Raw genomic sequence first — 57,671 nt, 5'->3', positions numbered from 1 at the left:
AACGTTCCATCGAACCGTTAAAAGTGGCGTTGAAAGATGCGAACCTGTCTGTTGATAAGATTCAGGATGTCGTTTTGGTTGGCGGTCAGACGCGTATGCCGATGGTACAGAAGAAAGTTGCTGAATTCTTTGGTAAAGAACCCCGTAAAGATGTCAACCCAGATGAAGCTGTCGCTATCGGTGCAGCCGTTCAGGGTGGTGTTCTTGCTGGTGACGTGAAAGATGTGTTATTGCTTGATGTGACTCCGTTATCACTCGGTATTGAGACGATGGGTGGGGTGATGACAGCATTAATCACCAAGAATACGACTGTTCCCACCAAGCACAGCCAAGTTTTTTCTACTGCGGAAGATAACCAGTCTGCAGTAACTATTCATGTGCTACAGGGTGAACGTAAACGTGTTAGTGACAATAAATCCTTGGGTCAATTTAACCTCGATGGTATTGCACCAACACAGCGTGGTATGCCTCAAATTGAAGTTACCTTTGATATTGATGCCGATGGTATTTTGCATGTTTCTGCGAAAGACAAAAACAGTGGGCGTGAGCAAAAGATCACCATTAAAGCTTCCTCGGGTCTGGAAGAAGCAGAAATCCAAAAAATGGTAGAGGATGCGAAAGCTAACGCTGAAAATGACCTTAAGTTTGAGCAATTGGTGCAGACACGTAATCAGGCTGATCATCTGATTCATAGCACGGAAAAGCAGCTAAAAGACGTTGGCGACAAGTTGGTGGCAGAAGATAAAACTGCCATTGAAGAAGCGTTAACTGCACTGAAGACTGCGGCTAAAGGTGAAGACAAAGATGAAATGACTGCAAAAATTCAGAAGCTGGAACAATACTCAAGCAAACTACTGGAAGCGGTGCAGCAACAAGCCGATACATCGGGATCGAGTGATAACGGTGCTAAGGCTAAAACAGAAGATGACATTGTTGACGCTGAGTTCGAAGAAGTAAAAGATGACGAGCAAAAAAAGAATAAAAAATAATCGCCTTTAAGCGGGCACGGTGGTAGTAGTAGTTACTACGGCTGAAAACCGGCACGGGCGTTGAGGCAACTCTGCGCCCGTGCGCGTATGTGAAGGGTAGGAAGAAATAATGGCGGATAGAGATTATTACGAGGTTTTAGGCGTCGGTAGAAATGCGACAGATGATGAAATCAAAAAAGCCTATAGAAAGAAAGCAAATAAATACCATCCTGATCGTAATCAGGAGAAGGACGCTGAAGCTAAATTCAAGGAAGTTAACGAAGCTAATAAAATTTTAAGCGATAAGGAAAAACGGGCGGCATACGATCAATACGGTCATGCCGCTTTCCAAGCTGGCGGAATGGGGGGACCTTCATCAGCTGCCGGTTTCGGTGGCGATTTTGGCGAAGACCTGGGTGATATATTTCAGAGTTTTTTTGGGGGAGGGCGTAGCCAGAGCAGCAGCCAACGCCGCCGTGGTTCGGATCTGCGTTATGACCTGAAGTTGACACTGGAAGAAGCTGTGCGCGGTGTTACCAAAGAAATTAGCTTCTCAACCCTGAAGACCTGTGATGGTTGCCACGGCAGTGGTGCGAGACCCGGTAGTTCTCAGCCGGCCTGTCCTACTTGCAAAGGCAATGGTGAAGTATGTATAAAACAAGGCTTCTTTACTGTACAGCAAACTTGCCCTCATTGCGCGGGTAGTGGCAAAATCACTAAAGATAAGTGCAGTAAATGTGGTGGAAAGGGACAGCGAGAAAAATCTAAAACTTTGTCGGTGCAAGTTCCTGCTGGCGTGGATACAGGAGACCGTATTCGTTTGTCTGGTGAAGGTGCTGGTGATGGCGATTTATACGTTCAGGTAGAAGTAAAATCCCATCCGATTTTTAAGCGTGATGGCAATGATCTGTATTGTGACGTCCCTATTAATTTTGCAGCAGCTGCCTTGGGGGGTGAAATTGAAGTACCCACCTTAGAGGGTCGGATTAAATTAAAAATATCCGCGGAAACGCAAACGAACAAGTCGTTCCGTCTCCGTGGCAAAGGTGTTAAATCTGTCCGTGGTAGTGATAAAGGTGATTTATTCTGTCGTGTTGTCGTTGAGACACCCGTTAACTTGAATGAAGAACAAAAACAGTTGTTGCGTAGTTTTTCAGGTACGGCGGATGAAAAAAATAGTCCACGTTCGAAAAGTTTCCTGGACGGTGTTAAAAAGTTTTTTGATGATTTAACTCGTTGATAAAAATATTTTTATCGCTTGTCTATTCAGGCTGTGTGAGTAAAATAAAAAATCCTCGGTATTCGTCGAGGATTTTTTATTTCGTTGTTAGATCAACACTTAAGTGTAATGGTGGTGTAATCGGTGTAGACTCCGGGGGAAAAGTACTAGACTTCTTGCAAAACCGACTACGTGCTGCGAATTTTGCGTTACGTGGTGCTCGTAATCTTCATGTACTCGCATGTACACTGCGGTTGCGGCACACGTCAGGCGCTTTGACTTCATCACACTTGCTATGGTTTTGCAAGAAGTCTACTGGTGTCCTCATCCGATGCTAAGGGGTATTCATTGTGAAAAATATTATTCGTCAGTTTTTGCGTTTAGAGGCAGCAGGTGGCCTTATTTTAATAATGACTGCAATTGTGGCACTGACTCTCGCAAATAGTCCATTGTATAATTTTTATCAGATGTTTATCGATACACCGGTTGTGGTAAAAATTGCTTCATTGGAGATCGATAAACCGCTATTACTATGGATTAACGATGGCTTGATGGCGATTTTCTTTCTGGTCGTGGGATTGGAAGTAAAACGTGAGTTATTGCAAGGATCTCTCGCGGGGCGTGATAAAGCGGTGTTTCCGGCTATTGCTGCTCTGGGAGGTATGTTAGTGCCTGCTGTGATCTATTTACTGTTTAATGGTGCGGATGAGATTACCCGTCAGGGATGGGCTATCCCTGCTGCGACCGATATTGCCTTTGCCCTTGGGGTGATGGCTTTATTGGGTAATAGAGTGCCAACCAGCCTAAAAGTTTTTTTGTTGGCATTGGCTATTATTGATGATCTTGGGGTCATCATTATCATCGCTTTTTTCTATACTAATGAAGTTTCTTTGCCGGCGCTTGGTATTGCTGCGGTGGCTATCGCATTACTGGCTTATATGAACTGGCGTGGGGTAGGGAAAACCTCGGTGTATGTGATAGTCGGTCTGGTATTGTGGGTGAGTATTCTTAAATCTGGCGTACATGCTACCTTGGCAGGGGTGATCCTTGGCTTTATGATACCATTACATACATCGGATAAACGCTCGCCTTCTGAGACTCTGGAACACAGTTTACATCCATGGGTCGCCTACCTTATCTTACCTTTATTTGCTTTTGCTAATGCCGGCGTGTCTTTAACAGGGGTGTCGATCCCAGGGTTAACGGCGTTACTGCCATTAGGCATTGCCTGTGGTTTATTTATAGGCAAGCCACTGGGAATTTTTGTTTTTAGCTGGCTGGCCGTTAAATCCGGTGTCGCTAAATTGCCTCATTCGATTAATTTCAAACAGATTTTTTCGGTTGCTGTCCTTTGTGGTATCGGTTTCACTATGTCAATATTTATCGCTTCACTGGCTTTTGACGGTGTGGATATCAGTTTACTCACTTATTCTAAACTGGGAATATTGCTTGGTTCGACTGCCGCGGCAGTCGTCGGTTACTTTCTGCTACGTTTCACATTACCGCCACTGAGAGCGGTGAAAGGCGATTAAATTTATCGATATGTCAGGATATACCCATTTTGCGTTACGGGGTGCTAGCAATCTTCATGTACTGCGCGGTTGCTGCACTCAGGCGCCTTGACTTTGCAGTACTCGCTACAGTTTTGCAAGAAGTCTACTGTAGTCACAGGTTGCGCTAGGAAAAAAGTTGATGGAAAACAAGGAGACTGAAGAATGACGTTAAGCGCTCATCCAAAAAGTAAATTGATGAAGAGTTTCTCAGTGTTAGGCCCTTATTTGCGTGAGGAGCAGTGTCAAAACGATTATTTTTTCTTTGATTGTTTAGCGATATGCGTCAATGTGAAACTGATGGCAGAGAAGCGTCAATTTTGGGGGTGGTGGATGGAACTCAAATTTAAAGAAGAGGGATTTACCTACAGCTATCAGCTAGGTTTATACAGTAAAGAGAAAGGCTCGCGGACTGAAAAGATTAAAGATCCTGAAACACAGGAAGCGTTAAAAACCACGTTACGAACTTTCCATAAACGATTGCATGATATGTTAATCACTATGGAAATGACACTCGAAGCAGCACAAGATCACAGCGATCAGTGTACTGAGCTTTTGGTATAAACTGTGTTTTTGCATGATGGTTGCCTATCAATAGACTTCTTGCAGCATGCAGTAGGTTCTGCAAGAAGTCTAATAAACGGCTTTATGATGCGGTAACCGGTAGAGGGTATAGCTGCGCGATTTAATTTTGTTGCTAATGGATACATTGAGGAATAAATCTATGGAGTGGCTCATGTTTGAGTGCTAATCAAAATTAAATCGCGCAGCTATATGACAAGACGATGAGAATAATCTCTCCTTCTACTTTGTTGTGAGGAAAGGAATCTTGTCAGGAAGTAGCAATAAATTGCTGGCGCATCTGCTGTACTTGATCCCTCAGCACTGAGGCCTGTTCGAACTCGAGATCTCGTGCATGGATATACATTTGCTCTTCTAACTCACGAATTTTACGTTCCAGCGCTTTCGCTGTTAGAGCCTGATAGCTACCTGTAGTCTCCTCTGCTCTCGTTCCTCGATTTTTTCCCTTACCACGTAAAGAATAAGACTGCCCTAATTGCAGTATATCGCCAACTTTTTTGTTTAGACCCTGAGGGGTGATCCCGCGTTCTTCGTTATAGGCATGCTGTCTGGCTCGTCGTCGTTCTGTTTCATTAATGGCTTTTTCCATTGAAACGGTAATGCTATCGCCATATAAAATAGCTTTACCATTCAGATTGCGAGCAGCACGACCAATAGTCTGGATCAGTGAACGTTCAGAACGTAAAAAGCCCTCTTTATCTGCGTCCAGGATAGCGACTAATGAGACTTCAGGGATATCTAGCCCTTCGCGCAATAAGTTAATCCCCACTAACACATCAAATTTGCCAAGGCGTAAATCGCGGATAATTTCAACACGTTCTACGGTATCAATATCCGAATGCAAATAACGTACCCGTTCACCATGTTCTTGCAAATATTCGGTCAGATCTTCTGCCATACGTTTGGTTAGCGTTGTCACCAGTATTCGTTCATTGCTCGCAACTCGTTTGCGTATCTCTGATAAGAGGTCATCGACTTGAGTGATAACCGGTCGTACTTCAATTAAAGGATCGAGTAAACCTGTCGGGCGCACTAACTGTTCAACCACATCACCGGCGGATTTCTCCAATTCATATTGACTGGGTGTCGCTGATACATAGATAGTTTGTGGTGCCAAGGCTTCAAATTCTTCAAAACGCATTGGGCGATTATCCAATGCTGAAGGCAAGCGGAAACCATAGGCCACTAAATTTTCTTTGCGGGAACGGTCGCCTTTATACATCGCGCCGATTTGCGGTATAGTGACGTGAGATTCATCAACGATTAATACGCCATCAGTTGGCAAATAATCGAATAGCGTCGGTGGTGGCTCTCCTTCCGCACGGCCTGAAAGATAGCGTGAGTAATTTTCAATACCAGAGCAGTAGCCCAATTCATTCATCATTTCAAGATCAAATTGAGTCCGCTGAGTAATCCGCTGTTTTTCCAGTAGTTTATTATTGGACAACAGGGTTTGGCGTCGCTGTTGCAACTCTATTTTTATTGCTTCCATTGCCTGCAGGATAGATTCACGTGGCGTGGCATAATGCGTTTTTGGATACACAGTGAAACGAGGCACTTCACACAACAACTGACCGGTCAAGGGATCAAACAATGATAAACGCTCTACTTCCTCATCAAATAATTCCACTCGCACCGCCTGTTTATCCGATTCGGCAGGGAAGATATCGATGACTTCACCACGTACCCGGAAAGTACCACGCTGAAATACCTGATCATTACGTTTATATTGTAATTCCGTCAGACTGGCCAAGATTTTACGCTGATTAATAATCATGCCATGAGTAAGATGTAATATCATTTTCAGATAGCGTTCTGGATCGCCCAAACCATAAATTGCCGATACCGAGGCAACAACGATCACGTCCTGTCGTTCAAGCAAAGCTTTGGTAGCAGATAAACGCATTTGTTCGATATGCTCATTGATCGCTGAATCTTTTTCAATAAAGGTATCTGAACTGGGGACATAAGCTTCAGGCTGATAGTAATCGTAATAAGAAACGAAATATTCCACTGCATTGTTAGGAAAAAATGCTTTCATTTCGCCGTACAGTTGTGCCGCCAGTGTTTTGTTGGGTGCGAGGATCATGGTGGGTCGGTTAACATTGGCGATGACATTAGCCACAGTAAAGGTTTTACCCGAGCCCGTTACGCCTAGCAGGGTTTGATGGGCCAGGCCGTTTGTCAACCCTTTTTCCAGTTGACGGATTGCTTCGGGTTGATCACCGGCAGGTTTTAAATCGGTATGCAGTTTAAATGCTTTACTCATGAATTAGCTACCTGCAACAACATCGGGTTAGAAGATTAAGTATGCGGGTGGTGTGTAACGGATAATGACTAAACAGGGATATGTTCTGCGGGCTGTGTAAAATAACGTTTATCTTCCCAACGTAACAGGGTTAGTTGACCCCCCCAGCAACAGCCCGTGTCCAATGCATAAATACCTGTTGGTGTTCCTGTTCCCTGCAAGGATGCCCAGTGACCAAAAGCAACAGCATAATCGGCATCAATCAAACGCGGCAGCTCAAACCAGGGTGCCAAAGGAAAGGGAGCATTTTCAGGTTTATCTTTACAGAGCATATCCAGTTGCCCATGTGGAAAACAGTAACGCATTCGTGTCAGTACATTAGTGCTAAAACGTAGGCGTGCCAATCCTGAACGTTCAGGATCCCAACTATTGGGTGTATCACTGTACATGGCATTGAGAAACAGTGGATAACTGTCACTACTGAGTACGGCTTCAACTTCACGGGCACAGCTTTGTGCTGTTTTGATATCCCATTGTGGGCTGATACCTGCATGGACCATGATAAGTTTTAACGCGTGATCAATTTGCAACAGGGGTTGACGGCGTAGCCAATTGATCAACTCATCGATGTCGTGGGCATTGAGCAACTCGGTAAGGTGGTCTTTCGGCTTATTACGACTGATACCGGCGTGTACTGCCAATAAATGCAGATCATGGTTACCCAACACGATGCGTACACCAGATCCGAGAGCACGAAGATAACGTAATACCGCCAATGATGCGGATCCACGGGCGACTAAATCGCCAGTTAGCCACAATGTATCTTGTTGCACATCAAAATTAACTTGTGCTAATAGAGCACGAAGTTCAGCAAAACAGCCATGAACATCGCCGATAAGATAGGTAGACATGATTAATGGATCATAATCGGAATAGCTAGGCGAAAAACCGGGATCAAAACCTGAAACGGATGACCGAGATGATCAACCATTTCATAATATCCTTCCATCATACCCAAAGGTGTTTCAAGAACCGCACCACTGGTATATTGGAATTCACTCGCCGGTAAGATGACGGGCTGCTCTCCCACGACGCCATCACCTCGAACCTCAGTTTTACTGCCATTACCATTCGTGATGAGCCAATAACGACTGAGTAGTTGGACTCTTGAACGTCCTAAATTGCGAATAGTCACGGTGTAGGCGAAGACATAGCGTTCCTCTTCAGGTATCGATTGGCTTTCTAAATAGACACTTTGTATTTGTGTACAAATCAAGGGCTGTTCAATCATCAAAGGCTCCTGTTGCTATGGGTCGCTTGATCTGAAAGCCAATTAGTCAGTCTACAATATTGCGCTACAGTGACATTTTCAGCTCTAAAAGCGGGATCGATACTAAGCTTGGTCAATTGCTCGGGAGTGAATAATTCTCCTAAGCTGTTACGAATGGTCTTCCGCCGCTGATTAAACGCCTGAGTGGTAATGAGCCCAAGAAGACGAATATCGCTCACTGGATTAGGTTGCTGTCGGTGTGGCGTCAAGCGCACCACTGCAGAGTCAACTTTAGGAGCGGGCGTAAACGCCGTCGACGGTACTTCTAGCACGGGAATAATTCGGCAATAATACTGTGCCATTACCGTTAAACGGCCATATGCCTTGCTATCTGGCGCGGCAACCAAACGCTTAACCACCTCTTTTTGCAACATAAAATGCATGTCACTGATTGTGTTAGTATAGCCGAAAAGACGAAACATCAATGGGGTAGAAATATTATAGGGCAGATTACCGAATACACGCAGCGGTTGCCCTGCAAGCTTCGCGAGTGCGGAAAAATCTGTTTTCATGGCATCTTGCTGATGGACAATCAGCTTATCTTTGAGTTTAGGATGATTAATAAGACGGGTAGCGAGGTCGCGATCCAACTCAATGACCGTCATCTTGTCCAGACGATCTGCTACTGGCTCGGTTAATGCCCCTAAGCCTGGCCCAATTTCAATCACTGCTTCGCCTGGCAGAGGGTGAATAGCCGAAACGATGCTATCGATAACACAGTGATCGTTTAAAAAGTTTTGCCCAAACCGTTTACGGGCAAAATGCCCTTGGTGGATTCTATTATGCATTATTATTTATCATTTGGATGTTACGCAATTTTGTGATCATATTTTGAGCGTCCCTGTGTCAGTTATCATTTTAATGGCTAAATTTAATGCCATGGTAAAACTGCCGGCATTGGCTTGACCACTTGCGGCGAGTTCTAATGCAGTGCCGTGATCGACTGAGGTACGAATAAAAGGTAAGCCAAGAGTAATATTCGTTGCCCGACCAAAGCCTTGATATTTTAACACCGGTAATCCCTGATCATGGTACATAGCAAGTACTGCATCAGCCTCTTTCAGATATTTCGGCTGAAATAACGTGTCTGCAGGCAGTGGACCAATAAGTTGCATTCCTTCTTCACGCAATGATGTCAATACCGGGATAATAACATCTATTTCTTCACGCCCCATATGACCCCCTTCGCCTGCATGAGGGTTCAATCCACAGACATAAATTTTAGGCTGATTAATAGCGAATTTATTTTTAAGATCATGATGGAGAATGGTAATAACTTGGCGCAGACTCGTTTGGGTAATGGCTATGGGCACCTGTGACAAGGCTAAATGTGTGGTCGCCAGTGCAACTCGTAGCTCTTCTGTGGCTAGCATCATGACGACAGCTGGGCAGTGGCTACGCGCCGCAAAAAACTCGGTATGCCCGATAAAGGGAATACCAGCTTCGTTGATAATGCTTTTTTGTACTGGACCGGTAACTAATGCTGAAAACTCACCGTTTAGGCAACCATCACAGGCACGCGCCAATGTTTCCACGACGTAACTGCCGTTTTGTACCTCAAGTTTACCTGCCACCACAGGCGCGTTGGTTTTGATTGGTAGCACGGTTAATGTCCTAGCCAACTGTGATTTACCTGCTTTTATTGGCGGGTTTGTTTGCTGAGAAACCGGCTGATATTCGAGCAATTTTAATGGTAACTGTAGTTGTTCGGCACGCTCAAGCAATGCATCACGATCGGCACAGACCACCAGTTCAATCGGCCAAGTCTGTTGGGCGAGGGCGATCACCAGATCCAGTCCGACCCCAGCAGGCTCGCCAGGGGTAATGACGATGGGTTGATAACTTGTCGGCTTATTTTTGTACATCATGACCATCAAGAATTTTCACATAGGCCGCTGCACGTTGTTGTTGCATCCAACTTTGAGCTTCTTCAGCAAATTTACGGGTAAAAAGCATCCGATAGGCACGATTTTTTTGCACAGCATCGGTTCGATCTACTTTACGTGTATCAAGTAATTCAATCAAATGCCAGCCAAATGACGAATGAACGGGCGCGCTAATCGCTCCTTTTTTGAGTTTTAGTAATGCATTACGGAAAGCGGGATCATAGATATCGGGTGCAGCCCAACCGAGATCACCACCCTGCCCCGCAGAACCGGGATCTTCAGAAATTTCTTTCGCGACAGTAGCAAAATGAGTTTTACCATTTTTTATTTCCTGCGCGATGGCCTGTAATTTGGCTTGTGCTTGATTGTCGGTCATCATAATCGAAGGTTTGAGTAGGATATGCCGTGCATGTACTTCGGTTATCGATATCGCTTTATCTGCTCCACGTATATCATTGATTTTTAAAATATGAAAACCTATCCCGGAACGTATCGGACCGATAATATCGCCTTTATTGGCTGAATGTAATTTTGCGGCAAACAAGCTTGGTAGCTCTTGCCGTTTACTCCAGCCCATTTGACCGCCTTTTAGTGCTTGTGGATCAGACGAGTTGGCGATAGCCAACTTGGCAAAATCAGCGCCTTCCTTGATCTCAGCTACGATTTTATTCGCCTGTCTTTCAGCTTGATCTTTCTGTTGCTGAGACGGATTTTCTGGCACCGGGATGAGAATGTGGCTGAGATTCAGCTCTGTGTCTTCATCTGTCTGGCTAGAGATTTGTTGTGCCAGTGATTCAACCTCTTGTGGCAAAATGGTGATACGGCGTCGAACCTCATTATTGCGCACTTCTGATGTCAGCATTTCTTTACGGATTTGTGTGCGGTAGTTTTTATAATCGATGCCTTCTTTTGCCAACCGGCTGCGCATTTGATCAATCGTCATCCGATTTTGTATCGCAATATTGGTGATGGCTTTATCCAAATCGTCATCAGATATATTGATACCCATCTTTTGGGCCATCTGTAACTGGATACTGTCCATGATCAATTGTTCAAGGATTTGATGATGTAATTTTACATTGTCAGGAAGTTGTTGGCCTGTTTGCTGGGCATTCAACTTCACTGACCGCATCAGATTAGTGACGTCACTTTGTAGTACTACGCCGTTATTGACGATGGCTGCGGTTCTATCGATCTCCTGTGGTGCTGCGAACGCGCTATTGGTGCACACCACTAGCCCGAGGATTAGCGTTCTCCAGTTCTTCATATCTTATTTCCACTTATGTCATCCGCATGTGCGGGTTAAAATTAAAATGCACTTTGATAGGGCAAAATTCCTGCACTTAACATGTCACGAGTACCCAGGCTGTAATTGCTACTCAAACCACGTAATTGAAGATTAAATGATATACGTTTGTCATATTTACTGTTGTTATATTTTCCATCCCAACCCGTGATTTTGCGTTCGTAACCGAAGTTTACTGCCCAACAACAGGTGGTGTATTGTAAACCGACTAGCTCGCTAGCCGGTTGACGTGCTTTGGTATCATAGTAATAGGCACCCACTACGGCCCAACGATCAGCTAGTGGCAAACTGGTTGCAACACCGATCTGTGAAATACCTTGTTGATAGAAGGGGTTGTCTTTTCGTTTTGGTAGCGAAGCCTTGATATATTCTGGGCTGGCGTAGCGATAGTTCAATTGAAATACTCGCTCGGCATCGTGTCGATACTCCATTATTCCATTACCCTGTGTCAAACTTCCTAGCCGGGTGTCATATTGTGTTCCTCCTCTCACCCTCCATTCGTCGGTAATTTTCCAGTTACTGTCTCCTGCCCAGACCAGACTGCCAATATCATCATTGTCATCGATCACAGTGCTACGCCCAGAACCCGCATGACTGAAGTAATAAATCTGACCAAGAGAAACGTTAAAACGTTCTACTAGAGTATCATCAAAAATACGTGAGGTTAAACCCGTAGCAATTTGATTGGCAGAGGCGATGCGGTCCAGACCGCTATAGCTACGATCACGGAATAAACCGTTATAATCGGTTTGTAGTAAGGTGGTGTCGTAAATATAGATATCGTCCTGGTTACGGTAAGGGCTGTAGAGGTATTGCGCTCGCGGTTCCAACGTTTGTGTAAAGCGACTATTCCAATCCATCACTCGGTCAAACACCACTTTTCCATCAACCTTAAATTGCGGTATTACCCTATTGACGGAATCTTTATAGGTATCGGCAAAATTCGCGGGAACGTCTTGCTGATAATGGGTAGCCATCAGTTTGGTTTCAGTATTTAGGCTGCTCCAGCTATTAGCCAAAGGCAAATTAATTGCCGATTCGACATGAAAACGATTAGCTTTAGGATTATTTGGGTTAACGCTAGTAAACTTCACCACCTGACCATAGGTATACAGATCAAAAGGCCCGATATTATTTTTGTAGTAATTTATATCTAGCTGCGGCTGAGCGCGATAGGCATCTTCATTACCCCCACCAGTAAATACCTGGAACTGTTTAGAAGAGAGAGTCGCGTTCCAGCTTTTTTGTGCGTAACCGGCACTGAATATTTGTGTGGCATAACCATCAGTGGTCGAGCCATAGGGAGAAACCAGATCGCTAAAATATTTTGCGTCACTGATCCTGGTATAATTGACACTGAAACGCCATACGTTATCCATTACACCACTATGTCGCCAATTGTATAACCAGCGGGTCTTATTTTTATCATGGATGTCAGTACCCGTATAAGCTTTATCGTTGGGTAGCCATTCTAACGCCATAGAACCGTTTCCGGGTGCTAACAGATAACGGAACTGATTTTGCCATTGAATCCCCCGTTTACGCAGATAGCGCGTAGTGATTGTGGCATCAAGATTCGGGGCAATATTCCAGTAATAAGGTTGGCTGAACTCGAAATAGTTACTGCTAGTGTAAGCAACATCGGGGATCAGGAAACCGGAGCGGCGCTTATCTCCTACAGGCAATTGTAAGTAAGGACTATAGAACACGGGGACTCCACCAATTCTAAAGCGAGCATTCCATATTTCGGCAACTTGTTCTTCACGGTCATGGATGACTTCGGAGCCTTTGATGCTCCAGCTGTTATCGGCAGGCAGGCAAGAAGTGAAGGTTCCATTTTCTAAAATAGTATAACGGTTTTCACTGCGCAACTTCATCACATCGGCATCACCACGGCCCTGACGACCGACCATTTGGTACTGACCTTGATCCACATTGGTATCTTTGGTATTCAGGTTCGACCAGCCTTTCGATCCTTTTAGCTTGATATCTGGGTCGTCATAGTTGACATTACCTGTTGCAGTTAGAGTGCGTACTGGTACGGTCTGACGGTCTTTTTGCGTCTGATGTAGTTCGACTTGATTGGCAGTCAGTGTACTGTTACCTTGCTGTATGATGACGTCACCAATAAATCGCGCATTGTATGGATAATGGCCTTCGGTTTTATTTGCTTGGATATCAACGGGAAGTTGATTAATATCACCGCTCACTAAGGGTTCATCGTATGTAGGTACACCGAGCATACATTGCTCGGCGAGATCAGCCAATGCGTATTGGCCATAAAATACCGTCCAGATCAGGGTAGCCAGCAGTGTTGGGGCTTTTTTTTTCATATTTTATGACTCATCACCGTTACGCTAAGATTAAGTTAGGCTGTTTGTCGGTTTCGCCGTCGGGTTATGAACTAGATGCCGAGTATGATAATGCAAATTTTAACTGACGGCATGATGAATTGAGGAGTATATGCAGTATTGGGGAAAACTGCTCGGTCTGATATTAGGATTGATGTCCGGTATCGGTTTCTGGGGGATATTATTAGGGTTGTTTATTGGTCATACGGTAGACAAGGCGTGCAATATGCGGCGCCGGGGGTTTTTTGCCGATCAACAAACACGACAATCGCTTTTTTTCCGTTGCACTTTTCAAGTGATGGGGCACCTGAGTAAAGCCAAAGGGCGAGTGACAGAGGTTGATATTCAGCTCGCTAATCAATTAATGGAGCGTATGCATTTGCATGGTTCCGCACGTATCGCGGCACAGCAAGCCTTTCGTGAGGGTAAGCAACAGCATTTTCCACTCAGAGCTAAGCTAAAAGAATTGCGCAACATGTGTTTTGGACATTTTGATCTGATCCGCATGTTTCTAGAGATCCAATTCCAGGCGGCTTTTGCTGATGGCTCTCTCCATCCGAATGAGCGGCAGGTATTGTATGTGATTGCCGAAGAACTGGGTATTTCTCGTACCCAGTTTGATCAGTTTATTAGTATGATGGAAGGAGGGCGTCAGTTTGGTAGCAAGGAAAATTGGCAAGGTTATGCTGGTGGAAATCAACAGGGCAGTTTTAAACAGACAACTCAGGTACCTACATTAGCGGATGCTTGTAAAGTATTAGGGGTGAAGCCTAGTGATGACAGTGTGGTCATTAAGCGTGCCTATAGAAAATTAATGAGCGAGCATCATCCTGATAAGTTACTGGCAAAAGGTTTACCTCCTGAAATGATGGAAATGGCGAAAGAAAAAACCCAGGAGATCCAGGCGGCTTATGATTTAATTAAGCGTCAGCTTGGGTTTAGGTGAATTACCCGATAGGTTGATTATCATTCCTTGGAGTATCAACCCTCTCTCTATTATTATTTAAAAATGAGTAAGATCTGTTAAGTCCTGGCTAAGTAGTTACACTGATGTTATTTGCAATTGTAAGAGATTATATTGATAAAGGTATTAATAAAAATATTAAAAACCATTAAATTACGGCAAAAACACAGTGATTAACGCAATATCACTGCTGCTGTATAGCTGTGGAAAATAATTATAGTTTAACACCAAGGAAAAATAATCTATGTCTAATATATCTTACATTGGGAGTAGCTTAATAAAGCATTTAAATACCGGTACTGCGAAAGATACTAAACAAAATCCACCCAACTCACTCTCTAATGGTGGTACAGGTGGCTTGCCATCATCTCAATTTACTGAGGACATTCTCTATTTCGCTACCTCTTTATGTCATGGTGCTGTTGCAATTAAAAAACCGCAAAATCTAGATAATAATAACGTTACTTATCATTCCTTTGATCCAATCAGTGTTGAAGGGCAAGCAGCAATCAAAGCATCGGGTATGGTGGCTGAACATGTTTCTGCTTTTGCTCAACTAGCAAAAGAGCAAGATACTTATTTTATTTTTCGTCCGGTAAATGGTTTTTCAACCTCTCTCATTGCTGAGGGTGCGGCGACTAAAGGGCTGGATGTCCATGGTAAAAGCTCTGATTGGGGTCCTATGGCGGGTTATATTCCATTCGATCAAAATTTAAGTAAAAAACTGGGAGATGAGGTTGCTGTAGCAAAAGGAAATCAAGATAACCAGGATTCTCTACAAAAGAAAAGTGAGCGTTTTGCCAAAACACAGCTTTATATTACGCCGGCACGATTAAATGAACTGCAACAACAAGGTTTGTTGAAATGGGATGAGAACCGCTTGCAGATTACTGAATTAAGTAAGGGGGCAGGTGATTATCAGTTCCGTTTAGTTAAACATCAGCAAGGTTATTTAGTTGAATACCGGCAGGTTGATATGATGGAAAAGGATCATTCAGTTTGGCGGTCATTAGAATTAATGGGACAAAAGATCGGTGATCAGATTAAACCCCTAACCGCTGATTATGATTTATTTATGGTAGCGCCAAAATTGAAGGAAATTATAAACAGTGACGAGGTAAAAAAAGCGTTAAAAAATAAAGGGAAAAAATTTAAAAATGTTGTTGAATTAATAACGACAAAAGCACTCAGTCAAAAAACCAGACGTACGGTAGATCCAGAAATGGGCAGTGTTACCTCATGGATGCCCGGCTATCTGGCAGGATTAAATAATAAAGCAAAAGAAGTAGGATATACCGGCGGAAATGTGGTCAATCATGGTTCTGAAATGGATAATCCATTTCCTGAATCAGACCAGTGTCTGTTTGTAATTTCGCCAGAAGGAAAAGTGTTAATGACTAAAAATTGGCAGCAAACACAGGCTGTTATCGATGATGTCAAGGAAAGAGGATATATCGGTTACAGTAATCGTAATTATAATGCACTGGCTATTAACGAAGATATAAATGGCAACCAACAGGTTAAAATAATTCCTTGGGGAGAAGCTTTACCTTCATTGGAAGAGTTTGATCAATACCTTACTGTATTCGATAAAATATCAGGTAGTAATGCAGCATTAAATGATCTCAAGATGATTAGAAATCAGTTTGTTGATTATTATGCAGATAAAAAAGGGACTCCATCGATTCAAGCAGAGAAAATAAGGGTGATTAGAGAAGAAATAAAAGGTGTTGTTGCGCGCCACAGTAGTCAGTCAGAGGGTTTATCTATCGCGTTGGATGGGCTATATCAACGTATAGATGTTTGTGTGGATAGAATATTGCATACTGTCAGATCTTAATCGAGTGAATAGATCGGTGTTGGAAACAACATCGATTTATTGGAATTTATTCTAAATCCATGGCCCTTTTTTAGTGTTACAAGAGGGTATTTCATTAAAAACTATAAACAAAATAATAACATTTTACCCAAGATTCTTGCTTAATGTGACTGAACCTCGTTAATGCCTAATTGGAATTAATCAATCGCATTATTTTATTATAAAAAATAAAATATATAAAATCTGTTTAACCTCTATGTGTTTTTTATCTTTATTTTTATGTAAAAATCTATTTTTTATTAATTCAAAAAAAACTATATGGATCTTTTTACTATTATCGGCCTGGCTATCATGGGTGCCATTATTGCTTTAGGTCAAGCATGAATGAGAAAGGATCCCATTAAAGTACGAATTATTTTGGGTCGTATGATATTAGGGTCGGCTGCTTCAACTTCCGCTGCAGCTGTCCTGATTTAGACACCGGGTCTTTCACCTTTAGCTATTGCTGGTTTGGGCGCTGTATTAGGCATTGTCGGGTATCAAACGATCGAGTTATGGCTCCGCCGTTATAGTCAGAGCATATTAAAAAGGAAAGATAATGACATTAATTGAAAAACAAAAAAAATTACTCGACTTATTGCTAAATTGATCATCTGGGCGACGGAACAAAATTATCAGCTTACTTTCGGTGCAGCTTATCGCTTAAAGGAACAAGCAGAACGCAATGCCAAAGTGGGTATTGGGATAAAAAACAGTTTGCATATTGACCGTTTAGCGATTGATTTTAACTTATTTATTGATGGTGTTTATCAAACTAAATCTGAAGCCTATAGCAGGGGCCTTATAAGTTGATTTAAATAAAATTATCAGAAAACAGAGAGTCAATGTGACATTGTCGCTTACTACGGAGCGCTTTGGCTTGAGCCCATTTATAGCAGGGGCCTAACTTGATATATAATGTGGAAATGATTTATCCCTGCACAATATCAAGATGACTTATCCATTAAAATTTCGTTAACATGTGTTGGCCGTCAAAGAAAAAAAAGCCCTAACGTATGCTCAAACGGCAATGCGCTTTAGTATAGGAAGTGCGAGTCTGATGCGGTGGGCCAAACGAATCGCCCCCTGCTTAACGCGTAATAAACCTGCCACTAAGATAGATATGGCAGCGTTATAGAGTAACGTATTAATTTTGATTACAATGTATAGCTAAATTATTTAACAGGGAGTTAGCGATGAGCCACTCTGTCGATTTTCGCCGTAAAGTTCTGGGTATTCGAGAGAAAGAAAACTTGAGTATCAGAGAGACCGCTAAACGCTTCCACATTGGTTCAGCTTCCGTTACTCGCTGGCTCAGTCGTATTATTCCCCGGACCTCAATTCTATCGAATACAAATGGGCTCAAGCCAAAGCACTTCGTAGAAAGCAACAATGTCACATTGACTCTCTGTTTTCTTATGACTTTATTTGAATCAATTTATAAAGCCCCTGCTATATGATGTCACAATAGCCGTCTCTCTTTTTCTGGAAGCTGTGCCGTGCGTCTTCGTTTGCCCTGGGATGATGCAGGGGTTTTTTTATAGCTGATGCCCCATTTTTTCAAGGCTTGCCAAATGGATTTCGTGCACACCCCAAAACGGGCCGCACTCCCGTTGGCAAGCATCTGGATAAAGCTCAACATCTTTGACCAGGGCTTTTTTCTTACGCCGACATGAGCCAGACTGTTGCGGCTCTATTCGCCTCAGCCAACGTGTTAGTGAATCCGTGCCAATGTGGAAACGCTTCGCGGTGGCTCTTATGCTCAGGCCTTCCTGCTCTCGAACACTGAGGACTTTTCGCCGAAAATCAACTGAATAACTCATCTTTAGCTCGTTTGGATTATTTTTTTACATTGTAATCAAAATTAAAGTGCATATCTATACCCAAGTGAAATCAAGATGCAGGATTTAGCGCCTGGAAATTATCGTTTAAGCGAGATACCAGAGAACTTGCCATTTGTGGTAGCTTCACTTCAAAGAAGTTTAAGATATCGTTCTTAAAACTCTGTTTAGATGGGTAATATCTATTGTTTCGTGTTTGCTCATTCATCACCTTCCACAATCGCTCTATCGGGTTTAGATTCGGGCTATACGGCGGAAGGTAATGAAGCTGGATATTCAACGTAAGCGCGGCGTCTTGCACAAGCTGTGAACGGTGATAGCCTGCACCCTCGAGGATCACATGTGCCGTTGTCGTGATGGGATAATGCGCGCGAATGGCAGACAGGAAGTGAACCACATTTTCGCTGTTAATCGTCTCATCATCACGGATTATGGGGTTAGCCACATTCTGGATGTTCAAGGCTCCCATGATATTCAACCGCGTTCTGCTCCCGGTGGTCTCTATCGTTTTATCCTGGCCTTTTCGTATCCAGCCGTAGCTTATTTTGGTGGTTTGTGTCGGATGAACGGCATCAATAAACAGTATGGGGTCATTACCCGCGGCGTCTTTCAATTCGCTGTAGGTCTTTATAAATTGCTGCTGTTTCTCAACGGCAAATTTATGCGGAACACCTTTCGGCTTTTTATAGCTAAAGCCATGCTGCTTCAACCCTTTATACAGACCTGATACGGTAAAGGTGATGTTCCAGCGTCCAGCGATATACGCCACAATTTGGTGATTGTGGTGGTAGAGCGGCTGGGTGAGATGTTCAACCAGCGACGTGGTCTGTTCCGCATTGAGATAGCCATCGGAGCCGCCATTTTCAGGCTTGAGCTTGTTGAGTTTATGATAGTCTGTAAGGTGGCGCCGCACCGTGGTTTCATTAATGAGCTGTGAGTGAGCAATCATAGGGGGAGTCCAGCCGTCTGCGGACAACAAAACACACCGGATCCTGTCACAGACACGGCGGTCATGGCTTTGACGATGTTGGGCTTCGAGGGTAATTTTCTGGTCAGCAGTCAGCTCTATTTTCATGGCTATGAGCATGATCCTTATCGACTTCAAAATCAAGCATCTTCATTGATCACGGGTATATGGTATTACAAAACTACACCAAGAGCTGGCTCCTGGTGTTTCAAGGGCTTCTAATTGAAGGGTGTCCCGTGCCTCAAAAAGAGGGACGCGGCACCCTTTGGGTTAAAATAGTCTTCTTGTTCCGAACACAGGTTAAAATAGGCAATTGATAAAGGAAATAGTCAATCTAGTCCTTAAAAACAGAGTATAGCTGCCATATTAGAAGATAATAGACAACAAAAAAACCGCAAACCTAGTGAGAATGCGGGTCTTTATGGTCGCGCTGTGGTAAAACCGTTGTCATTTAAGGTATGTGTCGTGGTGGTGAATGTCCAGTCAGCCTGATTGATTTTCTGTTTGATCAAAGTTACCTTGGCGTCAGGTCAGTCTGATAAAATGTTTGGCATAAAAATTAATTTTTTTACCATAGGGTGAATGCTGAAAGGTTGCTCAAATAACTGGATGTGATGATAAAGAAAGGAACAGGTTGTAACCGAACTTTTTAGTCAAAACGCCCGGTAGTTTCTGCAAACGGGATGTGTTCAAAAGAGAGATATGAATTATCGCCTAATAGGGCTAGCTTGTACGGTTTTATTATTAATAGGTTGTGCCAGTCGTTCTCCACATCAAAATGAACAAAAGCATGTCGATACGCTAGAATGTTTTAACCGGGCAATGTTTAATTTTAACTACAATATCGTGGATCCTTATCTGATACGTCCGGTAGCGGTGGTTTGGCGTGATGGTATGCCCCAGCCCGCCCGTAATGGTTTGAGCAATTTTTTCAGTAATCTTGAAGAGCCAGCCAGTATGATCAACGGTTTTTTGATTGGTGATCCCTACAAAGCAATGAAGCATTTCAATCGCTTTTTTTTAAATACGTTGTTAGGCATGGGGGGATTCATCGATGTTGCTAGTATGGCTAATCCTAAGTTGGTGAAAGAGGTTCCTTATCGCTTTGGTTCTACATTGGGTCGTTATGATGTCGGCTATGGTCCTTATGCGGTTTTGCCTGTTTACGGTAGCGCGACGCTTCGTCAGGATGGCGGAAAATGGGTGGATACGCTTTACCCCATGCTCAGCTACCTGACATTCTGGATGTCTGCCGGTAAGTGGGTCATCGAAGGGGTAGAAACCCGTGCTCAATTGCTGGATTCCGATGGTTTATTGCGTAATTCATCCGATCCTTACCAGATAGTGCGAGATGCTTATTTTCAGCGTTATGATTTTCTTGCTAATGGTGGCGTATTAAGCCCTGAAGCTAACCCGAACGCTTTAGCGATTCAAGATGATCTGCAGAGTATTGACGCTAGTCATTGATAGAATGTACGCTAGACCTTTATAAGCTGTTCCAAAAATAAAAACCTTTTAGGTTTTATAAACCGGCGCGCATCTGACGCCGGTATTTTTTTATTTTTTATCACTGACATCAACCGGACGCATTGTCGGGAAAAGGATCACATCACGAATAGTATGACTGTTAGTCAACAACATAACCATACGGTCGATACCGATACCCAAGCCTGCGGTCGGCGGTAAGCCATGTTCCAATGCCGTTACATAGTCTGCATCGTAGAGCATGGCTTCGTCATCACCGCTTTTCTTAGCCTGTACCTGTGTGTCAAAACGGTCTGCCTGATCCTGTGCATCGTTTAGCTCAGAGAAGCCATTGCCGATTTCTCGACCACCGATAAAAAACTCAAAGCGATCGGTAAAAAACGGATTTTCATTATTGCACCGTGCCAATGGCGAGACCTCTGCCGGGTACTCGGTGATGAAAGTTGGCTGTATTAGATGGCTTTCAGCTGTCGCCTCAAAAATTTCACACTGAATACGACCCAGCTCCCAGTTTTTTTCCAGTTTAATCCCCAAGGAACCCGCAATTTTTTTGGCTTTGTCGATATCCTCCAAATCGGTAATATTAGTATCTTTGTGATATTGGCAAATCGCTTCTTTCATCGTCAATTTGGCAAATGGCTTTGAGAAATCAAAAATATTATCGCCATAAGTGACCACATTATTGCCTAACACGGTTTTAGTTAGTGTGCGGAATAGTTCTTCCGTCAGAGCCATAAGATCTCGGTAATCCGCATATGCCATATAGAGTTCCATCATGGTGAACTCTGGGTTGTGGCGCGGCGAAATACCTTCGTTACGGAAGTTACGGTTAATTTCGAATACGCGTTCAAATCCTCCCACCACTAAACGTTTTAAATAGAGTTCCGGCGCAATACGCAGGTACATGTCAATGTCTAGGGCATTATGATGAGTCTCAAACGGGCGTGCCGCCGCACCACCGGGAATCACCTGCATCATTGGCGTTTCAACTTCCATAAAGTCTTTTTCCACCATAAATTGGCGGATAGTCGCAATGATTTTTGAACGTGTCTTAAAAGTACGACGTGATTTATCATTAGCAATCAGATCCAGGTAACGCTGACGGTAGCAAGTTTCCTGATCGGTTAAACCATGGAATTTATCTGGCAGTGGCCGTAAAGCCTTCGTCAGAAGTCGCAGTTCAGTACAGTGGATTGAAAGTTCACCGGTTTTTGTTTTAAACAGTTTGCCGCGAGCGCCTAGAATATCGCCGAGATCCCATTTTTTAAATTCTCCATCGTAGAAACCTTCTGGAAAATCGTCACGGGTAACATACAACTGAATACGTCCACCCATATCCTGTAAAGTAACGAATGAAGCTTTACCCATAAGACGACGGCTCATCATGCGGCCGGCAACAGTGACTTCACTCTCTAACGTGGCTAATTCTTCATTTTCTTTGCTACCGTATGTGTGATGCAATTTATCAGATAATGCATTACGGCGAAAATCGTTCGGAAAAGCAACACCATTACCCTTCCGCAATACAGCCAGTTTTTCTTTACGAACTCGTAGCTCATCATTGAGTTCTTGCGCTGTTTCAGTGACCGTTTGTCCAACAACCGATCGTTTTTGCTCTAACATTTGTGTTCCTTATAGCCCGGCTTTCAAACTTGCTTCAATAAATTTATCCAGATCACCATCGAGGACGGACTCTGTATTACGTATTTCTACGCCAGTGCGCAGGTCTTTGATACGGGAATCGTCCAAGACATAGGAGCGAATTTGACTTCCCCAACCAATGTCTGATTTATTATCTTCTAACTGCTGCTTATCAGCATTTTTTTTCTGCATCTCAAATTCATACAGTTTCGCTTTAAGCTGTTTCATCGCCTGATCTTTATTTTTATGTTGTGAGCGATCACTCTGGCATTGAGTCACAATATTCGTGGGGAGGTGGGTAATACGGACAGCAGATTCCGTTTTGTTAACATGTTGACCACCCGCACCCGATGCACGGTATACATCAATACGTAAATCTGCTGGATTAATTTCGATATCAATATCATCATCAACTTCAGGGTAAACAAAAGCAGAGCTAAAAGAGGTGTGGCGACGATTACCCGAGTCAAAAGGACTTTTACGCACTAAACGATGCACTCCCGTTTCAGTACGTAACCAGCCAAAAGCATAATCGCCAATAATCTTGATGGTTGCCGATTTTAATCCAGCGACATCACCGTCAGATTGTTCAATAATTTCAGTTTTGAAACCTTTTGCCTCGGCCCAACGCAGATACATGCGCTGTAACATATTCGCCCAGTCTTGTGCTTCAGTGCCACCAGACCCTGCTTGCAGATCTAAATAACAACTGGCGCTATCATATTCACCAGAAAACATACGACGGAACTCTAGCTGAATGAGGTTATCCTCAAGCGTTTTTAATTCAGTGAGTGTCTCGTTAAACGTCTCTTCATCTTCGGCTTCTAGCGCTAACTCTAACAAACCAGCAACGTCATCTAATCCTTTTTCAAGCTGATCGATAGTAGCAACCATCTCATCGAGTACGGAACGTTCTTTACCCAGCGCCTGTGCACGTTCTGGTTCCTGCCAAACGTTAGGCTGTTCCAACTCGGCGTTGACTTCTTCTAATCTTTCCTTCTTGGCGTCATAGTCAAAGATACCCCCTAAGAACACACGTTCGCTCAGACAGATCTTGAATGCTATTTTTTACTGCATTTATTTCAAACATGATTTTAGCGTCTTACGTTAAGCCTTTGATGGCTGAATATTATTCGAAGTATCGATTCTAACGGATCCACTCGACGGTTTATAGCGAGTTCCGTAAAATATATCAATAATGTATTGATTGGTTTATAAATATTGCGTGTAATTTATTATTTTTAATTTTTTTACTGGGGATGCCAGCATTGAAGATTCAATGCCGATCCTCGATAATATAATATTTTCTGATGCTTGCAATTCATTCATATCTTTCATCAAACTCGCTTTACCTGCCTTTCCTTCTGCCTTTTTTTCTTCTCCGTGCATTTCACGTAGCATAGATAGTAAAACGTTCCACATTAAAGCGTGTTTTTCTACGGTAACAACTAACTTGTTATTATTTGTTACATTTTTTTTACTTGCTGTGCCACGAAATTCATTATATCACGCCAACGTTTCCCCGATTTTTCTTCTAGATTTTCTAACATTTGTTTTTTTTCTTCATCTGAATAAATTTGTAAATACTTATTTAACTGAACATGATAAAAATTACTTTGATCAAAAGAAAATTCTTTTTGTCCTTCTTCACCAAGATTTTGCCAGGCATTATTGGTCTCTATGATCATTTTATTAAAATAGGTTAATGGTAATATTTCACTGGGATTTTTCTGCGATAAACAGGTTAAGGTGTCGTTAACATTAAAATCCTGACAACTCGTCTGACCGGCTTTGTCAATAGAAAAAGCCGCTCTTATGTGTAATCGAGGAAAACTGGCATTGTGTTTTCTCAATGATACCTTGTATTTTTTCTCGTGATAATACTGATTTTCTGTTTTCATTTTACAGCGTTCAGTAAATAAGTTATCAGTTAAATCCTGTGTTATCAGGAATTCTACTTTAATACTTCCGTCTGTATTATCTGTCTCTATGTTCCAATGCTGATTTTTTCCTGTAAACAAAATATGTGTTTCGCTATTTTCATCCAGTAACTCTATAATATGGGCCGATAATGTTTGTGTACACAAGATATCCACAGCAATTCTTTGTTCTGGAGTGAGTTTTTTTAAGAAATTTTCTGTATTTTTTTTCTTTTGACAACATGTCAGTTGATCATCAATAAGCATTCTATTGCCATCAATGTAATAGCTAGCTCTGCAAATATCAGCAAATAATTGTTGATTATTATTGTTTTTTTTGCTCTCAATAGTCGTATTGTAGTCTTTGTTAATTGATGAAGAAAGCGCTTTTCTTATATATTCATCACAATTTAATCGCTCCTCACAACACAGAAGATAGTCTGTCGTTAAATTATGTACCACACACAGCATTTCATTATTAATGATAAATTCTGAACTGTTCGCATTAATATCATGCTTTATTTTACATAATGGCTGATTGTCTGGAGGAAGCAACTCTACGAATCTATTAAAAGAATTGACCAGTGCTGCCATTTTTGAATAGGGATTATGGTTGAGATCTAGATCTGTAAATTTATCTTTCTGCTGAAGTTGATGAAGAAACTCGTGAAGTGCTAGTAACATCCCTCTTTTCTTAGTTTTGCGAAAAATTTCTTTCGTTCGATCTAGAGGGCCCAAATACATGGCCTCTTTTTTACCTCCTCTAATAAGCCGAGCCACACGTTCTGAAGTCAGATGAATATGACTATATTCTTTAAAAGATACGAGTATTGGCATAAATAACTCCTCGGGACTTACTCGAAATCTGCTGTGTCCGCGCACTACGCCCGAAGGAAAGAATTAAAACCACGTTTTGGCATGGCCTTAATTCATCCGTGGACGATACTAATCTAGTAATTAAATTATAGCAGGAGTTATTCGCGAAATAGTGCTTCGATGCTTAAGCCTTGTGTCTGTAGGATCTCACGTAGACGACGTAACCCTTCAACCTGTATTTGGCGCACGCGCTCACGTGTTAACCCAATTTCTCGACCGACATTTTCCAAAGTTGCGGCTTCATACCCCAGTAAACCGAAACGACGAGCCAACACCTCACGTTGTTTAGCATTGAGTTCAAACAACCACTTAACGATACTGTGTCGCATATCGTCATTCTGTGTTGTGTCTTCAGGCCCATTCTCATGATCGTCAGGAAGCACATCCAGCAGTGCCTTTTCTGAATCACCCCCTAACGGAGTATCAACCGAAGCCATACGTTCATTAAGGCGCAACATGCGACTCACGTCATCAACGGGTCTATCAAGTTGTTCAGCAATTTCTTCCGCACTGGGTTCATGATCCAATCTATGGGCGAGTTCGCGCGCGGTGCGTAAATAGACATTTAATTCTTTAACGATATGAATAGGCAGACGAATCGTTCGAGTTTGATTCATGATAGCCCGCTCAATCGTTTGACGGATCCACCATGTGGCATAGGTAGAGAAACGAAAGCCACGCTCAGGATCGAATTTCTCCACTGCGCGGATCAGACCAAGATTACCTTCTTCAATCAGATCCAGCAGTGCCAAACCGCGGTTACCGTAACGACGGGAAATTTTCACTACCAACCGTAAATTACTTTCGATCATCCGTTGCCGCGACTGCACATCACCACATAGTGCACGTCTGGCAAAATAAACTTCTTCTTCAGCTGTCAACAAAGGCGAATAGCCAATCTCACCGAGATAAAGCTGGGTGGCATCCAGTACACGTTGAGTTACACCCTTATATCTTGATTATTAACTTTCAAAGGTTGATGATCCCCAACTGATCATTGGGATGTCACCGGAGAGTTTGTTTGCGCCCTTAGGCTTAAAGCTTGTGCAGTCAGATAAAACCCCGGTGACATATTTATCGTCGCCTGTAAGACCGAACGGTATCTTGTGCTAAGAGCACGTATTTATAAGGAAGGTCGGGGCGATCATTTAATTATCTGTTTTTCATGGGAGAATCAGCCATGGACAAGACCGCAGTGGGTATTGATGTTGCCAAATTAAAATTCGATGTTGCAGTGTGGGTAGAGAGAAAAAAGTATAAAACAAAAGCATTCCCGAATACCCCCTCTGGATTTAGCCAACTACTGAAATGGCTTATCCCTTACGGGGATTGTCATATTTGTCTCGAAGCCACAGGGAGTTACAGTGTTCCACTGGCTATGTTCTTAGTTGATAATGGCATTGACGTCAGCCTAGAAAACCCATCACGTATTCATGCCTTTGGTGAGAGTGAACTGAGTCGGAACAAGACGGATCAGGGGGATGCAAAAATGATAGTGCGCTACTGCGCACTGCATACACCTGTCCTCTGGACTCCTCCTCCCTTGAGCGAACGTCAATTAACCGCGCTAGTACGCCATCTAAAGAGTTTAGAGGAAATGAGGCAAATGCAAGAAAATCGGCAATCAGTGGCTGACGATGTCGTTCAATCCTCACTGCTTGAAATCATTTCTGCACTTAAACAACAAATCCAGGCCACCAAAGAAAAAATAAAAAACCATATCGATAACGATCCTGACTTAAAGAAAAATAAAGCGTTGCTGGAGAGTATTCCTGGTATCGGTGAAATACTAAGTGCCAGTTTGCTGGCGTATGTGGGTAATGTGTCAAAATTCACTAACAGTAAGGCAGTGGTGGCCTATGCCGGGCTTAACCCAAAACTTTGTGAATCAGGTTTATTTAAAGGACGGAGCCGCCTATCAAAACGGGGTCATACCGAGCTCAGGAAAGCGTTGTATATGCCCGCTCTGGCTGCCCTTTCTTGTAATCCGATAGTGAAAGCACAGTGGCAACGACTCGTATCACGCCATAAAGGGGGTAAAATGGGCGTCTGTGCGGCAATGCGCAAATTACTCCAACTGGCGTATGGTGTGCTGAAATCAGGCATCCCATTCGATACAAAAATAGCACTTGCATCATGATGGGCAAGACGGTATCTGACCTGGAAAATATCAAGAAACGCCTTTCTGCCTTGGAAGCCAAAGTAGCGCAGGAGGGGTACTTACTGACGGAAGCCCAACTGCAAGCATTAGAAAAAGTGCAGGATAAACGAGAAGCTCATGGACAAATTGAAACGCAACATCCGGGCTATCTCGGCTCTCAGGATACTTACTACGTGGGGCACATTAAAGGTGTGGGTAAAATTTATCAGCAGACCTTTGTTGATACCTATTCCAGAGTCGCTTTTGCCAAGGTCTATACAGAGAAAAATGCCTTGGTTGCCGCAGATATGTTAAACGATCAGGTGCTGCCATTACATGATGAGCAAGCGGTTCCCTTATTGCGTATCTTGACCGACAGAGGGTCAGAATACTCGGGGAAAAAGGAAACCCATGCGTATCAGCTTTACCTGGAGCTAGAAGATATCGAGCATACGCGGACCAAGGCATACAGCCCGCAGACTAATGGTATCTGTGAGCGGTTTCATAAGACGATGAAAAATGAAGGCTATGACGTGATGTTTCGGCGTAAAATTTATTCATCATTGGAAGACATTCAGCAAGACATCGATAAATGGCTCGCATTCTACAACAGAGAGCGACCTCATTCAGGCTGGTATTGTTATGGCAAAACCCCCTGGGAAACTTGGATTGCATCAAAAGAGTTAGTAAAAGAAAAACAACTCGATAATTTATTTGAACCATCGCACAGTCAGACTACTCTGACAAATTCGATGGCTTAGCTTGTGTCTGTCAGGTTAAGTTTGAGCTACTACAAAAATTAGAGGCGGCAACTAGGCTGACACTTACGATGCCCCATCTGTGAGAAGACATACCTGCTCGCTTGCCGTTTTGGCTGGAGCCTAACAGCCGCTTTGGCTCCTTACAGTTTACGGTGCTTGTTGGAATTAGCTTTTACTGGCCATACTCTTATCACTAGCACCTTCACCACCTGCGACTGGCAGTTTCGGATTGGCTCTCGCGAACCGCACCTACGGAACCCCGTGGCTACATTGTCGCCGACGCTTTGCACATTTATGTTACTATTAATGCACAGTCGGGCAGGGAACTACCGGTGAGACAGTAGGTTTCTTCGCCTCGTTACTGATTGGCTGAAACAATCATAGGAACAGCATCGTATCGCACCACAGTATTCTGAACACGCCCTACATGAAAACGTTATCGGCATGCTGAGGCGTTTTAAAATCATTGCCGATAAATATCACAACAGACGTAAATGGTTTGAGCTGAGGTTTAAACTTACCACAGGTATTCATAATTGGAAATTCCAACTATAAGGTTATGCAAGAGCTTATACTCATCACCATTCAAAACACTGGAAAAACTGGATTATTTAATAGTGCGCAATATTATGATTTTTATTAAAAATTGATAATATTCTTCTAAACACAAAAATCAGTATCTTCAGGTCAAATAGGTATATTCTTGATGTCATCTAGCTTGTTGTTGGCGTCAAAAACTAATGTCAATGTTCGTTGTGTTATTTCTCTGTGCCCCAGTTGCTGACGGGAGACATAGAACCAAGTTTTTGTGCCAAAGGGATCCTGTAGCATCGGTGTACCCAGTATGTAGGCTACTTGCTGCTGTGTCATACCTTTGTGAATTTTTTCCAGATCAGTAGATGATAGGTAATTGCCCTGATTAATATCAGATTGATAAACTACTTTTTCTACAGTGGAACAACCCGTAACAAGTATCATAAGCATCAGAGTAGTGGTAATCAGCCTGTTACGGCACAGAATTTTACAACACATAGTAATCACATTCCTTCAGAGAGCAAGAATGGGAATGATAATAGACTTTACTGCAGTTGAAAACCTTTACCAAAAGGACACATAAAAGGTTCGATTAAGTAATTTTGGTTTGTTGGGTACGAATGTTGTTAGCATCACTGCTCCACACTGCGGAAAGAAAAACCATTGGGATAAGAACTAAGTCTGCTAGAGTAGGCTTTAAAAAATGGGGTTGGCGCTGCTCGTGTCAACAATAGACGGAACGATAACACGACTTTTCTGATCGTTGATGTGCAACACAGAATAGGCTCTAAGAACCTGCTTGAATAGACTTCTTGCAAAACCCTAGCTCGTTATGTGAAGTCAAGGAGCAACTGCATAGTACATGCGAGTATATGAGGATCGCGAGCACTAGGTAACGCAGAATTTGCAGCACGTATTTGCAAACACATAGTAATTTTTGTAAAAAGTCTAATAAGCCAGGCCAAGCAAGATGTTACTCACCTTCTCTCAATGAATAAGGTAGAGTCCGTACTTTTAGCATACTGCTGCTGTCATCTCGCACCCGCAACACGGTGTCTTCAGTTAAATCGTTATTCAATACCGCCTGAACCCAAAGGGTATCATCACTTAGTTGTATTGCTGATAATACGCTGCCAGTTCTACGCCAATGCGAGCCCAACTGCCACTCTAAATTTTCTCCGGCAATAGGAACCCGATTAGCATTGCCGGCTAACCAATATAACGCTCGTTTATTGGCGCCACGGTATTTTGCCCTGGCTACCATTTCTTGACCGGTATAACAGCCTTTGGTAAAACTGATACCGCCCAAAGCTTGAATATTTGTCGCCTGAGGTATAAATAATGCGCTAGTTTCCGCATCGATCAACGGAAAACCCGCCTCTATATCCAATGCCAGCCACTGTTGGCTGTCATTAAACTGTGTCGTGGTACCCAATTTCGCGACTAACTGTTGTTTTTGTATAGTGTCAGTAACCAGTAAAAAACGTTCCGTAGGCTGAGTGAAATGTAATATTGTGGTCATGTCTTGCTGCACAACTGGATGCTCTACCGTTGGCAGTTCAGAAAAAACATCTGCCAGTGCCTCCCTAGCGGCAAGTCCAGCAACACCCAATAATTTAGCATCCTTGTCTGCAGCCAGGGTGACTTTGGAAAAAATTGCATATTTTTTCAATTCTTCTAATTGATTATTCAATACACTACGACGTTCAATAAATGCTAACCCTTCTCCTCGATGGAACAAACGTAGATTGCTCCACATTTTTCCTTTGGCATCACAATGGGCGGCGATCACATGTTGCTCAGCTGTCACAGCTGCTACATCGACGGTTATTTGGCCCTGAAGGTATTTCACCCTATCGGGGCCTTTTACTGTTACCAAACTCCAATCATCAAGTGAAATCAGTGTCAAGGGTAATTGAGACGAAGCTTGAGGTTTTTGTGCAGAAAATGGAATTTCACATGTCATATTGTTATATCCTACCGGTGTAGCGTTTTTTCCATGATAAAAGAGCAAACCGGCTTTGCAAACTATTATCCAATGGGTTTATGCTATTAGCAGAAATAATTTTGAGGCAATCAAGATATGAATATCGATAATAAAACGCGTATCCATTGGGCATGCCGTCGTGGGATGCGTGAGCTGGATCTTTCTATTATGCCATTTTTTGAATACGAGTATGATACGCTCGATGATAATGACAAATGTTTATTTATCCGTTTACTCAGTAGTGACGATCCGGACCTGTTTAATTGGCTAATGAATTATGGAGAATCACCGGATTACGAATTACAAAGGATGGTCAAACTGATTCAGATGAGAAATAAAGCCCGTGGTTCTGTGGCAATCTGAACCACGGATCTCAGGACGCAGCCAGTTGTTTTCGCTGTTGCTGTATATCGTGCTGATATTATCGCTTTTATCCGCACCTTGGCCGGTGGGATACCAGCCTCTTGGTTTGCTGCTGCTGGCAGCGATTGTATTTGAGTATATCCGCCAGCAGAAAAAAAGGGTTTCTTCTTCGTCTATCGTCAAATTTAAAGCTGATAATTTACTGGAATGGGATCAGCAAGAATGGTATATCAGTCAACCTGCTCGGATCACACGCTACGGCGTACTGCTTGCGCTAAAACACTCAGATAACAAGAAACATCAACGTCTGTGGTTAGCGTCCGACAGTATGACAGAAAAAGAATGGCGTACGCTCTGTCAGTTACTTCGAGAGTCATCCGATTACCATTAGCAAGATGACAGAGGCCGCCCACTAAAACCGTTAGTCTAATTTAACGCCGATACGTCTAGCGACCTCTTCATAAGCCTCAATGACATTACCCAGATTTTGACGAAAGCGATCTTTATCCATCTTTGCTAAGTTCTTTTTATCCCACAGGCGGCAACCATCGGGTGAAAATTCATCTCCCAGTACCACCTCACCTTCGAATAAACCAAACTCTAGTTTGAAATCCACAAGAATAAAGCCAGCATCGTCAAACAATTTACCAAGAATGTCATTCACTCGGTAACTCAGTTCTTTCATACGCTCCAGGTGTTCTTTACTCACCCAACCGAAGGTTATGCAATAGGATTCATTAACCATTGGATCGTGCATTGCATCATTTTTTAAAAAAAGATCAAACAATGCAGGTTTCAGCTCTAAACCCTCCTCAAGACCTAATCGTCTAACCAGAGAACCCGCTGCCCGATTACGGATCACACATTCTACTGGGATCATGTCCAGTTTTTTGACTAATACTTCGTTATCTGAAAGTAACTTTTTTATCTGTGTTGGAATTTTTTTTGTTTCAAGTTTATCCATAATAAAACAGTTAAATTTATTATTGACCATGCCTTTGCGGGCAAGTTGTTCAATACGCTGACCATCCATTGCTGATGTATCGTTACGGAATTCCAGCACTAACAGATCAGGATTTTCGGTGCTGTAGACAGTTTTAGCTTTTCCACGATACAACTCAGCTAATTTCTGCATCTTTACTAACTCCAGTAGTGTGGTTATTTTTGACAGAGAAACCGTAGCTTCTTTTTTTGTTTTACGTCGATATTTATTTTGTACCAGTCTGGTTAAACGCCGCCTGGAGCACCACGATCAGTGAATAATTTTGCTGTTGGTTTAATGTATTCCCTTTAGAATCAGTAAACTGTAAGCTACTACGGTTACCAAGATCACCCACTTGAAGCTTATAATCACCTATTTTTAGTGCAGGATCTTTCGTACCTAACGCATCCCAATCACTGTTGCTAATAGCTCGGTAAGTCACCGTAATCGCACCTTGTGAACGACTGTGATCTCCAACTTTCATTCCTATTTTGCTCAGTACCGCCGGCAAGCGTTGCCAAACCGTGGCATACGGTGCTCGTACAATAAGCGCCGGTAAACCACTGTCGTCACTACCACTTTGTACATCCAAGCTACCTGCCCCGCGGGCGACCTGATTATTTTCAGTATCAGTACGTATTTTATACAACCCTTGAACTAAAGTATTTAACATGGCGACGTTGTAACGCTGTACTTTGATGCCATCAGTAACTGGATTATTTGCTTGACGTAAACCAAGCGATTTTACCAGCAATGCTGATTGATATCCCTGTTGTTGCACACTTATCTGGTAACGACCGGCGAACTGTTCCTCTTCATTTTCGTCGGCTCTGTTCCATTTTACCCAATCGGTAATCAGTGTTTGATTTGCGTCCTGACGGCTGGCTATTGGCAGGTGATTATTTTCAACAATACGGCTAACCTGCGTCCATAAATCACGATTCTGTGGGCCATTTTCTAACAATAATTTGCTAGTATCCGCAGTATATTCTGTGCGAGCGCCATTTAATAATACCAAGGGTTGTACCGGTGGACGAATATCTAGTTGCTTTCCAACAGCACCTTGCTGCGATCCCTGCGGGATGTCATAGGTAGCGTTTCGCAACGGCAAGATCATACCAGCAGGCACCTTCAGTGGTTTTTGTGCAGCTGTGTCGAGATAGGACTCATCACCACTCACCTGACGTTTATAACGTTGATCCATCGAACATGCTGCTAATAGCATAACCAATAAAACAGCGACACCCCTTATCGCCCTATTCTTTGTTCGCGATATAGCCGTTTGCGATACAGTTGTTTGCAATACAGTTGTTTGCAATATAGCCATTAAAATTTTCCTAAGAGTTAAAAACCAATGCAGCATCACGAGATAGTGAATAAATTTCAAGCGGTCCTGCGCTTTGCAACGCTTCTTCTACTACCCGCTGGTTGACGTCAGTCAGTGACATCAGAGGCGGACGTAAAGTATCAGCGGCTATTAAACCCAGACGCTGACAAGCCCATTTAACTGGAGTGGGATTCGATTCGACAAATAAATACTGATGCAGTGATCCCAAACGCTGATTTAAACCCCGGGCGGCAGCAAAATCGCCTTGTGTGGCATACTTACAGAGATCCGCCATTTCACGAGCGGCGATATTTGCCGTTACTGACACAATCCCTTTGCCCCCCAATTGCATAAAATCCAGGCCACTCCTATCGTCACCACTTAGCAAAATGAATTGTTCATCAACCAATGCTTGTATCTGGCTCACACGGGTTAAGTCTCCTGTTGCTTCTTTCAGCGCCACAATATTTTTAATTTCAGCCAATCGAGCCACTGTCTGCGGCGACAAATCACACCCAGTACGTGAAGGTACATTATATAAAATTTGGGGCAGATCGGTACTCTCAGCAATCTTCTTAAAATGCTGATATAGACCTTCCTGTGTGGGGCAATTGTAATACGGCGTGATCGTTAGACAACCAGCAACACCTTTGTTTTGAAACCGTTGGGTCAGTGATATTGCATCTTCTGTTACGTTAGAGCCAGTACCTGCTATCACGGGGATACGACCCCCAGCCCGCTCCACTGTTTTCAATACGACATCGACATGCTCGTCACGTTTAAGCGTTGCGCATTCGCCAGTCGTACCCATAGAGACAATCGCCTTAGTACCACTGGCTACATGATAATCGACCAATTTCTCTAGGCTCTTGTAATCAACCTTACCCTTTTCGTCCATCGGTGTTATCAGTGCAACTATACTTCCCGTAAACATTTGCTATCCCCTTTACAGACAAGACATATTACGCAACCTAACTTCAACTTGATGGCCTGGCACAAACATCGCAACCAGCTTGTCTCCATCTATCGTAAGGAAAGCTATCTAAGAACCTGTTCGAAATCTCTTGTCTCACCGTGTTTTGGTCAAGTAATTCGTCAAAAACGCGCTTAAAATGCTCCTTTACTCCCTTTACTCCCTTTACTCCCTTTACTCCCTTTACTCCCTTTACTCCCTTTACTCTCTTTCGTTGCATGCAAAGAGTAAACTGTGCTTTTCAGCCCATTTTTTCCTCGTCTGAGCACAGCGAAAAAGATTTGTAACAGGCTCTAAAAATAAATCATTTAAAACAAATAGCTGAACTACACACTAATAAATAATAGATACAAAAAGGCAACAAAACACGACCTTTTGCTCACTATTTATTAATAAGTTGTGTTTTGTCGTCTTATCTATTCGTTTTAAATGGGTTATTTTATATGGAGTAATTGGTTGCAGTTTATGCCCCAAGTTCTAGTGGCAGTAAAGTATTCTTTGTAAGGCTAAACATTGTGCAAAGACTCGTTGTCGCTACACTGCTTTTCCTTGCAATGACCGTAAAGGTATAAACTGTGGTTAGTTAGTGTAATACCATGCTGCTCGGCGGTATTTCTCTGACGTTTTTCAATAAACTCATCTCTAAATTCAATCACTTTTCCACAATTCAGGCAGATCAAATGATCATGATGTTGTTGTTGTGCCAGTTCAAAGACAGATTTGCCGCCTTCAAAATTATGACGGATAACGATACCGGCACCTTCAAATTGATTAAGAACACGGTAGACGGTCGCCAAACCAATATCTTGACTCATATCGAGCAGCTTTTTATAGAGTTCCTCCGCACAGATGTGATGGCAGTCTGGATCTTGCAATACTTCCAAGATCTTGAGTCTCGGGTGTGTCACCTTGAGACCGACTTTCTTTAATGCTGTATTGTTATCAGTCATGCGATTCCAGCCCTATTACCTATTAAAATATACTCGTGCCCCATTATAGAACCGCGTAGTTCAAAATGAAAACAACAAGTGATTAGCACAGAAATTAATGACATATCTTGCACTATTTTTCTACACCATAGGCTAAGGTTGTACAAGAAGTTTATTCAGTTCGTCCAGGTTCAGTTCTTCACTAATTTGTTTTACCCAAGTCTTAACACGTTCCTCGGTCAGTTCCGGCTGCCGATCCTCATCAATGGCGAGACCAATAAAATGTTTATCATCGACCAAACCTTTAGAAGCTTCAAAATAATAACCTTCGACCGGCCAATGACCGACAATAGTCGCGCCACGAGACTCAATGATATCGCGTACAGTGCCCATAGCATCGCAGAAATATTCGGCATAATCTTCTTGATCACCACAACCGAATAGAGCAACGAGTTTTCTGCTAAAATCGATTTCTTTCAATGTTGAGAAAAAATCATCCCAATCACACTGCGCTTCGCCGTAATACCAGGTTGGGATGCCAAGCAGAAGAATATCAAATTTTTCTAAATCTTCTTTACTGCTTTTAGCAATATCATATACCTGGGCAATCTCTTGACTGAGTTGCTCTCGGATCGTCTTGGCAATATTCTCAGTGTTGCCAGTGTCACTGCCAAAAAAAATGCCTACCATTGCCTCTACCTTGTTAGTTTGTATTGCACTGGCAATATAACACATTTCAAATTGTCTCACTTGTCGTGGTTGTAAAATTCCCACCATGTCTCAATTTGTCGTTGAATGCCTGCAGCATCGAGACCATATTCGGAGCGTATTTCATCTTGCTCACCTTGGGAAACAAATTTGTCGGGTAAACCGATATTCAGTATCGGTAATAACTTTCGTTTGGCCATTAATAGCTCATTGACGCCACTGCCGGCACCTCCGCTGATAGCATTTTCTTCCAAAGTCACTAACAGTTGATGGCTGGCAGCCATATCTAGCAACAATTCTTCATCCAAAGGCTTAATAAAACGCATATCGACCAGGGTGGCATTGAGCTTATCTGCCACTTGCTGTGCTTGAGGTAATAAAGCACCGAAACTGAGAATGGCAATTTTTTCCCCTGTGCGTCGCACTATCGCTTTACCGATAGGAAAAACTTGCAAGGATTGCAGTTCAACACCAGTACCGCTACCTCGTGGATAACGCACTGCCACTGGAGCATGATGTAGATAACCGGTATGCAGCATTTGACGGCATTCGTTCTCGTCGCTTGGTGCCATAATCACCATGTTAGGAATACAGCGCATGAAAGAAAGATCAAAGGCGCCTTGGTGTGTTTGACCATCAGCACCGACTAAACCTGCTCGGTCGATAGCAAAAAGCACCGGTAGTTTCTGTATCGCGACATCATGGATTAATTGGTCATAAGCCCGCTGTAAAAAGGTAGAATAAATGGCTACTACCGGTTTATAACCACCAATGGCAAGACCCGCAGCAAAGGTCACTGCGTGTTGCTCGGCAATGGCGACATCAAAATATTGTTGTGGGTATTCGCGTGAAAAACGAACCATGCCTGAGCCTTCACACATGGCGGGCGTGATCGCCATTAATCGATCGTCTTTTGCGGCGGTTTCACACAGCCAGTCGCCGAAAATTTTGGCATAGGTAGGGGGGCCACCTTTGCTTTTAGGCAAAGCACCTGCTTGCAAATTGAATTTAGGCACTGCATGCCAGCTGATAGGATCCAGCTCTGCTGGGGTATAACCTTTGCCTTTTTGGGTCATGATATGCAAGAGCTGTGGACCTTTCAGGACACGCATCTTTTTCAGAGTACTCATCAGCATGGCAAGATCATGTCCTTCAATGGGGCCAATGTAGTTAAATCCTAGCTCTTCAAATAGTGTCCCAGGTATTACCATTCCTTTTAAATGTTCCTCGGTGCGTTTTAGTAACTCTTTGATCGGTGGTAATCCTTCGAATACCTTTTTCCCATTGTCCCGCAGCGTTGCATAGCACTTACTTGATAACAATTTAACTAAATAGTTATTCAAGCCACCGACATTTTCTGAAATTGACATTTCATTATCATTGAGTATCACTAACATATCAGTATCTATCTCTCCGGCATGATTCATTGCTTCAAAAGCCATGCCTGCCGTGATAGCACCATCACCGATGACACAAACTGTACGTCTCCCTTTGCCTTCTCGTTCTGCAGCTACCGCCATGCCAAGCCCAGCACTTATCGAGGTTGAAGAATGACCGACAGAAAGCACATCATATTGACTCTCCTCACGACAAGGAAAAGGATGTAGCCCCTCTTTTTGTCGGATCTTTGAGATCGCTTCGCGGCGACCCGTCAGGATTTTGTGTGGATAAGCTTGATGCCCGACATCCCAGATTACATTATCGAAGGGAGTGTTATAGACATAATGCAACGCCACAGTCAGCTCAATGACGCCTAACCCTGAGGCAAAATGACCGCTGGAAACGCTGACACAATCGAGTAAGTATTGCCGAAGCTCTTTACACAATTGTGGGAGGCGATCTTGAGGTAATAAGCGTAGCTCTGGCGGATCCACCGCCAGAGCTAATGTCGGGTATTTAGCTGTATCAAAACTCATTGGCTGCTCATGTCAGGCTGTTATATTTTTTAACTAATTATTGCGTTTAATGATGAAATCTGCCATCGCATGCAATAATCCAGGGTCATAGGACTGTGCTGTCAGGCTATCGAGAGCCACGAGCGCTTCCCGATAAAGATCCTCGGCTTTTATTCTCGCGGTGTCAAAACCAAGCAGTGCCGGGTAAGTACTTTTACCCAATTGTTGATCAGAACCTTGCTGTTTACCAATTCTACCAGTCTTACCAATAATGTCTAAAATATCGTCCTGTACTTGGAAAGCTAAGCCGATCGCTTCAGCATACTTGTCCAGTAGTGATAAGGCATTTTTCCCTCTCTCTCCTGCGGCTAATGCACCGATACGTACGGCGGCACGGATCAAAGCCCCGGTTTTATTGCGATGAATTTGTTCTAACGATGTCAGTGAAATTTGGCAATTTTCGGACGTGATATCCAATGATTGCCCAGCACACATGCCCGCAGCACCGCTAGATTGTGCAAGTTCAGATAGCATTGCAAGGCGATCTTCAAGGGTAACATGCGGCATCGGCTTATCAATCAGGATAGAAAACGCCAGTGTTTGCAGGGCGTCGCCAGCCAAAATAGCATCGGCTTCGCCAAATTTAATATGGCAGCTTGGCTGTCCACGGCGCAAATCATCATCATCCATTGCTGGTAGATCGTCATGAATTAATGAATAAGCATGTATGCATTCAATCGCTGCTGCTGCTGCATCCAAGCTGTTGAGAGACAGGCCAAACATTTGACCGGTAGCGTAGACCAAACAAGGACGTACCCGCTTACCACCAAGTAGGGTGCCATAACGCATCGCTTGCACTAGCTGGCTGTTTTGAAAAGGTAGCTCATTGATAAAATTTTTCAGCGCTTGATCAACACGCTGTTGATAGTCTGTGAGCTGTGAGTTGAGGTCAGACATGATATTTATTCTTAAACCTAGCTTGTGGGGGAGAAATCAAAGTGCACAGCATGCCGCAATTTATGCATTGAGTGTACAAAAATTGCCAGCACTGCGCTACATAGCCGGTCTATCGGGCTTCTTCAGGATCAGCGATAAAGGGAGTTAGCGGTTTCCCTACATCATCACTGAGCAAAATTTGCACTCGTTGCTCAGCCTGTAGCAGCGTCTGCTGGCTTTGTTTAGCCAATTTCACCCCGTGTTCAAACTCATTTAATGCATTTTCAAGTGGTAATTCTCCTGATTCTAAACGCGTCACTATTTGTTCTAGTTCGTTGAGTACTGTTTCAAAACTGGCGGTTTTATTTCTATTGTTAGCAGAAGTTGCCCGCTGTTTTGCAATAGACTCTGATGAGGTAATTTTTTTTGGCATAATAATATCGTCGTCATCATGATAAATAGAGGAATCCACGCTCGAAACGTGCCACTGTCTATTCTAACTGATAAAAGAGCGTCTGACATTGATGGTCTTGGATCTCCTCTGCAGATGCTAGATTAAATTTCAAGAGATTGCGTTGTGTCGCCAGTAGTAGAAAATCTCCATTTGATAAGCTGGTCATCGCCAACCCATAGCTGCCCATGTTTTCTTTTGCACCTTCCACTTCTTCTGCCAGTAAGCGAAACACACCTTGTTGTTGCAATTCATTGACTCTGACCCGTCTAGCAATGTAATCATGATTGAGTAAGCCACCAGGCAACCGTTGCCATTGTGGTTGAAAGCTTGCTTCAAGATTGGCCAGCTTGGCCTTTACCTTAGGTGATAGGCAGGATATATGAATATGTAATTGGTTTTGACTGCGACCATATTGAGAATTAATCGCTAGTGAAATATCTGCATCCATAATGGACGAGCCGTACTTGTTAGCCATAAATTTTCTGGCTTGCCAGGCTTGAGCAAAAAAATTGGGTGTTGTGGCCACAAGGAGTTCCGGGCTTTCAATCCCAGTAATTTTTGTAGTCGGTATCAACAGGTATTGTAGTGGACCCTGGCGATCTTTATAGACCACGAACCCTGCTTTTTTATTTACTTCGCTACAGGGTGCGGGATTATTTTTTTGTTCCTGATTAGGGATACACTGCTGACTAATGATTTTCCAGAGTGTATTTGAATGCCTCATTAGCCCTAACCACAGCGCGCAAACCACGATTATTGTGATCAACATAAACAGGTGACAGACCCGACGAATCGATAAGTGAAGCATCAACAAATCCTTTAACTACATAATACGCCAGCTTTATTACAAAAAAATAGGGTACATAAAACCGCCGTTACGCCGAATGCTCAATACCCAGTTTTGATCTGCCAAGTGTCACGTAGACTAACAGTACGGTTAAACACGCGTTTTCCAGCTAGGCGATGCTGACTGTCGACGCAAAAATAACCCTCGCGTTCAAACTGGTAGGTTTGTTCAGGGGTTGCATCCGCTAAATCCGGTTCAATAAAACCCTGACGAATAATCAAAGATTCGGGGTTAATTGTTGCTATAAAATCGTCCGCCGTACCAGGGTTTGCTACATTAAAAAGGCGATCATATAAACGGATTTCTGCCGGTAACGCGTAATCGGCAGCAACCCAATGAATGACACCTTTTACTTTACGGCCATCCAGTGGATCCTTGTTTAGTGTCTGCACATCATAGCTACAGTAGACTGTGGTGATGTTACCTTTTTGATCTTTTTCAACACGCTCTGCTTTGATGACATAGGCGTAGCGCAAACGCACTTCTTTACCCAGCACTAAACGTTTGTATTGTTTATTAGCTTCTTCGCGAAAATCCGCCCGATCGATATAAATAATGCTATCGAAAGGCACCTGACGATTGCCCATTTGTGGATTATTTGGATGATTAGGCATGGTTAATTGTTCTATTTTGGGTGCCCGGTTTTCGATGATAATTTTTAGCGGATCCAAAACTGCCATTGCCCGTGGTGCATTTTTATTCAAATCGTCACGAATGCAAGACTCTAATGCTATCATCTCGACATTGTTATCTTGCTTGGTCACACCGATACGCCGACAAAATTCACGGATCGACGCCGCAGTGTAGCCGCGACGACGTAGACCTGAGATAGTCGGCATACGCGGATCATCCCAGCCTTCAACGATATTTTTAGTCACCAATAGGCTCAGTTTGCGTTTCGACATGATAGTGAATTCAAGATTCAGGCGAGAGAATTCGTATTGACGTGGACGACACTCAATATTGATATTATCTAATACCCAATCATATAAACGACGGTTATCTTGAAATTCAAGGGTACAGAGTGAGTGTGTGATTCCTTCCAATGCATCGGAAATACAGTGAGTGAAGTCATACATCGGGTAGATGCACCACTTATTACCCGTTTGATGATGTTCGGCAAATTTAATGCGATATAACACCGGATCACGCATCACCATAAAAGGTGATGCCATGTCAATTTTGGCTCGCAGACAAGCGCTCCCTTCAGTAAAGTCACCTGCTCGCATTTTTTCAAATAACATGACATTTTCTTCAATAGGGCGATCACGAAATGGACTATTTCTACCCGGAGACGTCAAGGTACCACGATATTCGCGTATTTGTTCACCATTTAATTGATCAACATAGGCTAGGCCTTTTTTAATTAATTCAAGCGCATATTCATACAATGAATCAAAATAATCGGATGAATAATGTACCCTACCACTCCATTCAAAGCCTAGCCACTGTAAATCACGTTTGATTGATTCGATATATTCAACATCTTCTTTTACTGGATTAGTGTCGTCAAAACGTAGATTACACTGTCCCTGATAGTCTTGAGCTATACCAAAGTTCAGACAAACAGACTTAGCATGACCAATATGTAGATAACCATTTGGTTCAGGTGGGAAACGAGTATGTATCACAGCATGTTTACTACTGGCTAAATCTTCATCAATGATCTGACGAATAAAATTATTGGGGCGGGCTTCAGCCTCACTCATCATGCTGTTCCTCAATATTAAAATGAAACCCACACCCACCCCAAAAGGGTGAAGCGCAGAAAATTGTGTCTAATATACCTGTTGAAAGACGCGATTATACCAAAAGACAAATAAAAATCGGGAAGAGATCGCACTATTCCCGTTAGCATGCAGCCTGTTGATATTTTATTTTTCGCCAATTGCCAATAAATCAGTTTGTCCCGCCACCACAAAGCCACTGGCAAGCACAGCGATACTGCCAAAATCGGTGATATTTTGTATCAAAATCGAGCTCAGTAAAGAAACACCACTAGTCTCAAGATACGCTAAATCTAAAGTTAAAACGGGCTGACCGGCTACCACAGTAGCCTCTTCTTCAACCAGGCGTTTAAAACCATGACTATACTGTTTTTCTATATTGCTGCCAATATGAACCAAAATTTCAGCGCCTGTGGCGGTTGTCAGGCAAAAAGCGTGGTTAGTATTGAATCTCCAGGAGATTTTACCATTGGCTGGCGCAACCACTGTTTTACCTGTTGGATAAATAGCCACACCATCACCGATAGAGCCACTGGCATAAGTGGGATCAGCAACCTGATCCCAGGCGCAAACATCCCCAGTAATAGGAGAGAGCAATATCAAGGGTGTACTTTGCGGTTTTTTAATCCCTTTTTGTGCTTCAATATGTCCAGGCGAGGCGGTAAGTGCCGCCGGAGAAATTGAGCTTAACGCCAATACTGCTTGCATCGCATTAGCAATCAACTCGGCGCGAGATACAACAATAATTTGCACATTATATTTATTCAAACGAATAACGCCTGATGCACCTAAATGTCTCGCTAAAGCATCATTGACCCTGCTGGCGTCTTTCACATTTAGCCTCAAACGGGTAATGCAAGCATCGACAGCCACCACATTATCAGAACCACCAACAGCACTGATATAACGACGAGCTAACAATTTAATAGCATTCTCATTATTGGTATTATTTCTATCAATGTCATAGCCATCTTCTTCATTACCCGAAACCTGATCTTCACGGCCAGGCGTCAATAAACTGAATTTATTGATAGTAAAGCGAAATAGTAAATAGTAAATAACGAAGAACACCAAACCTTGCGGAATTAACATATACCAATGTGTGGAAAGAGGATTATGCGAAGAGAGGATCATATCCACTAAGCCAGCACTAAAACCAAAACCGGCAATCCAATGCATATTTGCAGCAATATACACTGAGATACCGGTTAATACGGCATGAATGAAATACAGTATCGGGGCAACGAACATGAAAGAGAATTCAAGTGGCTCACTGATACCAGTGAAAAATGCGGCGAATGCACCTGCTAACATAATACCCGCGACTTTACTTTTATTTTCTGGACGCGCACAATGATAAATAGCCAACGCAGCACCTGGCAAACCAAACATCATAATCGGGAAGAAGCCCGCCTGATAACGCCCAGTGATACCCACGATTGCCTTACCTGAATCAATAGCCTGTTGACCTGCTAAAAAATTAGGAATATCGTTAATACCAGCAACATTGAACCAAAATACCGAGTTTAGCGCATGATGCATGCCAACTGGGATTAACAAACGGTTAAAGAAAGCATAAAGACCAGCACCAAAAGATCCCATTCCTTTAATATATTCACCAAAGGTAACTAATGCATTGTAAATTATTGGCCAAAGGTACATTAGGATAAAGGCGACGAAAATCATCAAAAAAGAAGTTAAGATCGGTATTAGACGGCGACCACTAAAAAATGATAATGCTTTTGGTAATTCGACAGAACTAAAGCGGTTATACAATTCGGCAGACATAATCCCTACCATGATGCCGATGAATTGACTGTGGATCTGCTCGAAAGCGGCTGGTACCTGGTCCCGTGGCAGTTGTTGAAGGATGGATATCACGTCTGGAGAACAGAGCGTGGTTAATACCAAATAGCCAACAAAACCGGTCAAGGCCGCAGCACCATCTTTATCTTTCGACATGCCATAAGCAACCCCGATTGCGAACAGCGCCGACATGTTCCCGATAATCGCAGAACCGGATTTAATTAATAACGCCGCTAATTTGTTATCGCCTCCCCAGCCTATAGGATCAATCCAATACCCTATTCCCATTAATATGGCAGCAGCAGGTAATGTGGCTACCGGAACCATCAAAGCCTTCCCTACTTTTTGCAAATAACTAAGCATATTCCCTTTCTCCTCTATTCATTCGCAATTAAAACTTCAATCTTGCCTTTTTTCCAAAGCGGTTACTCCCTTTTAGAAAAAAGTATATTATTCGTTTCCAGTGTGCAACAGAAGACGGAACACAGCAACTTATACCAAAGTACATGAGGATGTACCGCTTTTGAGTTCATCACAAATCAGTTTCGCAAGCAATCTACAGTAAAACTGAGTACAGTATCACGCCCGGTGATCAGGTCGTTCATCATGCTTTCTATCCAATATTTATCAAAAAATGAGGTGTGTCATGAGACTTATCCCTCTGCAAAATGCCACAGAAGTCGGTAAATGGTCAGCTAACTATATTGTCAGTTGTATAAACAGGTTTAATCCCCAAGAAAAGCGTCCATTTGTTCTTGGATTGCCCACCGGTAGTACCTCATTGCTCACCTACCATTATTTGATCAACATGTATAAAGATAAAAAAGTGAGCTTCAAGCACGTTGTCACTTTCAATATGGATGAATACGTGGCGCTACCTGAAAAACATCCAGAAAGCTATCACAGTTTTATGTATAAAAAATTTTTCGATCATATTGATATACCAGCCAAAAATATCCATTTATTCAATGGTAATGCAACGGATATCAACGCAGAATGTCAGAATTATGAAGAAAAAATTAAGTCTTACGGTAAGATTAATCTATTTATGGGAGGGGTGGGAAGTGACGGTCATGTTGCTTTTAATGAACCGACCTCTTCTTTGACATCACGCACTCGTGTCAAGATGCTGACTTTCGATACCCGTATTGCGAATTCCCGTTTCTTTGATGACGATATCGATAAGGTGCCCAAATACGCTCTGACCATTGGTATTGGCACCCTGTTAGATGCAGAAGAAGTGATGATTCTGGTCACCGGTCATCACAAAGCACAAGCATTACAGGCAGCAGTAGAAGGTAATATAAACCACATGTGGACCATCAGTTGCCTGCAATTGCACGCAAAAGCACTTATCGTCTGTGATGAAGCAGCTACTATGGAATTGAAAGTCAAAACTGTACAATATTTTCGCGACCTCGAAGCTGAAAATATAAAAAATCTTTAATTTTATCAGGGGGTATTAATGTATGCTTTAACTCAGGGACGAATTTATACCGGTCATGAAATATTGGATAACCATGCTGTCGTGGTTAGTAAGGGTCTGATAGAACGTATTTGTCCAGAGGCTGAACTCTCTGACAATATTGAGATTCGTGATCTGAGCGGCGCGATACTGGCTCCCGGTTTTATTGATTTACAGCTTAACGGTTGTGGAGGCGTACAATTTAATGATTCTTTTGAGAATATTACACCAGAAACGTTAGCAATCATGCAGTGTACCAACGAAAAATCAGGTTGTACCAGTTATTTACCGACCCTTATTACTTGTAGCGATGAGTTGATGCGACACAGCATTGAAGTCATGCGCAGCTATCTGGGAAAAAATCAGTATAAGGCGTTGGGTCTACATCTGGAAGGGCCTTATATCAACCCGTTAAAAAAAGGGACACATAACCCCGCGTTTATCCGTGAGCCTGACTCGACCATGATAAATTATCTGTGTGCTAATGCGGATGTCATTCGCAAGATTACCTTAGCACCAGAAACAGTCGCTGAAGAATACATTCGTCAGCTAGCTGACGCGGGTATTTTGCTTTCTGCTGGGCATTCTACTGCCACTTACCAACAGGCTCGTAAGGGATTCGCGGCAGGTGTGGGTTGTGCGACTCACCTTTACAATGCTATGCAAACCGTTACTGGACGTGAACCCGGTTTGATCGGCGCAATTTTTGATACTCCAGCAGCTTATAGTGGTGTAATTTGCGATGGACACCATGTGTCTTGGGTCAATATCCGCCAGGCTAAGCGTTTAAAAGGCGACAAACTGATTCTGGTTACGGATGCCACCGCACCGGCTAACTCAGATATTGAGCAATTTATTTTTGCCGGTAAAAAAATTGACTATCATGATGGTGTCTGTTGGGATCAAGATGGTACTCTCAGCGGTTCTGCGCTTACCATGATCCAGGCAGTACAGAACAGTGTTGAACATGTGGGCATCGCGTTAGATGAAGCGTTGCGCATGGCAACGCTTTATGCGGCGCGTGCGATTGGCTTTGATAAGCAGTTGGGCAGCGTTGAAATTGGAAAAGTAGCCAATTTGACCGCTTTTACCCGTGATTACCACATCACTAGGACTATCGTTAATGGCAACGAAGTTTGAAAAAATGAGTACTTTATTGATGAACACCGATAGGCATGCACAAACAGACAATGTTGATCTGGTTAAAAAGATGAACAGCACGGCAGTTTATCGGCTTATTGATCAACAAGGTCCGATATCGCGTATTCAACTCGCGGAGCTTAGTCATTTAGCGCCTGCCAGCATTACAAGGATTATACGCCAATTACTCGAACGCGGACTGATCAAAGAAGTCGAACAACAAGCTTCGACAGGAGGGCGACGCGCCATCTCCATCGTCACAAAAAACAGTCAGCTTCACACGCTCGCCGTACGTGTGGGGCGTCACGATGCCACCATTACTCTATTTAATATGAATGGTAAGTCGCTGAATGAAAAATATTATACTCTCGGCGGTTGTACACAAGAAGCGCTAGAAGAAACCTTATTCCGTATCATTAATCTGTTTATTGAAAACCATCGGCAAAAACGATCTGAGCTGATTGCTATCGCCGTCAGTTTACCGGGTCTAGTTGATACTCATCGGGGTATTGTGCGCTATATGCCTCATATCAGTGTCGATAACTGGTTATTGGCCGATAAGCTGTGGACAAGATTTAATGTGGCCAGTTTTATCGGTAATAATGTTCGCAGCTTCGCATTGGCAGAGCACTATTTTGGTGCTAGCCGTGATTGTAAAGATTCTATTTTGGTGCGCCTGCACTGTGGCATAAGCGCGGGTATTGTCGTTAATAGCCAGGTATTTCTCGGTAATAACGGCAACGTCGGCGAAATCGGTCATATTCAGATTGATCCGATCGGTGAACGTTGTTATTGCGGTAACTTTGGTTGCCTGGAAACCGTAACCTCTAACGCGGCTATTGAAAATCGAGTGCGTCATTTGCTAACCCAAGGTTACACCAGTAAACTAACGGTGGACAATTGTCATATCAATGCTATCTGTAAAGCAGCTAGCGGCAATGATTTGTTAGCCAGAGAAATCATTGAAAATGTAGGCCGCTATTTAGGAAAAGCCATTGCTATCATGACTAACCTATTCAATCCGCAAAGAATAGTGATAGCCGGTGAAATAACCAAAGCACAAAAGGTACTGTTGCCTGCCATTCAAAGCTGTATTAATACCCAAGTATTGCAAGATTTCCGTAAAAATTTGCCAGTAGTCATCTCTACGCTTGATCATCATTCCGCTATCTGTGCTTTTGCATTAGCTAAACGCTCCATGTTAAACGGAGTACTATTACAAAAACTATTGGCAAGCTAATCAATGTTTATTTAATGATTCAATGACAGTATTATCACCGCTAAAAAAGTTAGGGAGATTGTTATGTGTTCTATTTTTGGGGTGCTCGATATTAAAGGAGATGCGAGCCTATTACGCACTAAAGCTTTAGAGATGTCACGTTTGATGCGCCACCGTGGTCCCGATTGGTCGGGTATCCATGCCAGTGATAAAGCCATCCTCGTTCATGAACGTTTATCTATCGTTGACATTAATACGGGTGCCCAACCACTATATAATGCCGATAGTACTCATGTTTTAGCTGTTAATGGTGAAATTTATAATCACCAAGCCCTGCGTCAGCAACATAGCAATAGCGGCGAATGTTATCAATTCCAAACGCACTCGGACTGTGAAGTTATTCTGGCACTGTATCAGAAAAAAGGGGAACAATTCCTTGATGATCTACAGGGTATGTTTGCTTTTGTATTATACGATAGTATAAAAGATGCTTACCTAATTGGTCGTGATCATCTAGGTATTATCCCACTGTATATGGGATTCGATGAACAAGGTAATAGGTTTGTTGCTTCTGAAATGAAAGCACTGGTTCCGATTTGCTGTACTGTAGAAGAATTTCCACCAGGAAGTTATTTATGGAGTCAAGATGGTGAAATCCGGCGGTATTATGATCGCGATTGGTTTGATTACAATAAGGTCAAAGATAATGTTGCCGATGCCGATGCCGATGCTAAGAAACTACACAGTACGTTGGTGGCTGCGGTAAAAACCCATCTGATGTCTGATGTGCCTTATGGTGTCTTACTGTCAGGAGGGCTGGATTCTTCCATTATTGCGGCAATTAGCAAAAAATTTGCGGCACGTCGGATAGAAGATGAAGAACGTAAGGACGCCTGGTGGCCACAGCTTCACTCCTTTGCTGTGGGTCTAAAGGGGTCGCCCGATCTGGCTGCTGCACAGAAAGTGGCTGATGATTTAGGCACCGTACATCACGAAATTCATTTCACTGTACAAGAAGGCCTTGATGCCATCCGAGAGGTGATTTATCACATCGAAACTTATGACGTCACTACCATCCGAGCCTCAATACCCATGTATCTTATGGCGCGTAAGATCAAGGCGATGGGTATCAAAATGGTGTTATCAGGTGAAGGTGCTGACGAAATATTTGGTGGCTATCTCTATTTCCATAAAGCACCCAATAAGCGAGAATTCCACGAAGAAACAGTGCGTAAATTACTTGCACTGCATATGTACGATTGTGCACGTGCTAATAAAGCGATGTCGGCCTGGGGTGTTGAAGCACGCGTCCCCTTCCTTGATAAAAATTTCATCGATGTGGCGATGCGCATTAACCCGCAGAAAAAAATGTGTGGCAATGGAAAAATAGAAAAATATATACTGCGTAAAAGTTTTTCATCCTACTTACCAGGTGATGTTGTACAGCGACAAAAAGAGCAGTTCTCTGATGGTGTTGGCTACAGTTGGATCAATTCTCTAAAAGATATGGCTAATCAACAGATCAAAGATGAGCAGCTAAAAGATGCTCATTCCCGTTTCCCTCACAATCCTCCAACGTCCAAAGAAGGCTACTTGTATCGGGAAATTTTTGAAAAACTGTTCCCTTCAGCAAGTGCGGCAAAATGTATCCCCGGAGGACCTTCGGTGGCTTGTTCTTCCGCCACAGCCATTGGATGGGATCAATCGTTCAAAGATACGGATGATCCGTCAGGTCGTGCGGTAGGTGTTCATCAGTCAGCCTATAAATAAAAATTAATCACCACCGGCGTTGCTGAATAATCTGTACCCGTTGCTGTCACATACTCTTTGATATCAACGGGCTGATTAACGGGTAGTTTTTGTTAAAAACACTGTGCAGGGTAGCAGTGTGACCGCCACTAAGCTAATGAAATGAGAGGAAAATTTATTGAATTGGCTGGGGTACCAGGATTCGAACCTGGGATGCCGGAATCAGAATCCGGTGCCTTACCGCTTGGCGATACCCCAATAACGCGATGGAAATTCATTTGAAGGAAAACAAAGAGCTATAGAGCAGTGATTTAAAAAATATGGCTGGGATACCAGGATTCGAACCTGGGAATGCCAGGATCAAAACCTGGTGCCTTACCGCTTGGCGATATCCCAATTACAACAAAATAAACTCAGATCATGGTGCGGAAGGCGAGACTCGAACTCGCACACCTTGCGGCGCTAGAACCTAAATCTAGTGCGTCTACCAATTTCGCCACTCCCGCAAAAAAAATGGTGGCTACGACGGGATTCGAACCTGTGACCCCAGCATTATGAGTGCTGTGCTCTAACCAACTGAGCTACGTAGCCATTCTTACATCACATCCGCCTCACCAGCGTTGCGGAGCGCAATTATGCGGATATGCTTGATCTGCGTCAACTGGTTTTTTATCAAAAGAGCGGGATCAAAGTTCTTTTGTTTGGCTGGTGAACACAATGGCGATAAGCTGAACAATCAATAGCAACGCCGAATTCACACCACGCAGTAGATTTTGCAAGAGGTCTAAGAAGAAGCGTTCCAAATCTTTTTCACTGTGCTCAGACGAGGAAAAAACGCGCGAAAAAGCGCAGTTTACTCTTTGTATTCAATAAAAAGGGGGGATAAATGAGTATTTTGAGCGCATGTTTGACGAATTACTTGACAAAAACACGGCGAGCACAAGAGATTTCGAACAGCTTCTAATAGAAGGATGGGAAGGATTTGATATGCAAACACAAAACAATAGCACGCTGATTGAACAATTTCTTGATGCACTGTGGCTGGAGCGGAATCTGTCTGAAAACACTTTGGCATCTTACAGACTGGATTTACAGGCACTAACCCATTGGTTGCAACAACATAGTAACGATTTACTGCGTGCGCAAGCATGCGATTTACAGCGTTTTTTCTCCGAACGCCTTGAGAATGGCTATAAGGCAACCAGTTCAGCACGTTTACTGAGTGCCATGCGGCGATTGTTTCAGTATTTATATCGTGAACAGTTGCGAGAAAACGATCCCACTCTATTGCTTGCCTCGCCCAAATTGCCACAACGTTTACCCAAAAATTTGAGCGAAGCACAGATTGAAGCGCTATTAAATGCCCCCAACGTTGATATTCCACTACAATTGCGTGATAAAGCAATGCTGGAAGTGTTGTATGCCACCGGTTTACGTGTTTCTGAACTTGTTGGATTGAAGATAAGTGATATCAGCTTGCGCCAAGGGGTGCTGCGGGTAATCGGGAAAGGTAATAAAGAACGGTTAGTGCCTTTGGGAGAAGAAGCTATGTATTGGATTGAAAAATATATGGAACATGGTCGCCATTGGCTTATTAACGGACAGCCATTGGATATTTTTTTTCCCAGTAATCGTTGTCAAAAAATGACTCGTCAGACTTTCTGGCATCGTATTAAATATTATGCGATGCTGGCTAGTATTGACAGTGAACGGTTATCACCCCATGTTTTACGCCATGCGTTTGCCACCCACCTGTTAAATCATGGTGCTGATTTACGTGTAGTACAAATGTTATTAGGTCATAGTGACTTGTCAAGCACGCAAATTTATACTCATGTAGCAACTGAACGACTAAAACAGCTACATCAACAGCATCATCCGCGCGCCTAGTTAAAAATAATAAGTTGAGTGAAGGGCTGCCATGTGCACAAAATAGAAACAACCATAGGATCAATCAATGAAAAAGAGTTTACTGCTGTTGCCAATGTTAATTCCTTCATTTGTCGGGGTAGCTTGCGCCTATGCCAATACTGATGATAACCCTATTGAAAAAACCTTAAAAAAAATGGATATTCAAGCTATTGATATTCAGCCTTCACAAATTGCTGGGCTGAATACTGTCCTTACTAAGGAGGGTGTGTTTTATATTTCGACCGACGGTAAACGTTTATTTCAAGGGCCTCTCTACGACGTCAGTGGCAAGGAGCCGATCAACATCACGAATCAGCTGTTAATGAAAAAATTAATCAGCTTTGAAAATGAAATGATCCTGTATAAAGCACAGAGAGAAAAACACGTAGTGACCGTATTCACTGATATTACTTGTGGGTACTGCCACAAATTGCACGGTCAGATGAAAAAATATAATGATTTAGGCATTACTATCAGGTATCTTGCGTTTCCACGTCAAGGTCTCAATGCGAAAGCAGCAAAGGATATGGAATCGATCTGGTGTATGGCTGATCGACAAAGAGCTTTTGATGCAGCAATAAAGGGCGAAGAGATTTCTCCGGCGTCCTGCAAGATAGATATCAAGAAACACTACGAATTAGGTGTTCAACTCGGAATACAGGGAACACCCTCCATTGTGTTGCAGAATGGTGTCATTTTGCCGGGTTACCTGGCACCAGAAGAACTTAATAAAAAGCTAGATGAGATTTCATCTTCTTCAAAGAACAACGGTCAATAGTGGCATGTGTTACGCAATGGATGTCGAATAGGCTCTTTCTTTCATCTCCCATAGGTACCTTACTAATAGGTGCCTTACCATTTTATAATTAACCCTATCTAAGAAAATAGGATTACCTGGATAATGTGAGGCACTTGCTCATTTTGGGTCAATTCATTAGCTCAAGGATACTACTCTGTCATCTCGTACTGAGGTTATTCCAAATTAGGCATCGGTATCACATATTCACCGATTGCATTACTGTCATTGTAGTAGTTCGCTAGTTCACTCGCTGTAATACCGCCATTTGCAAAGATCAACTGTAGTCTGCCGTAGGCAGCATTTTTTCGTGGATTGAAAACATCAGTAATGATTAATATCTGACCAACGATAAATAACAGAAGATCCTCTCCTTTTCGGGTGATAGTACAACCAATGGTTGTATCTTGCTGGGGAATACGACAATGTAACGATCCCGCACCACGATGAACAATCTGTATCACAGCATAATTAAGCAATTCGATATCGACAGTAAACTTTTTATTACTGTTCTGTTGTCGGCCGCTGGTTATTAATAAACTGGATATCACATCAATATTGAGAGCATAGGGGATATCAACAGTATTGAGATGATCAGAAGTTGCAACGGCATTACATTTTAAAATTAACCAATCGTCTAAACGTTGGTAAGTCGCCCCCTGGTTATCAATAAAATCATAGTTACCTGATGAAGACATCTTCAATAAAAAACCAGGCCTGTAGGTAGTAAAGTAAGCAGATTGTTCTCTTTCGCTAAAACCAAGGTATTTTGCTGTACTTTCATTAGCCGGCAAGATAAATAAACCCTCACTTTGCGGATGATACCAACCATGTTGGTTCCGTTTTAATAGAATAGCGATAATTTCTGGGCAGAGATATTTTTTACTCAGGACATCTAAAGCATGCTTCAATGCTATCCGCTGTAGATGGTCTGCAGCATCATAATATGCGCCACTAAACAGGCTATTCACTCCCAGTAGCTTGGCGATAAATTTGTCTGGTGTATTAACATCAAGGCTATTACTATCATACTTACTAATATCAAGGATGATCCCACTTTGTGTTACTACGTTAATGTGGCCTTGCTCCGCTAAAGATGCGCCAGTGAAAATCTCACCGCTGAGTAATTCGTCGACAGACAATAATACCAAAGCCGGTGTTTCAGCTGTGTTCAGCAAATAACTATGGTTAAAAAACGTAGAGCTGGGATTGATATTGATTGCCGGTAAATAGCCAATTTCCACATTGTTAGCACGCTTATTTAAGATCCAGGCACCTTGCTGATCATTAGCTATACCTAAGCAATCAGGTTGCATAACAGAGCTAAACTTTTCCTTACAGATAAACAAATTATGACAAATACTGTCATACCAGACAGGAAGAGCAGTAAGGCCATCACTGTGTATTAGATCAGTGATAGTCAAAATAGGCGCGATATCAATGGCTTTTACTAAGAGAGATGTTTTTTGTTTGTTTCTAAGTTGGTGAATATACATCTTCAAAGTAGGCAACCAATTCTGATGTAGTTCTCGCCACGCTTTGCCTAGGCTGTGTAAAGTGAGTTGCTCATGTTCAAGCAACCCGAGTGTGAGGTGGTAACTCTGCCCACTTTTTATATTCAGCGCGATCCCCTGATGAATACCTGTGACGCTCAACACATCGGTGCTAGCGAGACCAAAATTGTTTAATCTGATCTCTTTTGCCAGAGTATGGCCTTTTTGCCGATAGAGTTTGTAAAATTGATGATGATTATCTGGCTCTGTCACGCCCCAGAAGTAATAGTTATCCTCTGCACTATTTCCCTTAACGGCGCTCAAGAGAGTGATAAAATACTGGGCATTATTGAGCAGCTGGCTATCAATTTTTGCCGATATGTTCCCTGTCACCCCATCTAAACTGTTAGGCAACGGCCATATTAGCCTGTTGTTACCTATGGATACTGTCGTTGTGGTTTGTGGGATAGACAGCTTAACGATGTTGATATGTGCAGGAGTGACTGAAGAGAATCGAACGCCAGCAGAGGATGCTGATGCTTGTTTCGTCATAAAACGATCCAGCATCTCCAGTTTGTGGCTGTTAATTAAGTGAGTCACAATATCGATGGGTAGACCCCGGACTTCAAGCAATGTCAAACGCCCCTCAACAGAGGAAGTATCAATCATATAAATAAGCTGTATCTGCTTGCTAACACTGGTTTTATTATCCCCCTGAGGAAGATAATAAATGTAATCTTGCTGAAACAAAATGCCATTGGTCAATACATGGGTTTGGACAATTTCTGAGGTAGCAGCGGGAGGGTGATCCACTCTGCTAGATGTATACCGCGTGATAGTCGGCAGGTGAATAGCGGGTAGGTACAAATGCTGTAATTTTTTTGTTTTAGTATTCGACATCCAGAAAACGTTTTTATAGATCGCCAGATCAGAGGGACCATCAGTCTGCTGAAAGGTAATAGAAAGATCGCCACGATACCAGGCAGAGGCACCGTTGTGGAAAATTAATGTCACATTATGGCGTTCGATACTACGGTTGAAAATAGTCTGATTGTAGTTAGCGGTATAGAGTAAGGCAGGTTGTGTGAGTAGATAGAAACAGTCGTCAATTTTTTCTATTTCATAGGTTGTGCTGTCGAGATGTCTATTGCGGCAAATATAATTATCGAGGCGCAGTGTGTTAATAGCATAGCGGTTATTCCTACCCTGCTGTGCCAGATATTTTTGCACCGCCGCTTGTACCTCTTCCTCACTGATAATATCTTGCTCACCCTGGTTGAGCGGCAACTCAGAAAAATGAATACGGCAAAAAATAGTCTGTTGTGGTTTCCATTTTGTGATCCCTTGCGGTAGATTTAGCGTGATTTTGGTTTTTTCACTGTTTTTAACTTTGATGATAGTGATGACTTCCGTCGTGTATTGACCCTTTGTCGTCAGTGTACGACAAATAAATTTCATTATATTTCCTTCGGGGAGGCTCGCACTCTGATCGCATATCACTTCAATATCATTAAGATGGCTAGCATCAATTAGCCAATTTACCTGATCGTTAACACAATCAATAGTCATATTGGCCTGTGCTCGCTTCAATACCAGAACAACCACAGCCGTTCCTCTCTGAGGCGCGTGGAATTTATAATATAAGTGTTCACTGTATACCGGTAGATTCATCAGCGGATGCTTTGATTGCTCTTGTCCTATCCCCGCGGCAATCAAATAATAATGATGATTACCAAGTAAAATATCGACTTCGGTATAAACATAGTTAAACCTAAGTTCACTGGGGGCTGAGAAATAAGGCAACATAGAAAGTGGATCGCGATACAGGATAAATGGAAATTCCGCGTCCTTTCTAGCGAAGAAATCCATTGACAGAAATTTGCTATCTCCTCCACTTTGGAGCGAAAAATTAAAGCCACTGCTCAGGACAGGAGTAATTTTCGCGCGCGGTTGTGTAGGTAAGATCAGCGTCTTGATCCCAGCTGCATTATCTGGTAGAACAAGGGTTTGAACGGTTTTTTCCACCGGACGTTGCTGATATAAATTGATATAATCACGGGTAGATTCACCCCGTGCTTCTTTCCTCTTTATTAACTGCCCCTCGGTATCAAACACCACAAAAATAGAGCTGGCACCCCGTAGGTCTACTTGCGTGATCACTGTCCCTTGACAGGGCACGAGTATCCCTCGGTTCAGGGTAAAGCCGGCTTGTCGCCAACCCGTTAACATACTAGAAAAATAATCAGCAATGATTTTGGCATTGTCCAGATTATTCAGGGTATTTGCCATTGCCGTTTGTATCACATAGCCCACGACAGCCAGTGTAATACCGACAGCAAATAATCCACTGACAAGCAGAGTCGAGCCAAGCAACCCGGCAGCCATACTGCCGACGAATAATGACAAGCCCATTGCCGAAAAACTAAGTTGGGTCGTCGCTAGGATACGTTGATCTTCGTTTTCAGTTTTGCTCAATTCAATTGCGCTAAGGGTAACATCAGCGAAGGTTAATCCTAGCCCCATTGGTACAGTTATAAATTGAAAAAGGCGTGAAAAACGACCAATATTATCCTGTTTTAGAGCTGCTTGTAGCAAGGTCACGCCATCGTTATGGATGTTGAAAGCCACCTGCGTCATGGCAAGATAAGTATGCAGCTGCAATACGTTAGCAAGCTGTGTGTTACCGGGCACTGTGCTACCATTTTGTAGCCAGTGTTGTATCGCCATAATAGCAAATACCGCATTCACACCCATGCCTAGAGTTTCTATTTTACTAAAAAATTTATTACGCGCACCTTCATGAGGATAAAGGCGCCCATTGACCACATGATAGTGCTGATGCAAAGTCTCATGTTGTTGTTCCAGGAAGCGCTTCATTTCAGCAAATTCATCGTTACTGGTGGTTAGCATTTTTCCTTGCACAACGCCATTATGTAAATAATTTATCCCATAACTTTTGCTGTTTTTGTCGTAGGTCATTGCCAATAATAGCGGCATACATTTATCAGCTTGTAGGGGGGTGGCCGCAAATAATTCTCGGCTTGCAGTACTAAAGGTATCGCTTAATGTTATTGGCATACTGATGGAGTGACTAAGTTGTGTAGCTGTATCAACATGACACGCCCGCATTTGAATGAGATAACGCTTTTTAGTGTATTTTTTTTCCAACTTACTCTCGCCGACGGTACTTTGCACGGATTTATTCGTTATTCTTGAACAATGGTAAAGGGGTGTATGATATCTGTTCCCGCTTAAGTGAATCAGAGTGTTGTTGATTTTATCAATGGTGTTTTTTATTTTTTCTTGATGAACTTTCAGTTCATCATCAAATTGCATACTTTGTCGAGTAGTGTTATCCAGTAATTCTTCAATCTGACCTAAATAAATGCTACCAACAGCTTTTTTTCTACGCATATCACGCTCAATAATGCCCGCACTACTTGGATCACTGAGGTCTAGACAAAAGAGATCAAACTCATCATGCAAGTAGCGCTGTTTTAGACGCCTGAAAGCCTCTTGTGGATCGACAAACAATTTCTCTATACGTGATGTTAATTCTTTTGTTCCACCCTCCAGCTCTAGCTTAGCCAACCAACTCTTATAATCATCATGATTTTTGGTCTGCCACAAAGCCTGTTGTAAGGCGGCCATATTCGGTTCACTCCCATTGATAATAATGCCATAACGCTCACGACTTTCACTCATACCTGCGATCAATACCATACTATCAGCAGCCATCAAAACAGCGCCTTTCTTTAAGTTTTCCACAAGACTGATGGCCGTTTTTTCGTCCAGCTGTCCATTGAGTTTTCTTGTCTGTTCAGAGGTAAGTTTAATCATATAGTCTATGCCAAAACGTCCCAGGTAGGAGGTACGCAGTCGCCTACTGCGCATGGGGGTTTTTTCTGTCTTCGATATACGTTCACTGACTATTTTTCCATTGCTTTTCTGGGTAAAAATGATTTTTTTATCACTTTCTTTGACTAAGGCCCAATTAATTTGCCATTTATTCTCAGGTGCATTCGGGTTGATAGGCTCGCCTGACCATTTACGCCCTAAAACATCAACGGCTACTAATTTTTCACGCACACTGATGCTATTCACCGGTATTTTCACAGCAGAAAAAGAGTGATAGAGATCTTCTATAAATTTTTCAGGGGGGATGTCTGTTACGGGTTTTGGCGGTAAAGCAGCTGCAGCCGAGCCTTCGGGAACACGCTCTGTGATATAACAGGCTGCTATCGATATGCGATCCACTACGGGAAATAATCCATCAGCATCTTTTTTTAACAAGCCTTTGCTGATGAGTAAGCGCACTATTTTTTTTCCTCCTAGTGCTTGCATAAAACGACCATGACTTATCAGAATAATACGTGTTCGACGGTTAAATTCAAAGTTCGGCGCAATATTAACGGCTACTAACTCATTACTTGCCTGTTGATAAAGGTAGTGGGCGGTACTATTACTATTTTTGTTGTAGAGATAACGCGCCATTGGATTAACTGAAGCATCGTCCTGCAGTTGTATAATATATTGAC

45 protein-coding genes, 4 tRNA genes and 4 pseudogenes (2 of these 53 cut by a window edge) are annotated in these 57,671 nt (G+C 42.8%); 21 read left to right on the top strand and 32 right to left on the bottom strand.

Features of this window, described 5'->3' with window-relative positions; all coding sequences use genetic code 11:
* From dnaK to crl, 4 genes are all read left to right on the top strand, one after another.
* On the top strand, positions 1 to 989 hold the 3' portion of the coding sequence (gene dnaK, locus AAHH42_RS13550; RefSeq protein WP_342221361.1) for a molecular chaperone DnaK. The gene continues 970 nt to the left of window position 1, outside the view; 989 of the gene's 1,959 nt are visible here — the last part of the coding sequence; the start codon falls outside the window, past its left edge; its stop codon occupies positions 987 to 989.
* Positions 990 to 1,098: 109 nt separating this feature from the next.
* Complete coding sequence (gene dnaJ / locus AAHH42_RS13545; protein WP_342221360.1) at positions 1,099 to 2,208, top strand: molecular chaperone DnaJ; 1,110 nt, start codon at positions 1,099 to 1,101, stop codon at positions 2,206 to 2,208.
* 329 nt (positions 2,209 to 2,537) lie between these two features.
* Positions 2,538 to 3,719 carry a Na+/H+ antiporter NhaA gene (gene nhaA, locus AAHH42_RS13540; protein WP_072550569.1) on the top strand — a complete coding sequence of 394 codons (1,182 nt, stop codon included), beginning with the start codon at positions 2,538 to 2,540 and terminating at the stop codon, positions 3,717 to 3,719.
* A gap of 183 nt (positions 3,720 to 3,902) precedes the next feature.
* Entirely contained in the window at positions 3,903 to 4,301 is a 399-nt protein-coding gene (crl, locus tag AAHH42_RS13535; protein WP_342221359.1) for a sigma factor-binding protein Crl, read from the top strand.
* 268 nt (positions 4,302 to 4,569) lie between these two features.
* Here the strand turns inward: crl and uvrB are convergent, their stop codons facing one another.
* The 7 genes from uvrB to lptD form a co-directional block, all read right to left on the bottom strand.
* On the bottom strand, positions 4,570 to 6,588 hold the full coding sequence (uvrB, locus tag AAHH42_RS13530; protein WP_342221358.1) for an excinuclease ABC subunit UvrB: 2,019 nt from the start codon (positions 6,586 to 6,588) through the stop codon (positions 4,570 to 4,572).
* Between the two features lie 68 nt (positions 6,589 to 6,656).
* Entirely contained in the window at positions 6,657 to 7,478 is an 822-nt protein-coding gene (gene apaH / locus AAHH42_RS13525; protein WP_342221357.1) for a bis(5'-nucleosyl)-tetraphosphatase (symmetrical) ApaH, read from the bottom strand.
* A gap of 2 nt (positions 7,479 to 7,480) precedes the next feature.
* Positions 7,481 to 7,858, bottom strand: coding sequence for a Co2+/Mg2+ efflux protein ApaG (gene apaG, locus AAHH42_RS13520; protein ID WP_072550573.1), 378 nt, complete (start codon positions 7,856 to 7,858; stop codon positions 7,481 to 7,483).
* The gene (rsmA, locus tag AAHH42_RS13515) at positions 7,858 to 8,685 is read right to left on the bottom strand and encodes a 16S rRNA (adenine(1518)-N(6)/adenine(1519)-N(6))-dimethyltransferase RsmA (RefSeq protein ID WP_342221356.1); all 828 of its coding nucleotides are present in this window, start codon (positions 8,683 to 8,685) and stop codon (positions 7,858 to 7,860) included. Before rsmA ends, apaG begins: the two co-directional genes overlap by 1 nt.
* Before the next feature lie 36 nt (positions 8,686 to 8,721).
* A complete protein-coding gene (pdxA, locus tag AAHH42_RS13510; RefSeq protein WP_119797236.1) occupies positions 8,722 to 9,771 on the bottom strand; it encodes a 4-hydroxythreonine-4-phosphate dehydrogenase PdxA in 1,050 nt (349 codons plus the stop codon).
* Positions 9,749 to 11,050 (bottom strand): peptidylprolyl isomerase SurA, encoded by a 1,302-nt coding sequence (gene surA, locus AAHH42_RS13505; protein WP_072550576.1) that lies wholly within the window; start codon positions 11,048 to 11,050, stop codon positions 9,749 to 9,751. The genes pdxA and surA overlap by 23 nt, the downstream gene beginning before the upstream one ends.
* Positions 11,051 to 11,091: 41 nt before the next feature.
* On the bottom strand, positions 11,092 to 13,422 hold the full coding sequence (gene lptD, locus AAHH42_RS13500; RefSeq protein WP_342221355.1) for an LPS assembly protein LptD: 2,331 nt from the start codon (positions 13,420 to 13,422) through the stop codon (positions 11,092 to 11,094).
* A 130-nt stretch (positions 13,423 to 13,552) separates the two neighbouring features.
* Between lptD and djlA the strand changes: the two genes are divergently transcribed.
* From djlA to AAHH42_RS13475, 5 genes and pseudogenes are all read left to right on the top strand, one after another.
* Complete coding sequence (djlA, locus tag AAHH42_RS13495; RefSeq protein ID WP_072550578.1) at positions 13,553 to 14,386, top strand: co-chaperone DjlA; 834 nt, start codon at positions 13,553 to 13,555, stop codon at positions 14,384 to 14,386.
* A gap of 262 nt (positions 14,387 to 14,648) precedes the next feature.
* On the top strand, positions 14,649 to 16,244 hold the full coding sequence (locus AAHH42_RS13490; protein ID WP_342221354.1) for an anthrax toxin-like adenylyl cyclase domain-containing protein: 1,596 nt from the start codon (positions 14,649 to 14,651) through the stop codon (positions 16,242 to 16,244).
* A 489-nt stretch (positions 16,245 to 16,733) separates the two neighbouring features.
* The gene (locus tag AAHH42_RS14970) at positions 16,734 to 16,835 is read left to right on the top strand and encodes a hypothetical protein (protein ID WP_425286300.1); all 102 of its coding nucleotides are present in this window, start codon (positions 16,734 to 16,736) and stop codon (positions 16,833 to 16,835) included.
* Positions 16,822 to 17,054: pseudogene (locus AAHH42_RS13480) on the top strand (M15 family peptidase); the annotation flags it as partial. The gene AAHH42_RS14970 and the pseudogene AAHH42_RS13480, both read left to right, overlap by 14 nt.
* Positions 17,055 to 17,458: 404 nt before the next feature.
* Positions 17,459 to 17,722 carry a hypothetical protein gene (locus AAHH42_RS13475; protein ID WP_162859983.1) on the top strand — a complete coding sequence of 88 codons (264 nt, stop codon included), beginning with the start codon at positions 17,459 to 17,461 and terminating at the stop codon, positions 17,720 to 17,722.
* Positions 17,723 to 17,800: 78 nt separating this feature from the next.
* Here the strand turns inward: AAHH42_RS13475 and AAHH42_RS13470 are convergent, their stop codons facing one another.
* Positions 17,801 to 18,085: an IS630 transposase-related protein gene (locus AAHH42_RS13470; RefSeq protein WP_205411486.1), complete on the bottom strand. Its 285-nt coding sequence runs from the start codon at positions 18,083 to 18,085 to the stop codon at positions 17,801 to 17,803.
* Between the two features lie 70 nt (positions 18,086 to 18,155).
* Complete coding sequence (locus AAHH42_RS13465; RefSeq protein WP_119797580.1) at positions 18,156 to 19,178, bottom strand: IS630 family transposase; 1,023 nt, start codon at positions 19,176 to 19,178, stop codon at positions 18,156 to 18,158.
* A 594-nt stretch (positions 19,179 to 19,772) separates the two neighbouring features.
* Here AAHH42_RS13465 and mlaA point away from each other — a divergent pair.
* Positions 19,773 to 20,537: a phospholipid-binding lipoprotein MlaA gene (gene mlaA, locus AAHH42_RS13460; RefSeq protein WP_072551030.1), complete on the top strand. Its 765-nt coding sequence runs from the start codon at positions 19,773 to 19,775 to the stop codon at positions 20,535 to 20,537.
* Positions 20,538 to 20,627: 90 nt separating this feature from the next.
* On the opposite strand, the gene lysS is transcribed toward mlaA, so the two are convergent.
* From lysS to rpoS, 5 genes and pseudogenes are all read right to left on the bottom strand, one after another.
* Positions 20,628 to 22,178, bottom strand: a complete 1,551-nt coding sequence (gene lysS / locus AAHH42_RS13455; protein WP_072551031.1) for a lysine--tRNA ligase — start codon at positions 22,176 to 22,178, stop codon at positions 20,628 to 20,630.
* Positions 22,179 to 22,187: 9 nt separating this feature from the next.
* Positions 22,188 to 23,286, bottom strand: a protein-coding gene (prfB, locus tag AAHH42_RS13450) for a peptide chain release factor 2 (RefSeq protein ID WP_119797238.1) whose coding sequence is annotated in 2 segments (ribosomal slippage) — positions 22,188 to 23,210 and positions 23,212 to 23,286 — 1,098 coding nt in all. Because the reading frame shifts where the segments join, the coding sequence is not laid out codon by codon here.
* Positions 23,287 to 23,408: 122 nt separating this feature from the next.
* Complete coding sequence (locus AAHH42_RS13445; RefSeq protein WP_342221353.1) at positions 23,409 to 23,597, bottom strand: hypothetical protein; 189 nt, start codon at positions 23,595 to 23,597, stop codon at positions 23,409 to 23,411.
* Between the two features lie 65 nt (positions 23,598 to 23,662).
* Positions 23,663 to 24,952 carry a hypothetical protein gene (locus tag AAHH42_RS13440; protein ID WP_342221352.1) on the bottom strand — a complete coding sequence of 430 codons (1,290 nt, stop codon included), beginning with the start codon at positions 24,950 to 24,952 and terminating at the stop codon, positions 23,663 to 23,665.
* Positions 24,953 to 25,089: 137 nt separating this feature from the next.
* Positions 25,090 to 25,941: pseudogene (rpoS, locus tag AAHH42_RS13435) on the bottom strand (RNA polymerase sigma factor RpoS); the annotation flags it as partial.
* Positions 25,942 to 26,156: 215 nt separating this feature from the next.
* Between rpoS and AAHH42_RS13430 the strand changes: the two are divergent.
* The 3 genes and pseudogenes from AAHH42_RS13430 to AAHH42_RS13420 all read left to right on the top strand — a co-directional run.
* Positions 26,157 to 27,131, top strand: a complete 975-nt coding sequence (locus tag AAHH42_RS13430) for an IS110 family transposase (RefSeq protein WP_342221038.1) — start codon at positions 26,157 to 26,159, stop codon at positions 27,129 to 27,131.
* Positions 27,132 to 27,148: 17 nt separating this feature from the next.
* Positions 27,149 to 27,892, top strand: a pseudogene (locus AAHH42_RS13425) (integrase core domain-containing protein); the annotation flags it as partial.
* 414 nt (positions 27,893 to 28,306) lie between these two features.
* Positions 28,307 to 28,447, top strand: a pseudogene (locus AAHH42_RS13420) (IS5/IS1182 family transposase); the annotation flags it as partial.
* 132 nt (positions 28,448 to 28,579) lie between these two features.
* Here the strand turns inward: AAHH42_RS13420 and bamE are convergent.
* Together bamE and ygfZ are read right to left on the bottom strand one after the other, a co-directional pair.
* Positions 28,580 to 28,924, bottom strand: coding sequence for an outer membrane protein assembly factor BamE (bamE, locus tag AAHH42_RS13415; protein ID WP_072550619.1), 345 nt, complete (start codon positions 28,922 to 28,924; stop codon positions 28,580 to 28,582).
* Between the two features lie 475 nt (positions 28,925 to 29,399).
* Positions 29,400 to 30,392 (bottom strand): tRNA-modifying protein YgfZ, encoded by a 993-nt coding sequence (ygfZ, locus tag AAHH42_RS13410; protein WP_342221351.1) that lies wholly within the window; start codon positions 30,390 to 30,392, stop codon positions 29,400 to 29,402.
* Between the two features lie 117 nt (positions 30,393 to 30,509).
* Here ygfZ and sdhE point away from each other — a divergent pair, with 117 nt between their 5' ends.
* Both sdhE and AAHH42_RS13400 read left to right on the top strand, forming a co-directional pair.
* Positions 30,510 to 30,776, top strand: a complete 267-nt coding sequence (gene sdhE, locus AAHH42_RS13405; RefSeq protein WP_072550621.1) for an FAD assembly factor SdhE — start codon at positions 30,510 to 30,512, stop codon at positions 30,774 to 30,776.
* The gene (locus tag AAHH42_RS13400; RefSeq protein WP_342221350.1) at positions 30,757 to 31,167 is read left to right on the top strand and encodes a protein YgfX; all 411 of its coding nucleotides are present in this window, start codon (positions 30,757 to 30,759) and stop codon (positions 31,165 to 31,167) included. The genes sdhE and AAHH42_RS13400 overlap by 20 nt, the downstream gene beginning before the upstream one ends.
* Positions 31,168 to 31,197: 30 nt before the next feature.
* Here AAHH42_RS13400 and purC read toward each other — a convergent pair whose 3' ends face one another.
* The 11 genes from purC to nagE form a co-directional block, all read right to left on the bottom strand.
* Complete coding sequence (purC, locus tag AAHH42_RS13395; RefSeq protein ID WP_072550623.1) at positions 31,198 to 31,911, bottom strand: phosphoribosylaminoimidazolesuccinocarboxamide synthase; 714 nt, start codon at positions 31,909 to 31,911, stop codon at positions 31,198 to 31,200.
* Between the two features lie 73 nt (positions 31,912 to 31,984).
* On the bottom strand, positions 31,985 to 33,085 hold the full coding sequence (gene bamC, locus AAHH42_RS13390; protein ID WP_342221349.1) for an outer membrane protein assembly factor BamC: 1,101 nt from the start codon (positions 33,083 to 33,085) through the stop codon (positions 31,985 to 31,987).
* Between the two features lie 10 nt (positions 33,086 to 33,095).
* Entirely contained in the window at positions 33,096 to 34,019 is a 924-nt protein-coding gene (gene dapA / locus AAHH42_RS13385; protein WP_342221348.1) for a 4-hydroxy-tetrahydrodipicolinate synthase, read from the bottom strand.
* Between the two features lie 545 nt (positions 34,020 to 34,564).
* The gene (gene fur / locus AAHH42_RS13380; RefSeq protein WP_342221347.1) at positions 34,565 to 35,008 is read right to left on the bottom strand and encodes a ferric iron uptake transcriptional regulator; all 444 of its coding nucleotides are present in this window, start codon (positions 35,006 to 35,008) and stop codon (positions 34,565 to 34,567) included.
* A 132-nt stretch (positions 35,009 to 35,140) separates the two neighbouring features.
* Positions 35,141 to 35,722: a flavodoxin FldA gene (gene fldA, locus AAHH42_RS13375; protein ID WP_425286336.1), complete on the bottom strand. Its 582-nt coding sequence runs from the start codon at positions 35,720 to 35,722 to the stop codon at positions 35,141 to 35,143.
* 11 nt (positions 35,723 to 35,733) lie between these two features.
* The gene (gene dxs, locus AAHH42_RS13370; protein WP_072550627.1) at positions 35,734 to 37,611 is read right to left on the bottom strand and encodes a 1-deoxy-D-xylulose-5-phosphate synthase; all 1,878 of its coding nucleotides are present in this window, start codon (positions 37,609 to 37,611) and stop codon (positions 35,734 to 35,736) included.
* Between the two features lie 33 nt (positions 37,612 to 37,644).
* Positions 37,645 to 38,547, bottom strand: coding sequence for a (2E,6E)-farnesyl diphosphate synthase (gene ispA, locus AAHH42_RS13365; RefSeq protein WP_342221345.1), 903 nt, complete (start codon positions 38,545 to 38,547; stop codon positions 37,645 to 37,647).
* Positions 38,548 to 38,656: 109 nt separating this feature from the next.
* Positions 38,657 to 38,959 (bottom strand): exodeoxyribonuclease VII small subunit, encoded by a 303-nt coding sequence (gene xseB, locus AAHH42_RS13360; RefSeq protein WP_083429626.1) that lies wholly within the window; start codon positions 38,957 to 38,959, stop codon positions 38,657 to 38,659.
* Positions 38,960 to 39,017: 58 nt separating this feature from the next.
* Positions 39,018 to 39,788, bottom strand: coding sequence for a CDP-diacylglycerol diphosphatase (locus tag AAHH42_RS13355; protein ID WP_072550629.1), 771 nt, complete (start codon positions 39,786 to 39,788; stop codon positions 39,018 to 39,020).
* An 80-nt stretch (positions 39,789 to 39,868) separates the two neighbouring features.
* Positions 39,869 to 41,536 (bottom strand): glutamine--tRNA ligase, encoded by a 1,668-nt coding sequence (gene glnS, locus AAHH42_RS13350; RefSeq protein WP_072550630.1) that lies wholly within the window; start codon positions 41,534 to 41,536, stop codon positions 39,869 to 39,871.
* 165 nt (positions 41,537 to 41,701) lie between these two features.
* Entirely contained in the window at positions 41,702 to 43,687 is a 1,986-nt protein-coding gene (gene nagE / locus AAHH42_RS13345) for an N-acetylglucosamine-specific PTS transporter subunit IIBC (protein WP_254052022.1), read from the bottom strand.
* Positions 43,688 to 44,006: 319 nt separating this feature from the next.
* Between nagE and nagB the strand changes: the two genes are divergently transcribed.
* The 4 genes from nagB to asnB all read left to right on the top strand — a co-directional run bounded on the left by nagB (position 44,007) and on the right by asnB (position 48,954).
* Positions 44,007 to 44,807, top strand: a complete 801-nt coding sequence (nagB, locus tag AAHH42_RS13340) for a glucosamine-6-phosphate deaminase (protein ID WP_342221344.1) — start codon at positions 44,007 to 44,009, stop codon at positions 44,805 to 44,807.
* Between the two features lie 18 nt (positions 44,808 to 44,825).
* Entirely contained in the window at positions 44,826 to 45,965 is a 1,140-nt protein-coding gene (gene nagA / locus AAHH42_RS13335) for an N-acetylglucosamine-6-phosphate deacetylase (protein WP_342221343.1), read from the top strand.
* Positions 45,966 to 45,984: 19 nt separating this feature from the next.
* Positions 45,985 to 47,205 (top strand): DNA-binding transcriptional regulator NagC, encoded by a 1,221-nt coding sequence (gene nagC / locus AAHH42_RS13330; RefSeq protein ID WP_072550648.1) that lies wholly within the window; start codon positions 45,985 to 45,987, stop codon positions 47,203 to 47,205.
* Positions 47,206 to 47,268: 63 nt separating this feature from the next.
* On the top strand, positions 47,269 to 48,954 hold the full coding sequence (gene asnB, locus AAHH42_RS13325) for an asparagine synthase B (protein ID WP_342221342.1): 1,686 nt from the start codon (positions 47,269 to 47,271) through the stop codon (positions 48,952 to 48,954).
* 163 nt (positions 48,955 to 49,117) lie between these two features.
* Here the strand turns inward: asnB and AAHH42_RS13320 are convergent.
* From AAHH42_RS13320 to AAHH42_RS13305, 4 genes are all read right to left on the bottom strand, one after another.
* A tRNA-Gln gene (locus AAHH42_RS13320) sits at positions 49,118 to 49,191 on the bottom strand.
* A gap of 63 nt (positions 49,192 to 49,254) precedes the next feature.
* Positions 49,255 to 49,329: transfer RNA gene (locus AAHH42_RS13315), tRNA-Gln, on the bottom strand.
* 25 nt (positions 49,330 to 49,354) lie between these two features.
* A tRNA-Leu gene (locus AAHH42_RS13310) sits at positions 49,355 to 49,439 on the bottom strand.
* A gap of 8 nt (positions 49,440 to 49,447) precedes the next feature.
* Positions 49,448 to 49,524, bottom strand: a tRNA-Met gene (locus AAHH42_RS13305).
* A gap of 396 nt (positions 49,525 to 49,920) precedes the next feature.
* Here AAHH42_RS13305 and xerD point away from each other — a divergent pair.
* Together xerD and dsbC are read left to right on the top strand one after the other, a co-directional pair.
* Positions 49,921 to 50,823, top strand: coding sequence for a site-specific tyrosine recombinase XerD (gene xerD, locus AAHH42_RS13300; RefSeq protein ID WP_072550635.1), 903 nt, complete (start codon positions 49,921 to 49,923; stop codon positions 50,821 to 50,823).
* 67 nt (positions 50,824 to 50,890) lie between these two features.
* Complete coding sequence (gene dsbC / locus AAHH42_RS13295) at positions 50,891 to 51,622, top strand: bifunctional protein-disulfide isomerase/oxidoreductase DsbC (protein ID WP_072550636.1); 732 nt, start codon at positions 50,891 to 50,893, stop codon at positions 51,620 to 51,622.
* 194 nt (positions 51,623 to 51,816) lie between these two features.
* Here the strand turns inward: dsbC and AAHH42_RS13290 are convergent, their stop codons facing one another.
* Positions 51,817 to 57,671, bottom strand: partial view of a TcdA/TcdB pore-forming domain-containing protein gene (locus tag AAHH42_RS13290; RefSeq protein ID WP_342221341.1) — the 3' portion only. It continues 334 nt past the right edge of the window; 5,855 of the gene's 6,189 nt are visible here — the last part of the coding sequence; its start codon lies off the right edge, out of view; its stop codon occupies positions 51,817 to 51,819.

This window comes from Candidatus Fukatsuia endosymbiont of Tuberolachnus salignus, assembly GCF_964030845.1.
Lineage (GTDB): Bacteria > Pseudomonadota > Gammaproteobacteria > Enterobacterales > Enterobacteriaceae > Fukatsuia > Fukatsuia symbiotica.
This window is presented reverse-complemented; position numbering and strand designations above follow the sequence as displayed.

Excerpts from the sequence above, each read along its gene's own strand:
- dnaJ (WP_342221360.1), top strand. The coding sequence starts at position 1,099 with ATGGCGGATAGAGATTATTACGAGGTTTTAGGCGTCGGTAGAAATGCG.
- crl (WP_342221359.1), top strand. The coding sequence starts at position 3,903 with ATGACGTTAAGCGCTCATCCAAAAAGTAAATTGATGAAGAGTTTCTCA.
- uvrB (WP_342221358.1), bottom strand. The coding sequence starts at position 6,588 with ATGAGTAAAGCATTTAAACTGCATACCGATTTAAAACCTGCCGGTGAT.
- apaH (WP_342221357.1), bottom strand. The coding sequence starts at position 7,478 with ATGTCTACCTATCTTATCGGCGATGTTCATGGCTGTTTTGCTGAACTT.
- apaG (WP_072550573.1), bottom strand. The coding sequence starts at position 7,858 with ATGATTGAACAGCCCTTGATTTGTACACAAATACAAAGTGTCTATTTA.
- rsmA (WP_342221356.1), bottom strand. The coding sequence starts at position 8,685 with ATGCATAATAGAATCCACCAAGGGCATTTTGCCCGTAAACGGTTTGGG.
- pdxA (WP_119797236.1), bottom strand. The coding sequence starts at position 9,771 with ATGGTCATGATGTACAAAAATAAGCCGACAAGTTATCAACCCATCGTC.
- surA (WP_072550576.1), bottom strand. The coding sequence starts at position 11,050 with ATGAAGAACTGGAGAACGCTAATCCTCGGGCTAGTGGTGTGCACCAAT.
- lptD (WP_342221355.1), bottom strand. The coding sequence starts at position 13,422 with ATGAAAAAAAAAGCCCCAACACTGCTGGCTACCCTGATCTGGACGGTA.
- djlA (WP_072550578.1), top strand. The coding sequence starts at position 13,553 with ATGCAGTATTGGGGAAAACTGCTCGGTCTGATATTAGGATTGATGTCC.
- AAHH42_RS13490 (WP_342221354.1), top strand. The coding sequence starts at position 14,649 with ATGTCTAATATATCTTACATTGGGAGTAGCTTAATAAAGCATTTAAAT.
- AAHH42_RS13475 (WP_162859983.1), top strand. The coding sequence starts at position 17,459 with ATGAGCCACTCTGTCGATTTTCGCCGTAAAGTTCTGGGTATTCGAGAG.
- AAHH42_RS13470 (WP_205411486.1), bottom strand. The coding sequence starts at position 18,085 with ATGAGTTATTCAGTTGATTTTCGGCGAAAAGTCCTCAGTGTTCGAGAG.
- AAHH42_RS13465 (WP_119797580.1), bottom strand. The coding sequence starts at position 19,178 with ATGAAAATAGAGCTGACTGCTGACCAGAAAATTACCCTCGAAGCCCAA.
- mlaA (WP_072551030.1), top strand. The coding sequence starts at position 19,773 with ATGAATTATCGCCTAATAGGGCTAGCTTGTACGGTTTTATTATTAATA.
- lysS (WP_072551031.1), bottom strand. The coding sequence starts at position 22,178 with ATGTTAGAGCAAAAACGATCGGTTGTTGGACAAACGGTCACTGAAACA.
- AAHH42_RS13445 (WP_342221353.1), bottom strand. The coding sequence starts at position 23,597 with ATGCTACGTGAAATGCACGGAGAAGAAAAAAAGGCAGAAGGAAAGGCA.
- AAHH42_RS13440 (WP_342221352.1), bottom strand. The coding sequence starts at position 24,952 with ATGCCAATACTCGTATCTTTTAAAGAATATAGTCATATTCATCTGACT.
- AAHH42_RS13430 (WP_342221038.1), top strand. The coding sequence starts at position 26,157 with ATGGGAGAATCAGCCATGGACAAGACCGCAGTGGGTATTGATGTTGCC.
- bamE (WP_072550619.1), bottom strand. The coding sequence starts at position 28,924 with ATGTGTTGTAAAATTCTGTGCCGTAACAGGCTGATTACCACTACTCTG.
- ygfZ (WP_342221351.1), bottom strand. The coding sequence starts at position 30,392 with ATGACATGTGAAATTCCATTTTCTGCACAAAAACCTCAAGCTTCGTCT.
- sdhE (WP_072550621.1), top strand. The coding sequence starts at position 30,510 with ATGAATATCGATAATAAAACGCGTATCCATTGGGCATGCCGTCGTGGG.
- purC (WP_072550623.1), bottom strand. The coding sequence starts at position 31,911 with ATGCAGAAATTAGCTGAGTTGTATCGTGGAAAAGCTAAAACTGTCTAC.
- bamC (WP_342221349.1), bottom strand. The coding sequence starts at position 33,085 with ATGGCTATATTGCAAACAACTGTATTGCAAACAACTGTATCGCAAACG.
- dapA (WP_342221348.1), bottom strand. The coding sequence starts at position 34,019 with ATGTTTACGGGAAGTATAGTTGCACTGATAACACCGATGGACGAAAAG.
- fur (WP_342221347.1), bottom strand. The coding sequence starts at position 35,008 with ATGACTGATAACAATACAGCATTAAAGAAAGTCGGTCTCAAGGTGACA.
- fldA (WP_425286336.1), bottom strand. The coding sequence starts at position 35,722 with ATGTGTTATATTGCCAGTGCAATACAAACTAACAAGGTAGAGGCAATG.
- dxs (WP_072550627.1), bottom strand. The coding sequence starts at position 37,611 with ATGAGTTTTGATACAGCTAAATACCCGACATTAGCTCTGGCGGTGGAT.
- ispA (WP_342221345.1), bottom strand. The coding sequence starts at position 38,547 with ATGTCTGACCTCAACTCACAGCTCACAGACTATCAACAGCGTGTTGAT.
- xseB (WP_083429626.1), bottom strand. The coding sequence starts at position 38,959 with ATGCCAAAAAAAATTACCTCATCAGAGTCTATTGCAAAACAGCGGGCA.
- AAHH42_RS13355 (WP_072550629.1), bottom strand. The coding sequence starts at position 39,788 with ATGCTTCACTTATCGATTCGTCGGGTCTGTCACCTGTTTATGTTGATC.
- glnS (WP_072550630.1), bottom strand. The coding sequence starts at position 41,536 with ATGAGTGAGGCTGAAGCCCGCCCCAATAATTTTATTCGTCAGATCATT.
- nagE (WP_254052022.1), bottom strand. The coding sequence starts at position 43,687 with ATGGTTCCGGTAGCCACATTACCTGCTGCTGCCATATTAATGGGAATA.
- nagB (WP_342221344.1), top strand. The coding sequence starts at position 44,007 with ATGAGACTTATCCCTCTGCAAAATGCCACAGAAGTCGGTAAATGGTCA.
- nagA (WP_342221343.1), top strand. The coding sequence starts at position 44,826 with ATGTATGCTTTAACTCAGGGACGAATTTATACCGGTCATGAAATATTG.
- nagC (WP_072550648.1), top strand. The coding sequence starts at position 45,985 with ATGAACACCGATAGGCATGCACAAACAGACAATGTTGATCTGGTTAAA.
- asnB (WP_342221342.1), top strand. The coding sequence starts at position 47,269 with ATGTGTTCTATTTTTGGGGTGCTCGATATTAAAGGAGATGCGAGCCTA.
- xerD (WP_072550635.1), top strand. The coding sequence starts at position 49,921 with ATGCAAACACAAAACAATAGCACGCTGATTGAACAATTTCTTGATGCA.
- dsbC (WP_072550636.1), top strand. The coding sequence starts at position 50,891 with ATGAAAAAGAGTTTACTGCTGTTGCCAATGTTAATTCCTTCATTTGTC.